The organism is Pseudomonas sp. ERMR1:02, assembly GCF_002277815.1.
GTDB lineage: Bacteria > Pseudomonadota > Gammaproteobacteria > Pseudomonadales > Pseudomonadaceae > Aquipseudomonas.
The window spans coordinates 1-57,671 of the sequence record NZ_NKJI01000026.1 but is presented as its reverse complement, the minus strand read 5'-3'; the positions used below and the strand labels follow the sequence as shown (position 1 = coordinate 57,671).

46 protein-coding genes and 10 pseudogenes (1 of these 56 running past the window's edge) are annotated in these 57,671 nt (G+C 58.4%); 29 read left to right on the top strand and 27 right to left on the bottom strand.

The annotated features are described in order from the left end of the window. The 3 genes from CES87_RS29075 to CES87_RS29065 all read right to left on the bottom strand — a co-directional run. Nucleotides 1–307 carry the 5' portion of an SGNH/GDSL hydrolase family protein gene (locus CES87_RS29075; RefSeq protein ID WP_128608814.1) on the bottom strand. It extends 425 nt beyond the left edge of the window, so 307 of the gene's 732 nt are visible here — the first part of the coding sequence; it begins with the start codon at nucleotides 305–307; the stop codon falls past the left edge of the window. Nucleotides 308–412: 105 nt separating this feature from the next. Beyond that, nucleotides 413–856: a hypothetical protein gene (locus tag CES87_RS29070; RefSeq protein ID WP_128608813.1), complete on the bottom strand. Its 444-nt coding sequence runs from the start codon at nucleotides 854–856 to the stop codon at nucleotides 413–415. A gap of 222 nt (nucleotides 857–1,078) precedes the next feature. Further along, nucleotides 1,079–1,648 (bottom strand): chorismate mutase, encoded by a 570-nt coding sequence (locus CES87_RS29065; RefSeq protein ID WP_128608812.1) that lies wholly within the window; start codon nucleotides 1,646–1,648, stop codon nucleotides 1,079–1,081. 145 nt (nucleotides 1,649–1,793) lie between these two features. On the opposite strand from CES87_RS29065, the gene solA reads away from it, so the two are divergent. Beyond that, entirely contained in the window at nucleotides 1,794–2,972 is a 1,179-nt protein-coding gene (gene solA, locus CES87_RS29060; protein ID WP_128608811.1) for an N-methyl-L-tryptophan oxidase, read from the top strand. Nucleotides 2,973–2,981: 9 nt separating this feature from the next. Here solA and CES87_RS29055 read toward each other — a convergent pair whose 3' ends face one another. Together CES87_RS29055 and CES87_RS29050 are read right to left on the bottom strand one after the other, a co-directional pair. Continuing rightward, nucleotides 2,982–3,272: a hypothetical protein gene (locus tag CES87_RS29055; RefSeq protein WP_128608810.1), complete on the bottom strand. Its 291-nt coding sequence runs from the start codon at nucleotides 3,270–3,272 to the stop codon at nucleotides 2,982–2,984. A 127-nt stretch (nucleotides 3,273–3,399) separates the two neighbouring features. Continuing rightward, a pseudogene (locus CES87_RS29050) lies at nucleotides 3,400–3,684 on the bottom strand (hypothetical protein); the annotation flags it as partial. Nucleotides 3,685–3,920: 236 nt separating this feature from the next. On the opposite strand from CES87_RS29050, the gene CES87_RS29045 reads away from it, so the two are divergent. Beyond that, nucleotides 3,921–5,594, top strand: a complete 1,674-nt coding sequence (locus CES87_RS29045) for a hypothetical protein (protein ID WP_128608808.1) — start codon at nucleotides 3,921–3,923, stop codon at nucleotides 5,592–5,594. Nucleotides 5,595–5,846: 252 nt separating this feature from the next. Then, on the top strand, nucleotides 5,847–7,331 hold the full coding sequence (locus tag CES87_RS29040; RefSeq protein WP_128608807.1) for a hypothetical protein: 1,485 nt from the start codon (nucleotides 5,847–5,849) through the stop codon (nucleotides 7,329–7,331). Between the two features lie 352 nt (nucleotides 7,332–7,683). Here CES87_RS29040 and CES87_RS29035 read toward each other — a convergent pair. Then, nucleotides 7,684–7,890, bottom strand: a pseudogene (locus CES87_RS29035) (hypothetical protein); the annotation flags it as partial. 275 nt (nucleotides 7,891–8,165) lie between these two features. Between CES87_RS29035 and CES87_RS29030 the strand changes: the two are divergent. Next, nucleotides 8,166–8,660 carry a cupin domain-containing protein gene (locus CES87_RS29030; RefSeq protein ID WP_128608805.1) on the top strand — a complete coding sequence of 165 codons (495 nt, stop codon included), beginning with the start codon at nucleotides 8,166–8,168 and terminating at the stop codon, nucleotides 8,658–8,660. Nucleotides 8,661–8,941: 281 nt separating this feature from the next. Here the strand turns inward: CES87_RS29030 and CES87_RS29025 are convergent, their stop codons facing one another. Next, nucleotides 8,942–9,262, bottom strand: coding sequence for an isochorismate lyase (locus CES87_RS29025; protein WP_128608804.1), 321 nt, complete (start codon nucleotides 9,260–9,262; stop codon nucleotides 8,942–8,944). A 986-nt stretch (nucleotides 9,263–10,248) separates the two neighbouring features. Between CES87_RS29025 and CES87_RS29020 the strand changes: the two genes are divergently transcribed. Next, the gene (locus tag CES87_RS29020) at nucleotides 10,249–10,452 is read left to right on the top strand and encodes a hypothetical protein (protein WP_128608803.1); all 204 of its coding nucleotides are present in this window, start codon (nucleotides 10,249–10,251) and stop codon (nucleotides 10,450–10,452) included. A 153-nt stretch (nucleotides 10,453–10,605) separates the two neighbouring features. Here the strand turns inward: CES87_RS29020 and CES87_RS29015 are convergent, their stop codons facing one another. Continuing rightward, on the bottom strand, nucleotides 10,606–10,878 hold the full coding sequence (locus CES87_RS29015) for a hypothetical protein (RefSeq protein WP_128608802.1): 273 nt from the start codon (nucleotides 10,876–10,878) through the stop codon (nucleotides 10,606–10,608). A gap of 439 nt (nucleotides 10,879–11,317) precedes the next feature. On the opposite strand from CES87_RS29015, the pseudogene CES87_RS29010 reads away from it, so the two are divergent. Beyond that, a pseudogene (locus CES87_RS29010) lies at nucleotides 11,318–11,521 on the top strand (MATE family efflux transporter); the annotation flags it as partial. A 20-nt stretch (nucleotides 11,522–11,541) separates the two neighbouring features. Beyond that, the gene (locus CES87_RS34675; RefSeq protein ID WP_371858281.1) at nucleotides 11,542–12,288 is read left to right on the top strand and encodes a sce7726 family protein; all 747 of its coding nucleotides are present in this window, start codon (nucleotides 11,542–11,544) and stop codon (nucleotides 12,286–12,288) included. Here the strand turns inward: CES87_RS34675 and CES87_RS29000 are convergent. After that, a complete protein-coding gene (locus CES87_RS29000) occupies nucleotides 12,240–13,301 on the bottom strand; it encodes a hypothetical protein (RefSeq protein WP_128608800.1) in 1,062 nt (353 codons plus the stop codon). The genes CES87_RS34675 and CES87_RS29000 overlap by 49 nt on opposite strands. Before the next feature lie 163 nt (nucleotides 13,302–13,464). On the opposite strand from CES87_RS29000, the gene CES87_RS28995 reads away from it, so the two are divergent. Continuing rightward, the gene (locus CES87_RS28995; protein WP_128608799.1) at nucleotides 13,465–14,826 is read left to right on the top strand and encodes an MATE family efflux transporter; all 1,362 of its coding nucleotides are present in this window, start codon (nucleotides 13,465–13,467) and stop codon (nucleotides 14,824–14,826) included. A gap of 103 nt (nucleotides 14,827–14,929) precedes the next feature. After that, complete coding sequence (locus CES87_RS28990; RefSeq protein WP_128608798.1) at nucleotides 14,930–15,598, top strand: phosphoribosyltransferase; 669 nt, start codon at nucleotides 14,930–14,932, stop codon at nucleotides 15,596–15,598. Here CES87_RS28990 and CES87_RS28985 read toward each other — a convergent pair. Continuing rightward, nucleotides 15,555–16,259, bottom strand: coding sequence for a glycoside hydrolase family 19 protein (locus CES87_RS28985; RefSeq protein ID WP_178081499.1), 705 nt, complete (start codon nucleotides 16,257–16,259; stop codon nucleotides 15,555–15,557). The genes CES87_RS28990 and CES87_RS28985 overlap by 44 nt on opposite strands. Before the next feature lie 229 nt (nucleotides 16,260–16,488). Here CES87_RS28985 and CES87_RS28980 point away from each other — a divergent pair, with 229 nt between their 5' ends. Then, on the top strand, nucleotides 16,489–17,058 hold the full coding sequence (locus CES87_RS28980; RefSeq protein ID WP_128608797.1) for a YceI family protein: 570 nt from the start codon (nucleotides 16,489–16,491) through the stop codon (nucleotides 17,056–17,058). Between the two features lie 39 nt (nucleotides 17,059–17,097). After that, complete coding sequence (locus CES87_RS28975; protein ID WP_128608796.1) at nucleotides 17,098–18,150, top strand: DUF2235 domain-containing protein; 1,053 nt, start codon at nucleotides 17,098–17,100, stop codon at nucleotides 18,148–18,150. 97 nt (nucleotides 18,151–18,247) lie between these two features. Here the strand turns inward: CES87_RS28975 and CES87_RS28970 are convergent, their stop codons facing one another. Next, nucleotides 18,248–21,652 (bottom strand): Ig-like domain-containing protein, encoded by a 3,405-nt coding sequence (locus tag CES87_RS28970; protein ID WP_128608795.1) that lies wholly within the window; start codon nucleotides 21,650–21,652, stop codon nucleotides 18,248–18,250. Between the two features lie 339 nt (nucleotides 21,653–21,991). On the opposite strand from CES87_RS28970, the gene CES87_RS28965 reads away from it, so the two are divergent. Beyond that, nucleotides 21,992–22,714, top strand: coding sequence for a GNAT family N-acetyltransferase (locus CES87_RS28965; RefSeq protein ID WP_128608794.1), 723 nt, complete (start codon nucleotides 21,992–21,994; stop codon nucleotides 22,712–22,714). Nucleotides 22,715–23,124: 410 nt separating this feature from the next. Here CES87_RS28965 and CES87_RS28960 read toward each other — a convergent pair. Next, nucleotides 23,125–23,806, bottom strand: a pseudogene (locus CES87_RS28960) (P1 family peptidase). 164 nt (nucleotides 23,807–23,970) lie between these two features. Continuing rightward, nucleotides 23,971–24,325, bottom strand: a pseudogene (locus CES87_RS28955) (hypothetical protein); the annotation flags it as partial. A 1-nt stretch (nucleotide 24,326) separates the two neighbouring features. Between CES87_RS28955 and CES87_RS28950 the strand changes: the two are divergent. Continuing rightward, nucleotides 24,327–24,635, top strand: a pseudogene (locus CES87_RS28950) (helix-turn-helix transcriptional regulator); the annotation flags it as partial. Nucleotides 24,636–24,757: 122 nt separating this feature from the next. Here CES87_RS28950 and CES87_RS28945 read toward each other — a convergent pair. Then, entirely contained in the window at nucleotides 24,758–25,696 is a 939-nt protein-coding gene (locus tag CES87_RS28945; protein ID WP_128608793.1) for a class I SAM-dependent methyltransferase, read from the bottom strand. Nucleotides 25,697–25,975: 279 nt separating this feature from the next. Here CES87_RS28945 and CES87_RS28940 point away from each other — a divergent pair, with 279 nt between their 5' ends. From CES87_RS28940 to CES87_RS28910, 7 genes are all read left to right on the top strand, one after another. After that, nucleotides 25,976–26,593, top strand: a complete 618-nt coding sequence (locus CES87_RS28940; RefSeq protein ID WP_128608792.1) for a cytochrome b/b6 domain-containing protein — start codon at nucleotides 25,976–25,978, stop codon at nucleotides 26,591–26,593. Further along, nucleotides 26,590–27,375, top strand: coding sequence for a molybdopterin-dependent oxidoreductase (locus CES87_RS28935; protein WP_128608791.1), 786 nt, complete (start codon nucleotides 26,590–26,592; stop codon nucleotides 27,373–27,375). Before CES87_RS28940 ends, CES87_RS28935 begins: the two co-directional genes overlap by 4 nt. A 72-nt stretch (nucleotides 27,376–27,447) precedes the next feature. Beyond that, nucleotides 27,448–27,717, top strand: coding sequence for a pentapeptide MXKDX repeat protein (locus tag CES87_RS28930; protein WP_128608790.1), 270 nt, complete (start codon nucleotides 27,448–27,450; stop codon nucleotides 27,715–27,717). Nucleotides 27,718–28,080: 363 nt separating this feature from the next. Continuing rightward, nucleotides 28,081–28,593, top strand: a complete 513-nt coding sequence (gene fae / locus CES87_RS28925; RefSeq protein WP_128608789.1) for a formaldehyde-activating enzyme — start codon at nucleotides 28,081–28,083, stop codon at nucleotides 28,591–28,593. A gap of 10 nt (nucleotides 28,594–28,603) precedes the next feature. After that, nucleotides 28,604–29,638 carry an aldo/keto reductase gene (locus CES87_RS28920; protein WP_128608788.1) on the top strand — a complete coding sequence of 345 codons (1,035 nt, stop codon included), beginning with the start codon at nucleotides 28,604–28,606 and terminating at the stop codon, nucleotides 29,636–29,638. Beyond that, nucleotides 29,635–31,083, top strand: coding sequence for an NAD-dependent succinate-semialdehyde dehydrogenase (locus tag CES87_RS28915; RefSeq protein ID WP_128608787.1), 1,449 nt, complete (start codon nucleotides 29,635–29,637; stop codon nucleotides 31,081–31,083). The genes CES87_RS28920 and CES87_RS28915 overlap by 4 nt, the downstream gene beginning before the upstream one ends. 177 nt (nucleotides 31,084–31,260) lie before the next feature. Further along, complete coding sequence (locus tag CES87_RS28910; RefSeq protein ID WP_128608786.1) at nucleotides 31,261–32,625, top strand: MFS transporter; 1,365 nt, start codon at nucleotides 31,261–31,263, stop codon at nucleotides 32,623–32,625. A gap of 134 nt (nucleotides 32,626–32,759) precedes the next feature. Here CES87_RS28910 and CES87_RS28905 read toward each other — a convergent pair whose 3' ends face one another. The 6 genes and pseudogenes from CES87_RS28905 to CES87_RS34670 all read right to left on the bottom strand — a co-directional run bounded on the left by CES87_RS28905 (nucleotide 32,760) and on the right by CES87_RS34670 (nucleotide 40,260). Then, nucleotides 32,760–33,635 carry a LysR substrate-binding domain-containing protein gene (locus CES87_RS28905; protein ID WP_128608785.1) on the bottom strand — a complete coding sequence of 292 codons (876 nt, stop codon included), beginning with the start codon at nucleotides 33,633–33,635 and terminating at the stop codon, nucleotides 32,760–32,762. A 193-nt stretch (nucleotides 33,636–33,828) separates the two neighbouring features. Beyond that, entirely contained in the window at nucleotides 33,829–35,010 is a 1,182-nt protein-coding gene (locus CES87_RS28900) for a hypothetical protein (RefSeq protein ID WP_128608784.1), read from the bottom strand. Between the two features lie 86 nt (nucleotides 35,011–35,096). After that, a complete protein-coding gene (locus tag CES87_RS28895; protein ID WP_128608783.1) occupies nucleotides 35,097–36,755 on the bottom strand; it encodes an ABC transporter ATP-binding protein in 1,659 nt (552 codons plus the stop codon). A 2-nt stretch (nucleotides 36,756–36,757) separates the two neighbouring features. Beyond that, a pseudogene (locus CES87_RS28890) lies at nucleotides 36,758–37,593 on the bottom strand (ABC transporter permease). Continuing rightward, nucleotides 37,590–38,543 (bottom strand): ABC transporter permease, encoded by a 954-nt coding sequence (locus CES87_RS28885; protein WP_128608782.1) that lies wholly within the window; start codon nucleotides 38,541–38,543, stop codon nucleotides 37,590–37,592. Before CES87_RS28885 ends, CES87_RS28890 begins: the two are co-directional and overlap by 4 nt. Before the next feature lie 76 nt (nucleotides 38,544–38,619). After that, nucleotides 38,620–40,260, bottom strand: a pseudogene (locus tag CES87_RS34670) (ABC transporter substrate-binding protein). Nucleotides 40,261–40,550: 290 nt separating this feature from the next. Here CES87_RS34670 and CES87_RS28875 point away from each other — a divergent pair. From CES87_RS28875 to CES87_RS28845, 6 genes and pseudogenes are all read left to right on the top strand, one after another. Beyond that, nucleotides 40,551–41,489, top strand: coding sequence for a LysR substrate-binding domain-containing protein (locus tag CES87_RS28875; protein ID WP_128608781.1), 939 nt, complete (start codon nucleotides 40,551–40,553; stop codon nucleotides 41,487–41,489). 225 nt (nucleotides 41,490–41,714) lie between these two features. Continuing rightward, complete coding sequence (gene aldA / locus CES87_RS28865) at nucleotides 41,715–43,139, top strand: aldehyde dehydrogenase (protein WP_128608780.1); 1,425 nt, start codon at nucleotides 41,715–41,717, stop codon at nucleotides 43,137–43,139. Nucleotides 43,140–43,220: 81 nt separating this feature from the next. Beyond that, a pseudogene (locus tag CES87_RS28860) lies at nucleotides 43,221–44,551 on the top strand (nitrate/nitrite transporter). Between the two features lies 1 nt (nucleotide 44,552). Beyond that, a pseudogene (locus CES87_RS28855) lies at nucleotides 44,553–45,768 on the top strand (mandelate racemase/muconate lactonizing enzyme family protein). A gap of 184 nt (nucleotides 45,769–45,952) precedes the next feature. After that, a complete protein-coding gene (locus tag CES87_RS28850) occupies nucleotides 45,953–47,566 on the top strand; it encodes a GMC family oxidoreductase (protein ID WP_128608779.1) in 1,614 nt (537 codons plus the stop codon). Nucleotides 47,567–47,679: 113 nt separating this feature from the next. Continuing rightward, the gene (locus tag CES87_RS28845; RefSeq protein WP_128608778.1) at nucleotides 47,680–48,087 is read left to right on the top strand and encodes a response regulator; all 408 of its coding nucleotides are present in this window, start codon (nucleotides 47,680–47,682) and stop codon (nucleotides 48,085–48,087) included. A gap of 199 nt (nucleotides 48,088–48,286) precedes the next feature. Here CES87_RS28845 and CES87_RS28840 read toward each other — a convergent pair whose 3' ends face one another. Together CES87_RS28840 and CES87_RS28835 are read right to left on the bottom strand one after the other, a co-directional pair. Further along, nucleotides 48,287–48,946, bottom strand: a complete 660-nt coding sequence (locus tag CES87_RS28840; RefSeq protein ID WP_128608777.1) for an isoprenylcysteine carboxylmethyltransferase family protein — start codon at nucleotides 48,944–48,946, stop codon at nucleotides 48,287–48,289. 155 nt (nucleotides 48,947–49,101) lie between these two features. Then, nucleotides 49,102–50,043 carry a GlxA family transcriptional regulator gene (locus tag CES87_RS28835; RefSeq protein ID WP_128608776.1) on the bottom strand — a complete coding sequence of 314 codons (942 nt, stop codon included), beginning with the start codon at nucleotides 50,041–50,043 and terminating at the stop codon, nucleotides 49,102–49,104. Between the two features lie 124 nt (nucleotides 50,044–50,167). On the opposite strand from CES87_RS28835, the gene CES87_RS28830 reads away from it, so the two are divergent. Both CES87_RS28830 and CES87_RS28820 read left to right on the top strand, forming a co-directional pair. Continuing rightward, nucleotides 50,168–50,959 carry an SDR family oxidoreductase gene (locus CES87_RS28830; RefSeq protein ID WP_128608775.1) on the top strand — a complete coding sequence of 264 codons (792 nt, stop codon included), beginning with the start codon at nucleotides 50,168–50,170 and terminating at the stop codon, nucleotides 50,957–50,959. A 236-nt stretch (nucleotides 50,960–51,195) separates the two neighbouring features. Then, entirely contained in the window at nucleotides 51,196–52,104 is a 909-nt protein-coding gene (locus CES87_RS28820; protein WP_128608773.1) for a pyridoxal-phosphate dependent enzyme, read from the top strand. A gap of 86 nt (nucleotides 52,105–52,190) precedes the next feature. Here CES87_RS28820 and CES87_RS28815 read toward each other — a convergent pair whose 3' ends face one another. Further along, the gene (locus tag CES87_RS28815) at nucleotides 52,191–52,511 is read right to left on the bottom strand and encodes a DUF2388 domain-containing protein (protein WP_128608772.1); all 321 of its coding nucleotides are present in this window, start codon (nucleotides 52,509–52,511) and stop codon (nucleotides 52,191–52,193) included. Nucleotides 52,512–52,690: 179 nt separating this feature from the next. On the opposite strand from CES87_RS28815, the gene CES87_RS28810 reads away from it, so the two are divergent. Further along, nucleotides 52,691–53,284, top strand: a complete 594-nt coding sequence (locus CES87_RS28810; protein ID WP_128608771.1) for a DinB family protein — start codon at nucleotides 52,691–52,693, stop codon at nucleotides 53,282–53,284. On the opposite strand, the gene CES87_RS28805 is transcribed toward CES87_RS28810, so the two are convergent. The 4 genes from CES87_RS28805 to CES87_RS28785 form a co-directional block, all read right to left on the bottom strand. Next, complete coding sequence (locus CES87_RS28805) at nucleotides 53,205–54,125, bottom strand: LysR substrate-binding domain-containing protein (RefSeq protein WP_128608770.1); 921 nt, start codon at nucleotides 54,123–54,125, stop codon at nucleotides 53,205–53,207. The two genes, CES87_RS28810 and CES87_RS28805, sit on opposite strands and share 80 nt — an antisense overlap. A 279-nt stretch (nucleotides 54,126–54,404) precedes the next feature. Further along, nucleotides 54,405–55,472, bottom strand: coding sequence for an RHS repeat-associated core domain-containing protein (locus CES87_RS28800; protein ID WP_128608769.1), 1,068 nt, complete (start codon nucleotides 55,470–55,472; stop codon nucleotides 54,405–54,407). Nucleotides 55,473–55,978: 506 nt separating this feature from the next. Continuing rightward, nucleotides 55,979–56,896, bottom strand: a complete 918-nt coding sequence (locus tag CES87_RS34665) for an RHS repeat-associated core domain-containing protein (protein WP_371858278.1) — start codon at nucleotides 56,894–56,896, stop codon at nucleotides 55,979–55,981. A 453-nt stretch (nucleotides 56,897–57,349) separates the two neighbouring features. Then, nucleotides 57,350–57,671 (bottom strand): CoA transferase (locus CES87_RS28785; RefSeq protein ID WP_178081498.1); only part of this gene is annotated, 322 nt, incomplete at its 5' end.

Here is a 57,671-nt window from a genome sequence, read left to right as displayed (position 1 = left end):
CGAGCAGTTCCAGCAGAGTTTGCGAGTCCAGGCCCGACTGGGCCCAGAGTTTCCAGCAGACCTGATACGCCTTGGCGAGGCGGCTGACTAACTGGCCGCTCAGGGCTTCGGTCTGTTTCGATGCCCCGACACCCGCCGCCGCGCTGTCGCCGAGGATCAACAAGCGCAGGGTTTCGCCATTGCCGGTCACGCCTTCGCGTTCGCCCTCGGCTTCCGGTAATTTCGGCGTGACCCGACGCGTGTAAAGGCCCTGCATCAGTAGTACGGGGCCGAGCATGATTTTGGCCAGGGTTTCGGTTTTGCTCATGCCGGGAGTTCCTGAGAGAGAAGTCGTAGATTCGCTTAAAACCCGGCCACGAAAAAGCCCGGCTGATCAGGCCGGGCTTTTCGGTGATGCGGTGTAGCGATTTACTTAGGCAACGGTGTTGCCTTGCAGGTGGTCGGAGCCATCGGCAGCGACGGTGTTGCCTTGCAGGTGGTCGGAGCCATCGGCAGCGACGGTGTTGCCTTGCAGGTGATCCGAGCCATCAGATGCAACGGTGTTGCCTTGCAGGTGGTCGGAGCCGTCAGAGGCAACGGTGTTGCCTTGCAGGTGGTCGGAGCCATCGGCAGCGACGGTGTTGCCTTGCAGGTGATCAGAACCATCAGCAGCAACAGCGCGTTTTTCGAGCAGGCGATCAGAACCGCCTTCAGCCACACGATTCTGGATCAGACGATCCGAACCACCTTCAGCCACGCGGCTTTCGATCAGACGATCCGAGCCGCCTTCAGCGACTATAGGTTGAGCAGAAGTAGCGGCGAAAGCGTTAACTGCGAAAACCGAGAAAGCGATGCTGAGGATGGTTTGGCGTTTCATGATCGTGTGCTCCGGGGTGTTATGGGTTGGTATGGAGCTGATGTTACGCCGTACAGTTTTTAAGAGAACTCGATTGAGTCAATGGTGACTATTGACGCAGTCAATGACTGCACGGACCCGCTCTTCGTAGGAGCCGGCTTGCCGGCGAAGAGGCCGGAACATTCAAAAATGATGTCGGCTGATATGACGCCATCGCGAGCAAGCTTTGCTCCTACAGGGCCATCATTGCTTCGTGACGCACAACTCACCCGTGGCGCGAATCAAGGCCTGGCCATGCAGGGCGTCCTTGATCAGACTGGAACGCTGTTCGGCCAGCCAGATCGGGCATTGCGGGTCATGGCGATAGGGCTCGAAGTCGGCGTATTGCTGCAACAGACGGGTTTGCAGCTCATCCAGTTTTGGCCGCAGTTGATTGAGGTCCGGTCGTGGCACGTCAGGCGCCTTGTGCGCCGCTTGCCATAGCGCGATCAATCCGTACTGCACCAGCTTGTTGGCTTCGATCTGCGCGGCAACGAGTTCGGCGGCTTCTTCCGGGTCCAGTTTGTGCTTGACGGCCTGCGTCCGCGCGTTGGCAATCACCAACGCTTCCCGGGCGGTATCCTGGATCGGTTTGCCACTGTCCCACTTAGACAGCGCCACCTCATCGGCCATGTTCAGGCGCTCGTTGATGGTCGACAGCAACGGCTGCAAGGAATCGGGTGCCGGGGAGGGCGTGGCAGCGTGGGCGACGCCGGCAAGTAAGCTGCAAAGCGCGCAGGTCAGCAGTAGCGGCAAGCGTGGGCAGTGGAACATAAGCAAACCTCTTGGGCACGGGACGCACATCAGGTCTTATGTAGCACAGCTGAGCCAGATGAACGATAGTTCAGCGGGCTCTTTCGTACAGGACCGATTCTGGTGCAGGCTTGTAACCTTATCGTTTTTGCCAAGGGAGGCGTAGATGAAAGACCGGTATGACGTAGCGGTGCTGGGCATGGGAGCGATGGGTGCCGCCGCCCTGTATCAATTGGCGAAAGCCGGGGTCAAGGTGATCGGCGTCGACCGTCACCATCCACCGCACGATCAAGGTTCAAGCCATGGCGACACGCGAATCACCCGGCTCTCGGTCGGCGAAGGCGCGCAATACCTGCCCATAGTTCGTAACTCCCACCGCATTTGGCGCGAGCTCGAAGCGTTGTCCGGTGAGTCGCTGTTCGAGCAGTGCGGCGTGCTGGTCATGACCTCCAGCCCCGACTATGACGCGAACGATCAAACCGACTTCACCCAGCGTACCCTGCATCTGGCGAATACCTATGGTATCGAGCATGAAGTGCTGTCGGCCGAACAGATTCGCCAGCGCTTCCCGCAGTTTTCCCCGGTGCAGGATAGCGCCGTCGGTTATTTCGAGCCCGGCGGCGGTTATGTCCGGCCGGAGCGCTGCATCGCGGTGCAACTCAAACTAGCCGAGGAACGTGGCGCAACGCTGCTCAAAGGCGAAACCGTCACGCAAATCACCTCGGATGAGCAGGGCGTGACCGTGCTCACCGACCAGCGCACGATCCGCGCCGACAAGGTAGTGATCAGCGCCGGCATGTGGTCCAGGGACTTGCTCGGCAAGCCTTTCGACCGATTGCTCCGGGTCTGCCGACAGAAGCTGTTCTGGTTCGAACTGGAAGACAACGCCCGCTTTGCCCCGGTGTCGCCGACCTTCATCTACTACCATGGCGGCGGCGATGCAGGCATGAGCTACGGTTTTCCACCTTTACCCGGCGAGGGCAGCCTGAAGATCGGCACCGAGCAATACAGTGAAGAATCCTCGCCAGACAGGTTGGACAGGACCATCAGCGAATCCGAAGCCAGTGACATGTTCGACACCCACGTGCGCGGTAAAATCGCCGGCGTCACTTCGCGGCTGGCCAAATCGGCGGTGTGTGCCTACACCGTCACCCCGGACAGCGACTTCATCATTGACGAGCACCCGACGCTGAAACACACCCTGGTGGTGTCCGCCTGCTCGGGGCATGGTTTCAAGCATTCCGCGGCGTTGGGCGAGGCGTTGGCGCAGTGGTGTGTGCGGGGGCGCAGCGAGCTGGATCTGTCGGCGTTTTCGTTGCGGCGTTTTGACGGGTTGCTGGATTGAACAGGTGGCTCACTCGGCAGTGAGCAAGCGCTCGATCTGCGCCAGCTCCCAGGTGCTGAGCAAACTCACCGGGTCGGTGCCGTAGCGCTGCCCGCCATCGAACGCCCGGCCGTCCGGGCACTGGCAATGCAGGCAGTGACGCAGATGAATCCCGTCGACATCGAGGGTCAAAAGCCAGCCCTCGATATCAACCTGAACCGGACCGGATTCGGGCTGTTGATCAACGCATTTGAGCAGGCGAAGGCCCAGGGCGGCGTCGCGCAATTGCTGGTAAACCTCGCGGGCGGTCAGGGGCGGCACAGGTGTCTCCGGTCATGGTTTGAATCGGGGGCTCAGGATAGTCGATCAAGGTGAAATGCAGCGAACACGAAAAAGCCCGGCTGATCAGGCCGGGCTTTTTGGGTGGTGCGGTGTAGCGATTTGTTTAAGCAACGGTGTTGCCTTGCAGGCGGTCGGAGCCATCCGCCGCAACGGTGTTGCCTTGCAAACGATCCGAACCATCAGCAGCAACAGCGCGTTTTTCGAGCAGGCGATCAGCACAGCCTTCAGCAACACGATTCTGGATCAGGCGATCCGAACCACCTTCAGCCACACGGCTTTCGATCAGACGATCCGAGCCGCCTTCAGCGACTACAGGTTGAGCAGAAGTGGCGGCAAAAGCGTTAACTGCGAAGACCGAGAAAGCGATGCTGAGGATGGTTTGGCGTTTCATGATCGTGTGCTCCGGGGTGTTATCGGTTGGTATGGAGCTGATGTTACGCCGCAGAATTTTTAAGAGAACTTCATTGACGTGATGGTGAACATCGACTGCATTGATAGGCCGAGCTGCATGCATCTCGTGGGCGTGATGAGACGGCGCAGCCTATCGTCGGTTCTGTCGTCCGGCCAGAACCGCGGGGGTATGCTGAACCTCCGCAAATTCCACGCTCTGATCGAGAGGATAAACCGATGCACGACTACTACGATTTGGGCACCTACAGCCGACCAGTGACCACCCGTTCGCCGCAGGCCCAACTCTGGTTCGACCGTGGACTGGTGTGGTGCTACGGCTTCAACCACGACGAATCCATCCGCTGTTTCCACAAGGCCCTCGAACACGACCCCGATTGCGCAATGGCCCACTGGGGCATCGCCTACGCCTCGGGCCCCAACTACAACAAACGCTGGGACGCCTTTATCGAGCAAGAGCTGAAAGAGGCCGTGGCTCAGGCCCGACGGGCGACGCAAACCGCGCTGGCGCATCTGGATGACGCATCACCGGTGGAAAAAGCGCTGATCCGTGCGCTGGAGCAACGCTACCAGGCTGAAGAGGCGGCTAGCATCGAGCAACTCTTCAGCTGGAACGATGCCTTTGCTGCGTCCATGCGCGATGTCTACCAAACCTTTGCCGACGACCCCGACGTGGTGGCGCTGTTTGCCGAAGCGCTGATCGATCGCACGCCCTGGCAATTGTGGGATCTGAAAACCGCTCAACCGGCAGCGGGCGCCGACACCCTCGAAGCCGTCGCCGTGCTGGAAAAAGCCCTGCAACGCATGGAGCAGCACGGCGACGCACCGCACCCCGGCGTGCTGCACATGTACGTCCACACCATGGAAATGTCGCCGTACCCGGAACGTGCATTGCGCGCCGGCGATGTGCTGCGTGACCTGGTGCCGGACGCCGGGCACCTGCGTCACATGCCGTCGCACATCGATGTGCTCTGCGGCGATTACCGCGGCGCCATGATCACCAATCACCGGGCGATCCAGGCCGATCGCAAATACCTGGAACAGGCAGGGCCGATCAACTTCTACACCCTGTACCGCAGCCACAACTACCATTTCAAACTCTACTCGGCGATGTTCCTCGGCCAGTACCAGCCGGCCCTGGAAGCCGCCAATCAACTGATCGAAACCATCAAGCAAGAACTGCTGCGCGTGGAACAACCGCCGATGGCCGACTGGCTGGAAAGCTTCGTGTCGATGAAGGTCCACGTGCAGATCCGCTTCGGCAAATGGCAAGACATCCTCGCAACACAGTTGCCCGACGACCAGACGCTGTACTGCGTGACCACCGCGATGCTGCACTACGCCAAAGGCGTGGCCTTTGCCGCCACCGGGCAAGTCGCCGCCGCCGAAACCGAACAACACCTGTTCCTCGAAGCCTGGGCCCGTGTGCCGGAAACTCGCTACCTGTTCAACAACCAATGCATCGACATCCTTGCCGTGGCCGGCGCCATGTTGAACGGGGAAATCGAATACCGCAAAGGCAATCACGACTGTGCTTTCGAACACTTGCGCCAGGCACAATCACTGGACGACAACCTGCCATACGACGAACCCTGGGGCTGGATGCAACCGGTGCGTCATGCACTGGGTGCACTGCTGCTGGAGCAGGGCAGGGTCGAAGAAGCCTTACAGGCCTACCGCGCCGACCTCGGCCTGGACAACACCCTTAGCCGCGCGTCCTGGCATCTGGACAACGTGTGGAGTTTGCATGGCTACGTCGAATGCTTGAAACGACTAGGCCGGGATGCTGAAGCGGCTGCTGCGCAAATCCGTCTGGACCTGGCCATGGCTCGGGCGGATATGTCGATTACCGCGTCGTGCTTTTGTCGGGTTGGGAAGGGGTGTTGTCAGTGACGCCCGCTGAAGGATTCAGTGTGATACCTCGCTGTATGCAAGGCACCGTCCACCAATACGCCGCCCTGGGCCTTCAGGCCAGCCAACGCAACGGCTTCATGCTTGAGGACATGTGGGTCAATTCCAGATGGCGCGATCACTTCTGCTCAGGGAGATGGTGGAGAGGCTTCCATCTGCTCCGTTGGGTGATGCGAGAACAAATATCAATGTGTGCATAGGCCGACTATCGATCCAATGTGAGCAAGACTTCGCTTGGGGCAAGCCCCGTGGGATCTGCTTTTGACGGTACCGGAAAATCCGAGCGATGCGGGATTCGGACTACACTCAGCCACGGACGCCGCAATCGGCAGCGGCGATTTGGATTCGATGACTTCGCACGAGTCGGCGCGGATGAAACCAGTCAAACGGATTGCCCTCGGTCTGGCGCTGACTGTCGCAAGCCTTTGCGCTCACGCTTATGAATCCGATCTTCACTATGGACTGACATACTGGCTGGCCACTCAAGCGGGCTACGATGCCCTCCAGAGCCAGGAAATCGCACGGCAAAACGAACTCACCGACACGGGCATGCTCGACGCCAAGCATGCCATCATCTGGGACCTCTGCATCTTGCAGGATGTAAAAGCCAGCTTGCAGACCCGAGCACTGCATTTTCGTGCCAAGCGTGAACCGCCGGCGAATCCGGCAGAGCGGCCGGTCAATTCCACCGCTGCCTACGCAATGGGGCAGTCGAACAGCATGATCGTCGAGGGCCATCATGAAGACCCCGATCTTCAGAGCAAATTCGGTCAGGCGCTCCACGGCTGGCAGGACTCTTTTTCCCACGCTGGCGTCAGCAATACCTTCTTCCTGTGCCCGGACAACTGGATCTGGTCGCATCCGGTCGACAAGGGCAGTGTGTTCTCGCACGCCGCGGATCAGACCTATATGGACGTGAAGAAATGCACGATGGCAGCCTCCAGCACCTATGACCTCCTGTTACGGTTTCGAGCACCGATGACACTCGGTACTCAACCCAAGGATTGGAACGACCTGGTGGCGCCGGTTGAAGCCTTCTGCCGGGCGTCGACCAAGGTGCAAAAAGCAGATTGGTTCAAGGCCGAGCACGTACCCCAGGCCGAGGCCATCGCGAAAAACACCAGCCTGGATGACGGCGGCCACAGTTTCTACAAGGCGCCCAGGATTGATTTGCGCCGTGGCGTTCCCTCGCTCAATACAGTTGCGGCGAACGTTCCCGAGTATGAGCAACAGGAACCAGGCTGGCTGCCGGCTATCGAGATAGATGAAAAACTCAAAGCGCTGATGATGAATCCGCAAACCCGCGCGTCGCCGCAGGCGCAAGCCTATGCTCGGGGATTTCTGAAGGCGTGGCTCACCGCACCGCCGGACAAACTGCCAGAAGCACTTGCACCGTTTCTGGGGAATAGAGTCCTCAGCCAGGATGACGAGTTCATCACTCGTTTGCGACGCCTGCGACTTAAAGACCAAGGGCATCCGCAGGCTGCGAATTTCAAATCAGGGCGAATCAACCCAGACGATTACGTTACGCTCAATGGCGACAACTGGACCACTGGACTGATCCCGGTTCGCGGGTCGAAAGCTCAAGCACTCGTCACGGACTGGGGAAATGAAATCCTGGTAATCGCCATTTTGCGAAATGCCCCCAACGAAGTGCTGATGGTCGTGACCACAGAGGACTTTGAACCCAAGGCGATATCGAATCTGATTTTCCACTGAGTTGTGCTGCGCGGGGAGACATTGACCCTGTGGCGAGAGAGCTTGCGCCTGTTGCGCCCGAGCACGGGAACGGTGCAACGGGCGCAAGCTCCCTCGCCACAGGGTCATTTGTTGGTTTTGGCTGGGTTGAGTCGTGTATGGAGAGGTCGGGGAGAGCGTAGCTGTTTGCCATCATTTTGGAGCGGGCGACGTCGTGCGCAGGACACTTTGTCCGAAATAGAGGCAAGTAATGCTGAATCGACAGGGTGGGGTTGGGAACTAACCGTCTTGCAATCGATCTCGCTTACAAACACGAAAAAGCCAGGCTGATCAGGCCGGGCTTTTTGGGTGGTGCGGTGTAGCGATTTAGTTAGGCAACGGTGTTGCCTTGCAGATGATCGGAGCCATCGGCAGCAACAGCGCGTTTTTCGAGCAGGCGATCAGAACCACCTTCAGCCACACGGCTTTCGATCAGACGATCCGAGCCACCTTCGGCGACTACAGGTTGAGCAGAAGTGGCGGCGAAAGCGTTAACTGCGAAAACCGAGAAAGCGATGCTGAGGATGGTTTGGCGTTTCATGATCGTGTGCTCCAGGGTGTTATCGGTTGGTATGGAGCAGATGTTACGCCGCAGGATTTTAAGAGAACTTCATTGATGTGATGGTGAACATCGATGGCATTGATAGGGCGCGCGACACACCTCGGGTGGCGTGATGATTCGCTACCGCATTGATTACATTGCGTATTAACAGTAATGCGCGATGACGCCGTTATCATCAACACAAATCACAAATACAGTGAGTCAAACTATTCTGTATTAAGCCGCGTCTCGCCCCGACTTTTAAGGTGTCTTTCATGATTCAGAACATTATGAAAACTGCTTGCCTGACAGCACTTCTTGTTGCAGGTGCGTCAATGCCACTCGCCCAGGCAGAACCATTGCCACTCGGTAAAACCGGTGCTTTACATAATGAAGACGTGGAGTGGCGCAGCTTTCCGGCTTTCCCCAAAGAAGTAAAACTGGCTGTCCTGGTCGGCGACCCCAGCAAACCAGCGCCCTACGTTGTGCGAGTCAAAGTGCCAAACGGCATCAAATTAATGCCCCATACACATCCTGAAGACCGTATCTATACCGTCATGTCAGGAGTTTTCTACATTGGTTTCGGTTCTGTCTTTGATCCGGATAAGCTGGTTGCTTACGGTCCGGGCAGCGTAGTGATACTGCCGGCTAATACACCACACTTCCACTGGGCCAGATCAGGAGAGTACATCTCGCAAGTTTACGGAGTCGGCCCGCTGGGCATTGAGTATATCGATAGTCATGATGACCCTCGTAATACTTCGAAGTAAGAAAAGCGAACAAAAAAACGGGTGCCTTTGGCGTAATGCCATTCAGCTAAGGAGCTGATCGGCCCCTTGTAGGAGCTGGCTTGCCAGCGAAGAATTCAAGAGCAACACGGTTAACCAATCAATACGCGCAATCGTTAACGATCATCGCTGGCAAGCCAGCTCCTACAGTGGATCATCTGTCCAATAGTGAGGAAAAAGGCAGGATGCCGGAGAGCGAGTGTGGAACCGGGAAAATGAAGCCTTACGCAGCCAAGTTTTGTGTTGGACACCTATACATCGGATCAGATCTCGGGTATTTGCGCCGACCAGTGTTTCATCTCTTCGGCAATAAAATGGTTAACCAAGTCGCTATACATTTTTTCGATTGCATCCGGGCTCAGGCCTTCCGCCTCAGCCCACTCACGACGTGTTGCAAGCATGCTGTTGAATCGCCCCTGCCCACGCACCGAGGCTGCAGAGGTCTTGAATTTCGAAGCTGCAAGTACGTACTGAAAGCGTTTACCCAGCAGCTTGATAACGGCCTGATCGAGGGCATCGATCTCGCGCCTGATGTCCTCCATTCCTGCACACTCAGCGGGTTGCAACTGGTTGGGAACTTCCATGTGGGTAACTCGTTTATTGAAGAAATCGTGAGATTGCTGATGTGTTATCAGAGATCTTACTTTCCCGAAAGGAGCAAAATTCCAGCCAAAATAAATCCGTCCCTTTATTCTGACGGCGCGGGTCTGTCTGCTGACTGAAGCCTGCCTGAAGGTGTCCCAGCATTCCGCCGACAGCGCAAGCGTCCGGTGCATCATGGTTACCAACGACGACGTTCTGACCTGTGACCGACCGCAGGATGCCGGGGCTGCATGATCGAGCCATCTGACACCTGTACCGAATGGAAAGTCTGCACATTTTATTTCACATACTGATCCGATTAATAAGCGCTAATTTATTGGCTTGCAGAAGTGATTTCGGCTCTTCAAACAAAAAAATCTGCACATTTTATATTGAGGCTAATGCCGATCAGTTACGCCGTAACACGCTCCTTGTAGCAGCTGGCGAAGCCTGCGTTCGGCTGCGCAGCAGTCGTGAAATGAGGCTACGCGGTGTTTCAGGAAAACCGCACGCGCAGGTTTTACGACGGCTGCGCCGCCGAACGCAGGCTTCGCCAGCTGCTACAGGCTGTGCGTTACGCCAGTGGCTACTGCACTGTGACGGGCATCAGGTGTTCTTCTGACCATTGAAGTGTAGGCGCCAATCAAAAGTCATGAAAAACCCGGCTGATCAGGCCGGGTCATTCGTGCGAACTGACCTGCCTGCTCTACAGCCTCACCGCAAAAAACCGGAGATCTGCTATTACATTAGTAAGCTACAGTTCACTGATGGCAGGCTGTCATAGGGAGGCCTCATGGTGCGAAGTTCACTTGTGCATTCGAGACTTTGTTTTTGTTTTTTAATGAGTGTTGTAACAATGGGGCTGACCGCTTGCTCCAGCAACGCACCCCCTAAACAAATCATTCGGCCACCTGAGGATGACAGTGAAACTTCGACTGTGCGTATCACTACCAATTGGAAAGAGCACGCGCTTAGCAAAGTGGGGTGCATGGAGCACGCCAAAGCAGTTCTGACACAAGCGAAATACTTTGTTGACGCAGGGGAACGCTCAATCTTTGGGTTGCGTGAAGGCATGACGTTTTCAATTCGCTGCGACTACGAAGGCGTTGCTTTTTTCGCCGTGGCTTATCGCCACAGACCCAGTGTTGAAACTCAGAATCGGATTATGGATGAGATCATGACGCGGTTTTAAGGAACTCAGGCCAGCGGTACAGGGTTTTATTATGTATCCATCGCGGCTCGAAAGTATGTATGAAGGTCAAAGCGTCACAGCGGGAGCAAAAGCCGGGGTCGGGCTTATTTAATGGTCGGGGAAATAACGGGCGCCCTCGGCGCCCGTTTTCATTTACTCCGCCGCCTGCGCCCGCAAACGCCGCCCAATCACATCCATCAAGTCACAACCATCCCTCAGTGGAATGGCCAGCAGTTTGGAAAAGTCCGATAACACCACCGTGTCGCAACCGATCTCGGCACGAAAGGCAATATTCTCCAACACCTGCGTAACCGCACGAATACGGTAATCCGCCGCGGCTTGCAGGACGTCGAGTGGGGCTTCGGTATCAATGAGCAGGGAGGCCGGAACCAGGTCGATACCGGTGAGGGGCATATATCGATTCATTTTGAAGATCTCTGTTTGATTGGCTTGAGGCCGTCACTCAGTCGTCGCCAAACGATTGGGTGGCAGCTGTGCGCAGGTTGGCGAACCGGCAACAGAGAAACCGGCAGACCCGCAGGTCTCCCGCGCACAGCCGCCATAACAGCGGCTTTGCGGGTGCGATGATACCTGCAATGAAGCGGATAGCTCTCGCATTCTCTGTGATCAGGTCGCCAAACCTGAATCGCCATTTGGGCGACGGAACAGACTATAAGCCGCCTCAGATCAGCAGGACAGGTGAGCACTTCCGAACTTCATGTAGGACCCACATTGATAAAACCTCAGACCTTTCACCTCACTTCACTGGAATTCCAAACACAGACCTGAGATGGTCATCGCCCCCGTGGATTCAGCCACCGAAGCTATCCTCTATCAACACGTCAGCACCCGAGACGGACCCTCAATGCAAACCCCACCCAAACCCCAACACCCCCTCTGGAAAACCTACCTCCTTTTCCTCGCCCCGATGGTCCTGTCGAACTTCCTCCAATCCATGTCCGGCACCGTCAACAGCATCTACATCGGCCAAATGCTCGGCACCCAGGCGCTGGCCGCCGTATCCGGCATGTTCCCGATCATCTTCTTCATCGCCCTGGTCATCGGCCTGAGTTGAGTTCACATTTTTTCATGAGGTTTTCAAATTGTCATCGGGCGGCTGGAATACGTAGCGAGCCGAGCCGCACAGTCATCACATTCTCGCTATTGGGAGATGCCGCTCCTCCGATGGATTGTCGTACTCATAGGCTTCAAGAGGGAGAGAAGCTATACTCCGTCGCCATGCACAATCCAGATCATATCCGCGAATTACTGAAGACATGGGTCACCCGGACCATGCCTCATACTGAAGATGATGTTTTCATCGGAGAGCTTTGCTTTATCAACAAAGCGAGGCGTGCAGACCTTGTTCACGCGAACGGGCAGCTGACAGCATTTGAAATAAAGTCGGCCGCAGATAGCCTATCCAGATGGGAAGGCCAACAGAGTGCGTATCTGAGTTGCTTTGATCAGGTTTGGCTATGCTGTCATTCCAAACATATAGAGAAAGCGTTTGACGTTACTCATAGGAGCGTCGGAATTCTTGTGGTTGACGATCTTGGGTCTATTGCTGTTGTTAGACGAGCCGCACACAACAAATTGCGTGACAAATTTACTCTCACAGGTCTTTTGTGGCGATCGGAGCTGGATGAAATCTGTAGGGAGTATAAGGTTAAAACAAAAAGTATTATGAAAATCAAAGAAGTGCGCCTCGAAGTGGCCGAGGCGCTTGATTGGGAACCTATTCGAGATAAGGTGTTAAATCGGCTTAAGGATCGTTACTCTGTGAGTCAAAATATGTCGTCGAAGGATACATTGTCGCCATTATCTTCATGCTGAAGAAACTGGAGCGTTGCGCAAATGTGCTGATTAGCTCTTAGCCCGTTCCATACTCCATTATTTCCATAGCGCTCATTCGTCTGGCTAATCCTTGCATACTCTCTGGTTGCCCAGCAAAATTCGTCTCCGTGGTAGTCGGGTAACTGACGAATATCTCTTGCTAGCTGAACGTAATTCTCAAACTCTTTATCTCTTCCAAGCCGCTTCAACCACCATTCATTAGGTGTGTAGTAACTTGCAAAAGGTATGACTGCCATGCCAGGGATATATTCCACAGCTGCGCCAGGGTTTGTTCCGGCGTAATCGCCATAAATTAAATTTATTGAACTGTTTAGATGTTGTGCTTCGGCTTGCCAAACGATGTCATGGCAAATAGCTGTGCTGGAGGTTCCCGCTTGAGGTTTCTGACTTGGGAAAGATGAGCTAAGCAAAGTTGCGCTATGTATCCCGTAGGTGACCAAAGTGGAAAAACTATGGTCGAGAGCGCCGCCATTTATAGTGGAGAATGGCGACCTATCTCCAAAATCTAGAATTACAATTATATTTTCCGGGTTTGCAATAGCGTCAAGAATGCTTATTGCTCTATCCCAGCTAGCTCCTGCTATTTCGGTAGAGCAAATTACTCTGATCGCGATGGTTTCAAAGTCTGCTAGTAGCAATCTTGCTTGTTGTATGATATTGCGTGGATTGTCTGTGTCAAGCCAGGATACAACTGGTATTAGTAAGTTGTTTGGAGCTTTTATTTCATTGAGCCAGGCTCGTTTGTTCTCGAAGTGGTTGGCGGGGTTGTGTAAGTCTCTTTCTGCTATGATGCCATCCGCGATATCTAGCGTAGATCTAGATATATCCATTAAATAAGGATGGTCGCCCCAGTTTGCAAGAAAATCATTCAGGTGGCGTTCTATGCCTCTCATATTAAGGAGCGGAGATACTAGTTGTTTTCGATGATCTTCCAGATTTATGAGCGCCTTTACATCATTTTGACCTACCTTCATACAGGGTATGTAAATCATAAGTACCTTCCTATGGTGGTGAGCGAAGCTCGACTTGAGCTGGATTGAGCGTAGGTGCCTTTTTCAAAACCGTGACTCAAGGGATGTGTCAGCGTATTTCTGTTTCAAGCCGTTGTAGCTAAGATCAGCAACCCTCCCAGCAGTCGAGACGGACCTCCATCCAATGCAAACCCCACCCAAACCCCAACCCGCTCTCTGGAAAACCTACCTCCTTTTCCTCGCCCCAATGGTCCTGTCGAACTTCCTCCAATCCATGTCCGGCACCGTCAACAGCATCTACATCGGCCAAATGCTCGGCACTCAAGCGCTCGCGGCGGTGTCGGGCATGTTCCCCATCGTCTTTTTCTTCATCGCCCTGGTCATCGGCCTCGGCGCCGGCGCGGGCGTGTTGATCGGTCAAGCCTGGGGGGCACGCGAACTGCATCTGGTGAAGGCCATCGCCGGGGCGACGTTGTTGTTGGGGGTGTTGATCGGGTTGGTGGCGGCGGTGTTGGGGAGTGTGTTTGCGCGGTCGGCGTTGTTGGGGTTGGGGACGCCTGGGGATGTGCTGGACGATGCGGTTTCGTATGCCCATGTGATGTTGTGGTTCATGCCCTTGCTGTTGGTGTTTGTGTTGTTCACGCAGTTGTTGCGCGGGGTGAGTGACACGCTGTCGCCGTTGTTGGCGCTGGTAGTGTCGACCTGTGTGGGGCTGGCGCTGACGCCAGCGTTGATTCGCGGGTGGTTCGGGCTGCCGATGCTGGGGATTCAGAGTGCGGCGTTTGCCGGGTTGGCGGGGAACCTGGCGGCGATGGGGTGGCTGGCGTGGCGGTTGATTCGCAAGGGGCATCCGTTGGCGCCGGACCGCGAATTTTTGGCGGCGATGAAGCTGGACATGGCGATTCTCGGCAAGGTGTTGCGCATCGGATTGCCCACCGGGTTGCAGATGGTGGTGTTGTCGCTGTCGGAGCTGGTGATTCTGGCGTTGGTGAACCAGCACGGTTCCCAGGCGACGGCGGCGTATGGTGCGGTGACGCAGATCGTCAATTACGTGCAGTTTCCGGCGCTGTCGATTGCGATCACGGCGTCGATCCTTGGGGCGCAGGCGATCGGGGCAGGGCGCATCGAGCGTATCGGGCCGATTCTGCGTACGGGGTTGATGATCAATGTGTGCCTGACCGGTGGGCTGGTGGTGTTGGGGTATTTGCTGTCGCACCGGTTGCTGGGCTCGTTTCTCACCGAGGAGGCGACGCTGAACATGGCCGACCATCTGTTGCACATCATGCTCTGGAGCCTGCTGGTGTTCGGCTTCCAGGCGATTATTGGCGGGATTATGCGCGCCAGCGGCACGGTGATGGTGCCGGTGGCGATTTCGATTGTGTGCGTGGTGGGCGTGCAGTTGCCGGTGGCGTATCTGCTGGATGCGCGGTTCGGGTTGCAAGGGGTGTGGATGGCGTTTCCGGTGGCGTATCTGGGGATGCTGGCGTTGCAGACGCTGTATTACAAGATGGTGTGGCAGCATCAGAAGATTGAGCGGTTGGTGTAGGTGGCAGGCGTGACCAGGCTTGATGCCAGGTACTGTCACGCCGACAATTGATGGGTGGGGGAAGTGCGAACCGACAGGCGTGATTGCCTGGGGAGGTGTTCAAATGAGTCCCTTATCACAAACCATCCTGCAGGACCGCGCCGCTGCCGGTCGACGTTTGGTGGAGTCGTTGCTCGAGTACGCCCACCGTCCGAATGTCATCGTCCTTGCCTTGCCCCGTGGCGGAGTGCCAGTGGCTTATGAGGTGGCCACGGCCCTCGGCGTGCGACTCGATCTGATGCTGGTGCGCAAGCTCGGCGTGCCGTCGAACCCGGAGTTCGCCATGGGTGCGATTGCCAGTGGTGGCATTCAGATTCTCAATGAACATGCACTGCGGGCACATCCAATCGAGAAGGCCGCATTCGATGCCGTGGTCGCTCGGGAAACCCAAGAGTTGGTGCGGCGCGAACAGGTATATCGCGGATCCCGCGCGCCGCTGCAACTCAAGGATCAGGTGGTGATCCTGGTCGACGACGGCCTGGCGACCGGCGCTTCGATGATGGCCGCGATCGAAGCGGTACGGGTGCAAGCGCCGGCGCGCATCGTCGTCGCCGTGCCCGTAGCCCCGATTGAAACCGCCGAGGCGTTGCGCAGAGAAGTGGATGAACTGATCTGCCCGCTGATCCCCGATTGGCTGATGTCGATCGGCTATTGGTACATGAATTTTTCCCAGACTTCGGATAAGGAAGTCATGGACTTGCTGCAGCGGGCGTGGCAGCGAGAACCCGGGTAGGCTGGGATGCGTTCGTGAATGACCAGATGTTTTTGGTTCGACGCAGCCATTCCTGGCGTTCTGCGAGACCGATCAAGCCTCCATTGATAGCCAGTGTCACTTTGCGAATGCTGTCTTCATCGGCCAGTCCATTGCAGTTTTTGGCATCCCATTCTGCCGCCGCGATAGCCACGCACCACTGCGCGCTGATGACCTCGTCTGGTAATGCGCTGAAATCCGGTGCGTCTGCTTGCCACTGGCGTAGCAGTTGCGTGGCCTTGACGTAACTCTCCTTGCCTGTGAGCTGCAGCAACCCGCGACCTCGATAGTTGAAACCATCGTTTGTGTCCTTTTGATTGCCCATGCGATCTCCATAGACCGAATTGGCCAGTTTTTCCGGGTTGTGTGCGTACTCTTGAGGGTCGAGAGGGCCATTGGGCAGGAAGCGGCTTGGCCAGACTTTGGGCAGTCGCTCCGGGCTGTAGTTGAGGTTTTCGAACTGGATTGTAAGACCCCCGCATTCGTGCAGAACCTGGGCCATGAAATGCGCGACACGCAAGGAGTTACCGGAAATATCGTAATGATCGAGGACAGGTTGGCTTTGCTCGAACGCCTCGCGGTAGCTGGTTCTTGCACTGGGTGCAAGCTTCAGTATTTGCGCGAGGTCTACTTGAATGCTCATGACTGCCTCCATCGACAATGCAGGCTTGAATAAAAAGGGGTTGAATGAGTTGTATCTTTGTCGATAACTAACGCCTGACTAATTATAGTTTTGTCGGGGGTATCAATTATTCCAAATTGACCTGATGTTTATATCTGCAGGATTTGTTCGGATAGGTATCGGTATCTATAGTCATTGAGTTGTCGATACGCACCACTTCTCATCGCGCGAGCCCCGTCCGGAGAGTTGCATGAGCCCTCGTTTTTTGCCTTTCACCGCACTGGCTGCCTTTCTAGCGTTCGGTGTCGTCCCCGGCGTTTTCGCGGTCCAGTACACCAACGTGAATCCGACGGCCAGCACCATCAGTTTTACCTACAACCAAATGGGGTCGAGGGTCTACGGCACCTTTAGCAAGTTCGAAGGCGCCCTCGATTTCGATACCCGCCACCCCGAAGCGGCCCACGCCAAATTGACCATCGACCTGGACAGCATCGATGCCGGCAGCAGCGACGCCAATGAAGAACTGCAAAAGCCTGCGTGGTTCGACACTGCCAAATATCCGGTGGCGACCTTTGAGTCGATCAGGTTCAAAGACCTCGGCAACCACCGCTACCAGATCACCGGCAATCTCACGCTGCGGGGGGTTACCCGCGAAGTGGCTGTACCGGTGTTGCTGAAGGCGGAAAACGCCGTCGGCATATTTGATGGCAAGCTGACCCTCGAACGCAATGACTTCAAAATCGGTGAGGGCGAATGGGCAAATACGGTGGTGTCCAACGAAATCAATATCCGCTTTCGGATGGTCGCGCCGCAGCGCTAGCGGGCGTGCCGGGGTAGTCAAAAGTGAAGGGAGAGGAACATGCCGAAAAATATCATTGTTGCCTTCGACGGAACCTGGAACTTGCCTGATCAGAAGCCGGAGATCGACGGCGATGCCAACACCAATGTGGTCAAGCTCCATGATGCGATCCTGGCCAGCCAAAAAGACGGGACCGTTCAGAAGAAAATTTATATCGCCGGCGTAGGCACCGATTGGTACGACAAACTCGAGGGCGGGGCATTCGGCGTTGGCCTGTCGAAGAAAATCAAGGAAGGCTACGTTGAATTGGCCAAGAACTACGAAGAGGGTGATCAGGTTTTCATTTTCGGTTTCAGTCGCGGGGCCTATTCCGCGCGAAGCCTGGTGGGGCTGATCCGCAACGTCGGGTTGCTGACGAAAACGCACATCGATCGCATCGATGAAGCGTACAGCCTTTACCGCACCCGTGATTCCAGCGCGGATACGGAAAACGCCAGGTTCTTTCGCCAGAGTTACTCCCGGGAAATCGATATTCACTTTCTGGGTGTCTGGGATACGGTCGGTGCGTTAGGTGTTCCGTTCAAATCGGCTGAGTGGTTCAACCAGGAATTTTATGAGTTTCACGATACGGAACTCAGCGGCATTGTGCGCAATGCCTTCCATGCAGTCGCCATTGATGAAAATCGGGTCAATTACGAATGTACGCTTTGGGACCCGATTGCCAAGCCGAATCAAGTCATGGAGCAGGTCTGGTTCTGCGGAGCGCATGCCAACGTGGGGGGCGGGTATACCGATAACAACCTGTCGGATGTCCCGCTGCGCTGGATGGCCAGCAAAATCATGGACTGCGGTCTGGAATTGAACCCGAAGAAAATCCCCAAGCAAGCGAATGCACTGGCGGACATCACTGACTCCTATGAAGATTTCCTCGGTGGTACTTACCGACTGTTGAATGCCCGGTACTTCCGGCCTATCGGCAAAACGCCCTTCGGCCAGGAGTGCTTCGATGACAGCGTGCAGCAGCGGGTTGTGGCTTCATCGACGTATCGACCGAAAAATCCCGTGGATATCTACTTGGTCGGCACTTATATACCGGTGAACAAAATCGGCTGATCTGCGGCGCACCGGGTAAACCCAACCTCAGTACCATCATAAAAAGTGTCCCGGCGCCCAATCCACATTGCATGGACCGGGCGCCAATCGAATCACCTCATTTCGCTGTTATTGGCGCCGTCACCGACTTGCCGAAGGTCGAGTTGATGGTGACGGTCGGGCTCGGAGTCGGGCCAGCACCGGTGGTGCTGGCCGACACCCTCCAGCGAGCCCCGGTGCCGGTTGGCGTGAGGATCGCATTACCGAGGTTGAGCGGCCCGGAGGTCGTCGTCGCCGTGACCGTCAGGGTGTTGCCCGTACCCCGTGACGTGGTCCCGGCCAGGTCCCAGGTGTAGCGGTTGTTGCCACGCACCGTGACGGTCGCACTGGACACCACCAGGTCTTCGTTGACCACCGGCGCCGGGGTCACCGCCACGGATACGGTTGCCGGTGGCGATACCGCGTCCTTGGCATCGCTGGCCTGATAGGTAAAGGTCGCGGTGAACGGCGCGGCGGCGCTGGCTGGAGGCGTGTAGATCACACGCACACCGTCGGTGGTGACCGTGCCCGTGCCCGAATCCGGCTGACTCAGGCCCACCACTTTAAGTGGCAGGTTGCCGTCCGGATCGGTGTCGTTGGCCAACACGTTGATGGTCACCGGCTGCCCGTTGGCGCTGGCAGCGCTGTCGGGGTTGGCCACCGGTTTTTTGTTCTCGCCTTGGTTGTCGTCATCACCGGTTCCACCGGTGCGGAAAGTCGGTAGCGCCACGGAGTTCACGTAGGTGACACCGTCCCAGCCGGGCAGCGGCGTTGGCATCAACTGGAACTGACCGGGATGCTCGGCATCCCAGCGCAGCAGCATCGAATTGTCCTCGTGCTGGGTGTTGTGGCAGTGCTCCATGTAGGTCCCGGCGAACTCGCGGAAGTGAATCGCCATTTCCACATCCACCGAACTGTCGATTTCTTCGCCGATGCGGTACACGTCCTTGCGTGCCCATTTTTCCCATTCCGGTGGCGCCTTGCCGTCACGACTGAGGATCACCCCTTCTTCAAAATGCACGTGCACCGGGTGTGACCAGCCGTTGCCGCCGTTCTTGATTTTCCACACTTCCAGAGTGCCGTCGCCGGAGAACCCGGCATCCGTCGGGCCGGTGGCCAGTTGCGGGGCCGCGCTGATGCGCCGCGGGTCCATGTTGTAGCCCATCCCGCCGTCGGTCTTGACGGTCCATGGGGCTTCGTCTGTACCATCGGAGCGACCGAAAATGAACTCACGATGCCGCGCAGCCTTGAGTTTGGCCTGGTCTGCCACACTGTCGCGATCGACGGTCAGCGGGATCATGATTTTGCCCGCGGCCTTGCCCGGTTTCGCTGGCTCGTAATCGGCCGGGTTCATGCTCACATCCGTGCCGCTATAAGGCTGCACCACCAATTGCAGGAACTTGCCCACCACCGGGTCGCCTTTGTCCCACTGCGGCCCTTTGCTGCCCTGCTTGAGCACCGCTTTGTATTTTTCGGACAGCACGTCGGCCAGTTTCAGCTCATTCTTCTCCGGGCCTTTGCCGGTCTTGTGTTCCATCAGGTTGACGAAGTACAGCTTGTCGCCGGTCTTGATCCCGTTTTTCGCGAAGTTGACGATGATGTCGTAGCGTTCGGCAATGGCTTGGGTCGGCAGGATGGCGTTGTGGTCCTGCTTATCGCCATCGCCGTCCAGGTCCATGCTGCCGTCGAACGGCACGGCGTGTTCCATGAGGTTGCCGTCGTTGGCGATCATGTGGAACGGTACGCGGGCGTAGGACACGCCGGAGCCGGATGGCCCCGGGAATTCGCCGCCGTTACCGGCAATTTCACGCACCACGGCAATCTTCAGATAACGCGACACCGAGCCATTGAGGATGCGGAAGCGATAACTGCGCGCGCGCACTTTCAGTTTTGGCTGGTACTGCCAATTGACCAGGATCTGATCGCCGAGGAAGCCGTCGGTGTTGAACGGGTTGAACCACAACTGACCATTTGCGTCCCAGGCCTTGTCGGCCACCACCAGGTTGACGTCGTAGTCGCGGTTACCCCACGGCAGTGCCGAGCCACTGGGCAGGCGCAGGTTGACGCCGTCTTCCAGCGCTTCGTTACCGCGATCCAGTGCGCTGTAGTAGTTCATCATCACCGCATTGCCCTTGTAGACGTTCTGCGCAGTGAAATCGAGCATGTGGTCGTGGAACCAGTGGGTGCTCATGGTTTCGCGCCAGTCGCCGCGGATCTTGATGCTGCCGTTCTGGCAGGTTTTCAGGCCTGGCGTGGCGTCGTTGACGTACAGCGTTTCCCCCGGCGAGCAAGGGAACGCCGCGCGCGGGTCATGGGCGTCGGTGTTGATGGTGTCGTAACCGGCCAGTTGCATCGGCCAGCGATAGTCGTAGTACTGCCCCGGAAAGAAAAATGCGTTGGCATAGCCATCGCTCTCGGCCGGGGAGTGGCCGTTGTGTTCGTGGGTGCTGATGGTGTGCAGGCCGAAACCCATGTTGGCCGCAGGGTCGATCGGCAGGGCGTTGTAGTGACGCATCAGCAACGGTTGGCCGTAGCGGACCATGAGCAGTTTGGGCGGCACGGTGCCGTCGAACGTCCACAGCGAGTTGTGATTCTGTATCGGCATATTCGAATGGAATCGTACGTCGATGCCCTTGGTGGTGCCCGCCGTCGCCGGAATGTCGGAGGTTTGATAGTAGAGCCCGCCTGGACCGAATTCACCGACGGCGTAGTTATGCAATTGCTTGCGGTCACGCAATCCCAGGTTGGTCCTGGCGCCGGCTTGCACGGTTTTGTAAGCGTTCTGCGGGTAGAACTCGTTCCAGCGCTGATGCGACCAGCCTTTTCCTGGCGGACGACCTTCGGCCGGCGAACCTACCGGATGGCGGTTGAGGAAGGCTTCGATCTGCGCCTTCCAGGGGTTGCGGTCCAGCACGTTGGAGTACTGCGACGGATACGGAAACAACCCCGGTTGACGCATGAAGGCATCCAGCGCGGCACTGGAAGGGCCGCTACGGGAGACGAAGTTCGGGTCTTGTTGAGGTGCCGGGCCGACGGTGGGGACCGGGAAGGTCAGGGTCGGTGGCGGGGTCGTCGGGTCGAGTTTTTCCGGGCCGAACTCTTCGAACAACAGCAGCTGCTGGCTGAACGGCTGAGCCCCGAACAACGGGCTGGGTTTGCCGTTGGTGGGAAAGTTGAACGAGGTCTGCGCGGTCGGTGGCAGCACGTTGTCGGCGCGTGGTGTGTCCCGGTCGCCAAACACGCCGTTGGGCAGGGCAATCGCGCCCTGGTTGGCCGGCGGCATTGTTTTCAAAGCTTCCAGCGCGGCCTTGGGGTCGGCGGGCGGATTAGAGTACGCCGACGGATCCGTTGGTGGCGGCTGGCTGACATCGTCCAGTGGCGCCGCACTGACCGAGGTCATGCTGGCGGTGATAAATGCCACGCAGGCCAGACCTGACCTGCGTAGGAGTTTGAATGGGCAGTACTGCGATATGACAACTTTCATTTTTGTTCCCCTAGCCTCATGCCGAAATCGGCGAAACCCGCCATCCTCCGTTCGGACGATAGCTGCGGGTAAAAGGGGCCAGTGCAACTGTTGGGCCATCACTGAAATGGGATCCAAAGCTCAAGTTTAATAATAACTTGTCTCAGTTGTGTGTTAAGTCAGCAGTGGGGCATATTCCTCATTTGCGGGGAAAATCCGTTATTTCATTGGGTTGCTTTCACCACTCGCGGGTAGGCCTGAGTCCCCCAACACTGGAACTTCAAAGCGAGTCCTTCGGCCAGTCGCGCTATCATAGGCAGCCGTGCCACCCACGCTTTGTACCGGAGCCACCCCCCCGCAATGCCCCAGATCACCCACTTCAAAACCCCGTGCCCCGAGCACATCAATAGCCAGATCCTGCAGATGGTGGTCGATAACCTGACCGATATCAGCATGGTCGCGATCCCACCAAGCAATCTGTTGTACAACGTGTACCAGTACGCGATCGGTTTTGAGGTGCACCTGTATCTGGAGGCGTTGAACGGGGCGAAAGGGATCGATGTGGAACTGATCGTTGCCACCGATCTGGACGACCCTGAACAGGTCATCGGTTTCCTGCTGTACCTGCCGGTCAAGGACGATCCCGAGGCCTGCGGCGTGGCGTATATGGCGGTGCACGCCAGCCATCGGCGCCAGGGAATCGCGCGCCGGATGCTGCGCGAGATGGTCGGCCGCTACCCCCATGCCGAACTGACGTGCGCGGTGGCCAAGGTGCCGTATTTCGAGGCGATGGGCTTTCAAGTGGTAGGCGTGCGCGCAACCCAGGTGTTGATGAACACCCGCGACCACGGCAGCGACGGCTTGATGGCGTTGCTGGACGTGGCACCGATTTACAGTTCGCTGGAGGTGCGGCAGATTCATACGTATCTGCTGCAAAAAAACGGCAAGCGGGCAATGCTCGATGCGGAAAAACAGCGGGATCGGCACCTGGATCAATTGACCCGCAAGGCCAGTGAGTTCGTTCGCGAGCGGTTGGGCGAGGATGCAGTGCCGGCCAACGGGCCTCGACTTCGGTTGGTCTGATCGCGGTTAATTTAATCCACAGATCCACTGTAGGAGCGAGCTTGCTCGCGATGGTCGCCAACGAAAACGCGGGCTGTCAGGATGAATGCGTTGCCCGGACGTTTTTCGCGAGCAGGCTCGCTCCTACAAGGGGATTTTGGTGGTCTTGAAGATGCAAAAAGCCCGGCCTGGTGCCGGGCTTTTGAGTGTCTGGATTTCATGCGGTTAAAAAAGAGCCTCAAAGCTCTTTGATGGGGAGAAGTGGAGCCATTGAGGCTCAAGATGCGCATGAAGCAGGCGGTGAGCTTGATAGGGGTTCAATGCACTCACCACCTACGCAACGGCTTGGGCAAGCAAGCGGCTGCGCATATCCATCGTAGAAAGTTGGGGGTTCGCCCTCAAGTACCGCTAGTCGAATCCCCCCACAACTGTCAGCTTCTGCGATTACGTTCACCCGGCCAACCGGCCTGATCCAGAGCCTTGAGCAGGGTTTCGGCGTCCAGCCCCGGCACGGCATGCCCATTACCTTCGGTCGTTTCGGCGGCCAGCAGGGCGTTGATGATGGCTTCCTCCACGGCTTCAGTGGCTGCCATGAACAATTCGCTGATGTGATCGTTATTGACCATGCTCAGATTGTCGGTGGTCGGTGCGCGTTTGCTCTCGTAGGCGGCGGGTGGCACGTGGGAATTACCGGTGGCGAATGCGATGAAAATGTCGCCGCTGTGGTCCTCATTTGTTCCAGTAGAGCCGCCCGTCGTCCGGTTGCTGCTCACGATCCACCACGATCAACGCATCACGCACCACGCCCAGGCTGTGGGTGTTGGTAAAGGCGATCGGGCTGGTCAACAGACCGGCCTCGCGAATCCACTCAAGCCCCGTGGCGTCGCCGTTGCCGTTGAGCACGTGGACGCCGGCAAAACACGGCTGCTGACTGGTGGAACCAGCACACGGTTCGATCACGGTGACGCCAGTCAGGATGTCACGACCCTTGGCGGTACGACCTCGCACACTGCAGTGGCCGACCCGCACGCCGGGTACATCGGTGATGGCGTTTAGAGGGCCAGGTTGCAGTTGGCCAAACTGAATGTTCAAGTCGCGGGCACGTGGTTTCATGGGCAGCTCTCTTTTTTGATTCGTGGCAGAAAAAATCGTCTGGTTCGTACACGGAACCTGTAGGAGCCGGCTTGCTGGCGAAGGCGGTGTATCAGGTACAGAAGATGTCGACTGACACTCCGCCTTCGCCAGCAAGCCGGCTCCTACAGGGATTGTGGTTGGGCTTACTGGCCGTTTTTGACCTTGCTCCAGATCCGCGTACGCACGCGCTCGGTAGCCGGCGGCAAAGGTTGCAGGGTGAACAGCGTGGCCAGGGCTTCGGCCGATGGATAAACGGCGGGATTGATGCGGGTCGCTTCGGACACCAGGGCGGTCGCGTTGCGGTTGCCGTTGGGGTAGTTGAGGGGACTGCTGACCGGGGCGATGACCTCGGCGCGCATCAGGTAGTCGATGAAGGCGCGAGTCGAGCATCGCCACACCGCACTCGCCGAGCTTGGTCAGGTTTTCTTCCTTGAACACCAGGTCCCAGGAATCCACCGGCGCCTTGTCGCCGAGCACGGCGCGCACCTTGTCGATGTGCCTGCTGTGCGTGCGCGACTGGGTGCTGGCTGCCGTTCGCCGACACCTGAAATTGCTGCCGCCTGAAGGCCCGATTGCCGAGCCGGTGGCGGGTGATCTGGCAACCCTGCTCGACCGCTTCGACGCGCGCCTGTCAGTGCGGGAAATCGAAACTGCACGGCTGATTCTCCAGGACTTTTCCAGCAAGGCCATCGCCCAGCCAATGGGCATCTCCCCGGAGACGGTGAAGGTGCATCGGCGCAACCTCTATCACAAGCTCAATGTGAACGGGCGTGGTGAGTTGTTTGCGTTGGTGTTGCAACCGCGGTGATAGACCTTCTCCCTGTAGGAGCGAGCACGCTCGCGATGGTCGTCAACGATGACGCTGGCAACCTGACACTCCGCGGTGTTCTGTCGTCCATCGTCGGAACGCCGCCCGGAGCATGCTCGCTCCTACAGGAGCCTGAACACCAACGCCTTCAACCCACACTCGACATCGGCATCCGGAAACTCCGGTGGATTGTCCAGCCGCTGCTCGAACCGCAGGCCTGGCGCTTCGCGGGTAACGCCCTCGATAAGAAAGTCCGCACCGAACGCCGGGTCGTTCATGCAGGCCAGTACCGTGCCTTGCGGGCTGAGCAATTCCGGGAGGCGGCGCAGTACGCGCTGGTAATCCTTGGTCAGCAGGAAACTGCCTTTCTGAAACGACGGTGGGTCGATGATCACCAGGTCATACGGGCCCTTGCCGATCACCTTGCCCCAGGATTTGAACAGATCGTGCCCCAGAAACGTGACCTTGCTCAGGTCATGCCCGTTGAGCCGATGATTGTCGCGGCCACGGCTCAGGGCCGGGCTGGACATGTCCAGATTGACCACGTGCGTCGCGCCACCTTCGATGGCCGCCACCGAGAAACCGCAGGTGTAGGCGAACAGGTTGAGCACCCGTTTACCCTGGGCGTTGTCCCGCACCCAATCGCGGCCATAGCGCATGTCGAGGAACAGACCGGTGTTCTGCTTGCGGCCCAGGTCCACCCGGTACTTCAAGCCGCCTTCGGTGATGGTCAGTTCGTCGATTTCTTCCCCCAGCAACCATTCGGTGGTGCTTTGCAGCAGGTAGCGATGTTGCAGCAACAGCGTATGGGCGCCGGATTGTGCCCACTGCACTGACTGGGTGATTGCCATCAGCAACTGCTTCAAATCGTCCAGCTGCGACGCTTGCGGCTCCTTGAACAACGCTACCAGTACCACGCCCTGCAACCAGTCGACAGTCAATTGCTCCAACCCCGGCCAGCAGCGGCCACGGCCGTGGAACAAGCGACGGGTTTCGGCAGGGGCGGCCGCCAGGGCGGTCAGCAGGTGCTCGTTGAGCGTGGCGAGGGCTTCGGTGTTCATTGGTCAGGGTCGGCAATTTGCGGGGGGCGGCATTTAAACATAGTTGAGCCCTGGTCGGAGCACCAAAACCCCCTGTAGGAGCGAGCCTGCTCGCGAAAAACGTCCAGACAACGCGTTCATCCAGACAGCCCGCGTTATCGTTGACGTCCATCGCGAGCAGGCTCGCTCCTACAAGGGTTCGTAGGGCAGTTATCACAAATAATTTAACTCTGCGTGAGGATTTGGCGATCTTGTCGCTCACATACTCGGCTCCAACGAACAACAACAAGGAGCCCGGACATGTCGCAGTCAACTGCTTCACCCAAGGCCAGCCACCCACGCTGGCTACGGCTCACCCATTGGCTGAACGCACTGGCAGTGCTGGTGATGGTCACCAGCGGTTGGCGCATCTACAACGCCTCACCGCTTTACGATTTCAGCTTCCCCAAATCGATCACCCTCGGTGGCTGGCTCGGCGGTGCGTTGCAATGGCACTTCGCGGCGATGTGGTGCCTGGCGATCAACGGCCTCATTTACCTGATCATCAACCTCCTCAGTGGCCGCCTGAAACGGCGGTTTTTCCCGGTCTCGCCCAAAGGCGTACTGCATGACCTTTGGTCAGCGTTGCGCGGAAAGCTGGGCCATGCCGACCTGAGTCATTACAACCAGGTGCAGCGGGTGGCGTACCTGTTCGTGATGGTCGACATCACGCTGTTGGTGATCTCCGGATTGGTGTTGTGGAAGTCGGTGCAGTTCCCGCTGTTGCGTGAGCTGCTGGGTGGTTACGACACGGCGCGGCATGTGCACTTCATCGCGATGGCGCTGTTGGTAGCCTTTGTGGCGGTGCATCTGGTGATGGTTGCGCTGGTCCCGAAAACGCTGGTGGCGATGATCGTCGGTCGCAAGGAGCACGTATGAAAAAGCCCATTCAAGGCTCGGACCTGGACGAGTCGTCCATCCTGACCGACGCCCGGAAAATCCTCGCGCCCCAGATCGAGGACCGTTCACGCCGCTCGTTCCTGCTGCGTGGCTTGACCCTCGGCGGCGTGGCCATGTTGTCCGGCTGCAACCTGACCGACAGCGAAAGCGTCGAGACCGCGTTGTCGTCCATGTCGCGCTTCAACGATCGGGTGCAGGGCTGGCTGTTCAATCCCAATGCCATGGCACCGACTTATCCGGCGTCGATGATCACCCGGCCATTTCCCTTCAATGCCTTCTACGACATCGACGAAGCGCCGACGGTGGAAGAGGAGGGTTATCGCCTGGAAGTCACAGGCCTGGTCGCGGACAAGCGCAGTTGGCGCCTCGAAGAGTTGCGCGCCATGGCGCAGACCGAGCAAATCACCCGGCATATTTGCGTCGAAGGCTGGAGCGCGATCGGGCGCTGGGGCGGCGTTCGGTTCAGTGATTTCCTCAAGCGCATCGGCGCCGACACCGATGCCAAGTATGTCGGATTCAAGTGCGCAGACGATTACTACACCAGCATCGACATGGCCACCGCGCTGCATGCGCAGACCCTGCTGGCGCTGACCTGGGACGGCACGGTATTGCCGCGCCAGTACGGCTTCCCGATGAAACTGCGCATGCCCACCAAGCTTGGCTACAAGAACCCCAAACACATTCAGGCGATTTTCGTCAGCAACACCTACAGCGGTGGCTACTGGGAAGACCAGGGCTACAACTGGTTCGGCGGTAGCTGATGAGCGCCTCTCAACGTCACGGCGCAGTATTCGCTGCGTTCATTCGCAACCTGAGCTTCAAGGAGATTGATCATGAAAAAACTGGCTACCGCCGTATTGTCCATGTGCATTGCGATGGGCGCCGCCAGCGTCTTCGCTGCCGACACCATGAGCAACGATTCGATGTCCAAGGACGCTATGTCAAAGGACGCTATGTCCAAAGACACCATGAAAAAAGACGCGACTATGAAAAAGGATTCCATGGCCAAGGACACGATGAAGAAAGACAGCATGTCCAAGGATTCGATGAGCAAGGACGCCATGAAAAAAGACGCCATGAAAAAGGACAACATGTCCCAGTAAGCCCAAACACACCCGACCCCCTGTAGGAGTGAGCCTGCTCGCGATGGTGTGTCAGTCAACCTGTCTTCGACTGACACACCATCGCGAGCAGGCTCACTCCTACAGGGAGTCGGGTTATTCAGGGGTATTACTTGAAGTCATGCCCCCATGATTTTATATGGTTACAGCCCCGCCAGCCCCCAGTGCTAAAAATCGCAAACCAGCTCATCAACAACAAAAAGAGCGTTTGCAACCATGATCAATCATCCCTGCCGCGTCCTCGCCAGCAACCCGCTGCGCTCTTCGAATCCTGACAATTGCCACGCAATCCCCTCGGCTTGCGTGCACCTCTGATCAACCCAAATCCCTGAAGAGTAACGACTCATGAAACAACTCGACCTGTACATCGGTGAAGGTTTCGAAGGCCCTGGCGTGAACGCCGCGCACATCAACATCCTGATCGGTCCGCGCAATGGCCCGGCCGGCCAGGCATTCGCCAATAGCCTGGCATCGCCGAGCCAGGGTCATTGCCCGTTCATGGTGATCGCCCAGCCGAACATCCCGGTCAAGCCGATGACCCTGTATGTGAACAAAGCCGCGATCAGCAGCGACCTGCACGGCAACGCCACCTGGGGCGCCTCCCAGGCCGGTATTGCCAAGGCTGTGCTCGAAGCGCTGCTCGACGGCACCCTGCCGCCGGAAGCGGAAGACGAGTGGGCCATCGTCACCGCCAACTGGGTCAACCCGGCCTGCGACGACCTCGATGCGGTGTACCTGAACAACTACAACGCCTGCCGCACGGCGATCCGCGCCGCCCTGACCGGCAAGCCGGAAACCGCGCAACTGGCCGATGTGGTCAATCACATCAGCAACCCTTTCTACACGCCAAAAGCCTGAGGTCCGCGCCATGCAATACATCCGTTTGGGCAACTCCGGCCTGCAAGTCTCCCGCCTGTGCCTGGGCACCATGAACATGGGCACCCCGGACTGGAAACCGTGGATCTTCGATGAGAAGAAAAGCGAGCCGATCGTCAAACACGCGCTGGACAACGGCGTGAACTTCATCGACCTGGCGGACTTCTATTCCGCAGGCGTTGGCGAAGAAGTAGTAGGGCGCATCGTCAAGCGCCTGGCCCGTCGCGAAGACCTGGTGATCACCACCAAGGTCGGTTACGGCACCCGTACCGGGATCAACGCCAGCGGCCACTCGCGCAAGCACATCATGGACAGCATCGATGCCTCGCTCAAACGCCTGGACATGGATTACGTCGACGTCTTCATGCTGCATTACTTCGATGTGAACACCCCGGTTGAAGAAACCATGAGCGCCATGAACGACATCGTGCGCTCCGGCAAGGCGCGCTACATCGGCGTGTCGACCATGCTCACCGGGCAACTGGCGAAAATCCTCATGGCCTGCGAGCGCAATGGCTGGGTCAAGCCGATCAACATGCAGCTGCAACTAAACTGCGCCTACCGCGAAGAAGAGCGCGAGATGATTCCGTTCTGCCGTGATCAGGGCCTGGGCGTTTCGGTGTTCAGTCCATTGGCCCGTGGCTTGTTGACCGGTGACGCGCAGTCGACCCGCAACCAGACCGACTTCTTCACCCAGCAGATGTACAGCGACCAAGCGTCGTTCGAAATCGCCCATTCGGTACAGCGTGTGGCCCGTGCTCGCGGCGTGTCCAACGCGCAGATCGCCCAGGCCTGGGTCGCCAATCATCCGGGCGTGGATTGCATGCTGGTCGGCGCCGATACCACAGAGCAGTTCGACAGTGCGCTGGCGGCTCTGGAGACCAAACTCGATGCCGAAGAACTGCATGAGCTGGAACGCAACTACACCCCGTGCGATGTGATCAACGATTACACCGCCGGTAAACGAATCCTGCGTTCGGCCCGTCCGGGTTCGGAGCGCTTCACCCTGACCGAGGCCGTGGCATGAGCGCGTTGATTCGACACGGCAATTTCATCGACGGACACTGGTTTAGCGGTGAGGGGTCCAGCGGTGGTGCGACTTACCCGGTGCTGAACCCGGCCACTGGCGAGTTGATCGCCGATGTACAAAAGGCCGGCGCCGAAGAAACCAACCTGGCCATTGCTGCCGCCAATCGCGCCTTGCCCGCCTGGCGCAAGCTGACAGCCAAGGAGCGCAGCCAGCGCATCAAGCGCTGGGGCGAGTTGATGTTGAGCAACCAGAAGGATCTGGCCACCTTGCTCAGCCGCGAACAGGGCAAGCCGCTGGCCGAAGCCATGGGCGAAGTGGTATATGCCGCCAGTTTTCTGGAGTGGTTCGCCGAAGAAGCCAAGCGCGCTTACGGCGATGTAATTCCGAGCCACAAGGCGGATGCGCGGATCATCGTGGTCAAGGAAGCCATCGGTGTAGTCGCGGCGATCACCCCGTGGAACTTCCCGCTGGCCATGGTCACCCGCAAGGTCGGCCCGGCATTGGCGGCCGGTTGCACGATGATCCTCAAGCCGTCGGAAGAAACGCCGTTGTCGGCTTTCGCTTTGGCGGTGCTCGCCGAGCAGGCGGGCATTCCTTCTGGCGTGTTCAACGTGGTCTCCGGCGATGCCGTGGCGATTGGTGGCGCTCTGCAAGCCTCCGGCATTGTGCGCAAACTGTCGTTCACCGGCTCCACCCGCACCGGCAAGTTGCTGATGCGCCAGGCCGCCGACACCTTGAAAAAGGTCTCGCTGGAACTGGGTGGCAACGCCCCGTTCATCGTCTTCGACGACGCGGATATCGACGCGGCGGTGAAGGGCGCGATGGCCTCGAAATTCCGCAACACCGGGCAAACCTGCGTCTGCGTGAACCGCTTCTTCATTCAGGACGGCGTGTACGAAGCCTTCACCGGCAAACTCGCTGAAGCGGTGGCGGCGATGCGCGTGGGCAACGCCCTGGAAGGTGACACCGAACAAGGTCCGTTGATCAACGCAGCAGCGTTGGCCAAGGTCGAATTGCACGTCAGTGACGCGCTGGAAAAGGGCGCCAAGCTGCTGTGCGGCGGTCGCCGGCATGCCTTGGGCGGCACGTTCTATGAGCCGACCATCCTTGTTGAAGCCAGCAACGAAATGCTGATTGCCCAGGACGAAACCTTCGGCCCGGTAGCTGCCTGCTTCCGTTTCAAGGACGAAGCCGAAGTGCTGCAACGGGCTAACGACACACCATACGGTTTGTCGGCCTACTTCTACAGCCGTGACATCGGCCGCGTGTGGCGCATGGCCGAAGGCCTGGAAGCGGGCATGGTCGGGATCAACGAAGGGATCATTTCCACGGAAGTGGCGCCGTTCGGCGGCATCAAGGAATCGGGCCTGGGTCGTGAGGGTTCGAAGTACGGTCTGGATGACTACCTGGAAATCAAATACCTGCTGATGGGTGGCCTGTAACGGCAAAAACGCCTCCTGTAGGAGCGAGGCTTGCCCGCGAAGGCGGTGTGTCAGGCAATAAAATGTAGGCTGACACTCCCTCTTCGCGGGCAAGCCTCGCTCCTACAAAAGCCCAAAAGCAAAAAGCCAAAGCGATCGGTTTCATTTCTCCGTCAATAACAACAACTGGAGACTTACATGTCCGTACAACCGGTAAAAATCGACGACCTGCCCATCGGCCGCTTTCACATCAAAATCGCCGGCCTGACCTTCGGTGCGCATTTCACTGACGGTTACATCCTCGGCCTGATCGGTATCGCCTTCACCCTGCTAAGCCCGCAGATGCAACTCGATGCCTTCTGGCAAGGGCTGATCGGGGCTTCGGCGCTGATCGGTTTGTTTATGGGCAGTCTGTTTTTCGGCTGGATTTCCGACAAGGTCGGGCGGCAGAAAATCTTCCTGGTCAGCTTCGTGCTGATCACCATCGCGTCGGTGATGCAGTTCTACGTGGAAACGGCGATGAGCCTGTTTCTCTGTCGAGTGTTGATCGGTATCGGTCTTGGCGGTGACTTCAGCGTCGGTCACGCCATGCTGGCCGAGTTCGCACCGAAGAAACACCGTGGGGTGTTGCTCGGTTCGTTCAGCGTGATCTGGACCTTCGGTTACGTCGCGGCGACCTTCGTCGGCACCGCGATGCTCAGCCTTGGCGACGATGCCTGGCGCTGGATGCTGGCTTCGTCGGCGATCCCGGCGGCGCTGATCCTGATCGCACGCATTGGCACCCCGGAGTCGCCTCGCTGGCTGGTCAATCAGGGTCGCATCGCCGAGGCGCGAGCGATCGTCAAGAAACACCTGGGCGACAACGTCGAACTCGACGAAACCCAATCCACCGAAACCCGCTCCGGCTACGCGGTGCTGTTCAGTCGTGAATACCGCAAACGTACTGCGTTCAATTGCCTGTTCTTCGTCTGCATCGTCATGCCGTATTTCGCCATCTACACCTTCCTGCCGTCGATCCTGCAGAAGATGGGTCTGGCCGAAGGTTTTGGCACCGAACTGATGCTGAACATGCTGCTGATTCTGGGTGCGCTGATCGGCATCTGGTGCACGATAAAATTCACTCGCCGTGGGTTCCTGATCAACTCGTTCATCATCCTCGCCGTCGCCTTGTTCCTGTTGGCGGCGTTGCCGGGCAGTGCGGCGTCCTTGATGGTCCTGGTGTTCGGGCTGTTTACCCTGGTGTTGTCGGCGGTGAGTAATTTGGTAGGTGTGTTCCCAGCCGAGAGCTTCCCGACCGAAGTGCGCGCCAGCGGCATCGGTCTGGCCACCGCTGTCAGCCGTCTGGGTTCGGCGGTCAGCACCTTCCTGTTGCCGGTGAGTGTGGCGGGGATCGGCCTGAGCCCGACCATGGGCATTCTGGCGGCGATCCTGGCGATTGGCGCGTTGCTGTCCTGGGCCTGGGCGCCGGAGACCAAGTCGCTGACCTTGAGCCAGGCGTGCAAGGCGCAGAGTCCGGTGGAGGCGGATGCTGCCGTTGCAGTGAAAATGGCTACGCCGGTCTAACACGCTGGCAACGTTCCATTGTAGGAGCGAGCCTGCTCGCGATGAGCCAGAGCGCGCCACGGGGTGCCAGGTGCTCAGCGTTATCGTTGACGACCATCGCGAGCAGGCTCGCTCCTACAGGGGGCAAAGTTGCTTCAAGGATTGCTGACCAGCTCCAGCCACTCGGTAAACAACCGTACCTTCGACAACCCCCATTTGTCGTTCGCCACATCCAGCCAATAGCCATACGGCCCGATCACTTCCACCGGGGTGATTGGCACGAGGCTGCCATTGGCCAGTTCCTTTTCGATCATCTGCCGGTCGATCACGGCTAATCCGCCACCCGCCAGTGCGGTGTGGATCACCTGGTCCAGGGTGCTGAATTCCAGCCCTTGTTCTGCATCGACGTCCTCCCGGCCCATCGCGGTCAGCCAGTTTTCCCAGACCTTCAAGCGCTTGCCGTTATGCAGGATGTGCAGCAATGGAAACTGACGCAGGTCCGGCGGCTGCTCGCCGTTGAACAGCTCCGGGCTGGCGACGGCGATATGACGTTCCATCACCAGCAACTGACTGTGGCAATGACCGGCCGCTTCGAGGCCGAAGCGGATGTGGCAGTCGATTTCCGCGAGGCTTTCATGGCCCATCTGGTTGGTCACGCTAAGACTGATGTCGGGGTAGCGCTGGACGAATGCGCGCAGATGAGCCGACAGCCAACGGGTCGCCCAGGTCGGCGGTGCGACGATCCTCAGGCGCTGACGCAGGTTGGGCACACGCACCGCTTGCAGGGCGCGTTCGAGGTGGTCGAAGGCGTCGCTTAGTTGTGGGGAGAGGGCGAGACCGGCTTCGGTCAGTGACAGGCCTTGTGGCGTACGGATGAACAGCGCCACGCCGAGATAGTCTTCGAGTTGCTTGATCTGTCGGCTCACCGCACCTTGGGTGACGTTCAATCCAAGGGCTGCCTGGCTGAAACTACGGTGCCGCGCGACCTCTTCGAAGACGCGCAGCATGTTGAGCGAGGGCAGTTGACGCATGGGAGGGGGCTCGTTTATTGTTTTTTTAGAGTGCTTTGTGGTGCCTATCTGACTATTGGCAAGGAGCCGATGCAAGTGTTGTTTGGGCAAACGCCTTCGCGGGCAAGCCTCGCTCCTACAGGGGGGGCAAAAATCCCCTGTAGGAGCGAGGCTTGCCCGCGAAGGCGTCCTCAAGAACGCCAAATATTCGGGATCAGAAGTAATACCCAATGTTCATGTACAGCTGATTCTCCCAATGATCCGTCCCGCCAGCCCCCAGGCTCTGGGTATAGCTGCTGCCACCAATGTACGGGTCGTTCTTGCCGTACAGCCATTCGGTGTAGACCCACAATTTGCTGACTGCGAACGAGGTGCCGAAGATCATCCGTTGTGAGGTCTTGAACTCGTCGGCGGATTTGTCGAATGCGCTGTAGTTGGCATACAGCTTCACATCGCTGATCTGATCGAACAGGTACTTGCCGCCAACGTCGTAGCTCAGGTCCGCCACGTACAGATTGCCGCGACTGGCGACGTTGTAGGTGCCGTCGTAACCGCCGAGGGTCACCAGTTCGTCGCTACCGGGGTTGCGCGGTGACATCTGCTGGCGCGCCGCCTGCAACTGCACGCCCCACGGGCCGTTCTTGCCCAGGTAATGCACCGCCACGGCATTGCGCCGGCCATCGTTGTTGGTGTCCTTGTTCTCAAGGGACGAGGTCAGGCCCGACACGCCGACTTCGGACTTCCACGGGCCCAGGTCCAGAGCCTTGGCGACGCGCAGCACCACGGTGTTGCGTTCCTGGTTATTACTGCCGTCGGTGACATAGCTGTCAGCCTCGGACACTACGCTTGAGTAGGTCACGCCGTTGCTGGTGCCTTTACCCTGCCACGCGGGGCGCAGGTAGTAGCCGGCCTGGACGTTCCAGTCGCCGCTTTGCTGGATGTACTTGGCACCGATCTGTTGGACGTCTTCCAGGCCGATGACGTTGCCCAGGGTTTCGTAGAAGGTGCTGCCGAAGTACGGCTGCAGGCCGAACGGTACTGTGTTCAGGCCTACCTGTACCTGCTGGTCGGGGTTGAACTTGTAGCCGGCCCACGCGAACTTGGCGAATTGGATATCGCCGTAGTTCTTGGTGTACTTGTAAGGATAAGAGCGTCCGTAGAACCGGTACTGGGCGTCACCGATCCAGGTGTCAGAGTTGTACTTGGCGCTGAGGAACACAGTGTCCAGGCCGAAGCTCTGGATGTCACGATCCGGGTCGTAATCCCAGCGGGCACGAACGGCGCCGCCGAGGTCGAGGTTGTCGGTGACCTGGATCGCCATGGCGGGTGCAGCGAAGGCACCAAACAGTGCGATCGAAGCGATGGAACTGATAGCGCGAGGGGTGGATGTGCGCAAAGTCTTACTCCCTGTTTCTGATTATTGTTGGCAACAGCAGCCCGGGCCGCAGCAAACGCTGCGGCATGGGGAAAGGGTTGTGCGGGTCAGTTGGCTTGAGGTCTGATCAGCCTCAGTGGTTGTTCCGGGACGGGCGCCACCGGTATCGCCGAAGCGCCAGGAGCCGCAGCCAGCAGGGTCTGGGTGTAGGTGTTTTGTGGGCGCAGCAACACCTGTTCCGCCGTGCCGTATTCCACCACTTCACCCTGGCGCATCACCGCGATGTAGTCGCTGATCTGCGCCGCGACCCGCAGGTCGTGGGTGATGAACAAAATGCTCAGGTTCAGTCGTTGTTGCAGCTGCGCGAGTAACTCCAGAACCTGTTTCTGCACCGAGACATCGAGCGCCGAAACGCTTTCGTCGGCGATCAACACTTCAGGGCGCATCGCCAGTGCCCTGGCAATGCCGATGCGTTGGCGCTGACCTCCGGAAAACTGTCGGGGCTTGCGCTTGAGCGCGTCACGTTTGAGCCCGACCTGCTCCAGCAAGTCGCCAGCCTCGGTCCAGGCATCTTTGGCGGACAGCCCGCGCAGTTGCGCGGCACGGGCGATGATGTCGCCAACCCGGTGGCGCGGATTGAGCGAGCCGTAAGGGTCCTGGAAAATCATCTGGATGCGTCGCCGATTGGCCGCCAGCGCCCCGCCGCGTAAGGCTAGGAAGTCGGTGTCACCGACCCAGACGTGACCGCTGTCGCTGTCCACCAGGCGAATCGCGGCCTTTACCAGGGTGCTCTTGCCCGAGCCGGACTCACCGACAATCGCCAGGGTCTTGCCCCGTGGCAGCTGCAGCGAGACATCCTTGAGCGCGGCCACCGAACGGCCACCGACGTTGTAGGTTTTGTTCAAGTGCTCGATGCGTAACGCCAGCTCAGAGTCGGCGCTGGGCTTGTGCAGTTCCGGGTGCAGCGCTGGCACGGCGGCAATCAGTTTGCGTGTATAGGGGTGTACCGGGGCGTTGAGCACCTGGTCGCGTAAGCCGATTTCCACCAGGCGTCCACCTTCCATCACGGCGATGCGGTCGGCGATCTCCGCGACCACACCGAAGTCGTGGGTGATAAACAGAATCCCGTGCTGGCCACGCCCGCGTAGTTCGCGCACCAGTTTGAGTACTTGCGCCTGGGTGGTTACGTCGAGGGCAGTGGTCGGTTCGTCAGCGATTAACAGATCGGGGTTCATGGCCAGGGCCATGGCAATCACCACACGCTGGCATTGGCCACCGGAGAGCTGGTGGGGAAAGCTGTTGGCAATCCGTGGTGGGTCGGGCAAGTGGGTTGAATCGAGCAGCGCGAGCATGCGTTCACGACGCTCGGCGGCGGGCATTTGCGGTGCATGAATGTCGAAGATTTCCTCGACTTGCTGGCCGATGCGGATCGCCGGATTGAGGGCCGCCATGGGCTCCTGGAAAATCATCGCGATGCGGTTGCCGCGCAGTTTGCGCAAGGTGTCTTCTGGCATGCGGCAAATGTCGTCGCCCAGGAAATCGATCACCCCTTCGCTATGCCGCAGGCCTTTGGCGTAGTCGCCCATGATCGCTGCCGACAGCACCGATTTGCCCGAGCCAGACTCGCCGATCACGCAGAGGATTTCTCCCTTGCGCACATCCAGGCTGATGCCTTGTACGGCGTGGCTACGGTCGGCGCCGGTCGGCAGTTCGATGGAGAGGTTCTCCACGCGCAGCACTTGTTGCAGGTTCTGTAGGTTGCTCATGCTCAGCTCCTTGCGCCTTTCTGCGCGTGTTCGTCCAGACCGTCCGCCAGCAGGCTCAGGCCCAGCATCAGGGTGGAGATGGCAATGCACGGGAAGATCACCAGGTGCGGGAAGGCGATGGCCATGCTGCGACCTTCGTTGATCATGCCGCCCCAGTCCGGGGTCGGCGGTGGCAGACCGAGGCCGAGGAAATCGAGGGCGCCGATCATGATCGCGGTGTAGCCGATGCGCAGGCAGAAATCGACGATCAGCGGCCCGCCACAGTTGGGCAGGATTTCCACCAGCATGATGCGCAGCGAACCTTCGCCCTGGGTGATGGCGCTGAGCACGTAGTCGCGCGAACGGATGTCGATGGTCAGTGCGCGCATGATGCGAAAGATCGCCGGGGCACTGGTGAAGGTCACCGCGATCAGGATGTTCAGCGCCGAAGCGCCGAGGGCGATGATGATCACGATGTACAGCACCAGCACCGGGAACGACAGCACGGTGTCGGCGACGTACGACAGAAAGGCATCGACCTTGCCGTTGAAATAGCCGGCGCACAAGCCCATGGCAATGCCCACGGCGAACGCGGTCAGCGTGGCGAGGATCGACCAGAACAGCACGGTGCGAGTGCCCCAGATCAGCCGCGAAAGAATGTCCCGGCCAATCACATCGGTGCCCAGCAGGAAGCTCTGGCCGTCGGGATCAGCGGTCATTGGCGTGAGCAGCGGGCTGAAGCTGGCCAGCGGATCATGGGGCGCCAGCCACGGCGCAAACGCCGCGACCAGCACCCAGCCGCCCACCAGCAGCAAGCCGAGCAACGCCAGGGGTGTTTGAACGATTGCAGGAAGCTCATTGGCCACCTCCGCCAAGACTGCGCAGGGTGATGCGCGGGTTGAGCCAGGTGTAGGCCAGGTCGGAAAAGATTTTCGTCGCGCCGACCACTGCGCCGCTGATCATCGCGCAGGCTTCGATCAGGTAGACGTCGTGGTTCAGGGACGCGGTGTAGAGCAACGAGCCGAAGCCTTTGTAGGCGAAGAACACCTCGACCACGATCACGTTCGACAGCAGCCACGGGATGTACAGCATGATCACCGTGATGGGTGCGATGAGTACGTTGCGCAGGGCATGGCGCAGCACGATGCGTGAAGTCGACGCACCCTTGAGGCGAGCGGTGCGGATGTACGGCGCCTGCATCACTTCGACCATCGAGGCGCGGGTGATCCGCGCCAGGTAACCGATGCCGAACAGGCACAGCACCATCAGCGGCAGCGCCAACTCGGCCGCGTTGAAACCATCGCTCATGCTGCTCACGCCCGGCAGCCAGTTGAGCCAGAACACGAAGATCGCCGAGACGAACACCGCGCTGGCGAAGTCCGGGATCGAGGTGGTGACGATCGACAGGAACGACACTAAACGGTCAACCACCGAGCCCTGGCGAATACCGGCCAGAATGCCCAGGGTCAACGCCACCGGCACCATCACCAGCAACGCCAGCCCGGCGAGGATCAGGGTTTGCGCCAGGTTAGGCAGCAGCAGGTTGATCACCGGTTCGCGAAAGTGCACCGAAGTGCCCCAGTCGCCAGTGACGAAATCCTTCAGCCATACCAGATAGCGCCACAGGAACGGTTGGTTGTAGCCATGTTCCAGCAGCCAGGCGGCACGCTGGTCGGCGGCGGAGTAGGGGCCAAGGACGTTGATCGCTACGTCCTCGATATTCAGTTCGAGGGCGACGAACACGATCAGCGACACCGACAACAGGGTCGCGATCAGCGCGAGTAATTTGCGTAACAGAAATTCAGCCATGCTTGCAGGCTCCGGCTAATCATAGGATGCCGGCCCGCCGCACCGGTCGGTGGGCGAGCGCGTGTGGGGCTGCGCGTCAGGCGCTCAACCAGACTTCATCCATTGGGTAAAAGTCCGAAGGGTGAACCTTGAAGCCCTGGACTTTCTTGCTGGTGGCGGTGAATTTGTCAGCCCAGAACGGCTGCACCATCACCGCGGCGTCCTGCAGGATGCGCTCTACGTCCTGCATCGCCAGGGCGCGTTGCTTGGGATCGATAATGCCCATGGCCTTGTCCAGCGCGGCGTCGAATGCCGGGTCGCTGTAGTGGCTTTCGTTCCAGGCAGCGCCGCTGCGGTAGGCCAGCTCCAAAGACATCACGCCCAACGGACGGTGTGCCCAGTAGGTGAGGCTGAACGCGGCTTTGTCCCAGATCGGCCAGTACTGGGTGGCCGGGATCACCTTGAGGTTGATGCGGATGCCAGCCTCCAGGCAGTTCTGTTGCAGGATCTGCGCGCAGTCCTGTTCGTAGCGACCCTGGGTGTTGCCAACAATCAGGTCAATGTCGATGCCATTGGCGTAACCGGCTTCGGCCAGCAGTTTTTTCGCTCCGGCGACATCTCGTTCGCGCCTGGGCAGCGGCGAATACTCCGGGTGGGAGGGTGCGACGTGATGGTCTTCGCCGAGGGTGCCCATGCCGCGATAGGCGATCTTCAGCATCTGCGCGTTGTCGGCGCACATCACCACGGCTTTGCGGATGCGTACATCGGTGAACGGCTTTTGGTCGCAGGCCATACGCATGACCACGGTTTGCGCCGACTTGCAGCTGAGCAACTGTGCGCCGGCAAGCGCTTGGCCAGGTCCAGTTCGGCCACGGTCACGCGGTACAGCACGTCGACCTGGCCTGCCTGCAATGCCGCCAGATGGGTGGAATGTCGGTGCCCATGTCGACGTAGCGTAGCTCGTCGAGATTGGCCGGCTTGCGCCAGTAATCGGCGCGTTTGGCGAAGGTGGCCTGCTTGTTGACCGAGAAGGAAACCAGGTTGAACGGCCCGGTGCCGATGGGGTTTTTGGTCCAGTCGTCACCGGCCTTGAAGCTGCGGTGCACCAGCGTGCAGGTGAACGCGCTGAGCATTTCCGGCACGGCCAGGATCGGGCGCTTGAGCACCAGGCGGAACTGGTACGGGCCGACTTTTTCGAAGGCTGCGATGTCCTGGAACGCGGTGCGGTTGACCGACTTGGAGCCAGCAGCTATCCAGCGATTGATGTTGTGCTCGACATCATCGCTGGTGAACTCGTCGCCGTTGCTCCACTTGACACCCTGGCGCAGATTGAAGGTCCAGACCTTGAGGTCTTCGGACGGGCTCCAGCTTTCGGCGAGGTAGGGGTGGGTAATGTTGTCGGCGTCCACCCAGGTCAAAATTCCAGGGAATTGCGCAGCAGGTTCGAGGCTTCGATCCAGGTGATCAGCATCGGGTCCTGGATTTCCTGGATGGCGCAGGCAAAGCGCAGGCTGCCGCCCTGACGTGGTGGTTGTTCTTGGGCGGCGAAAGCCGAATCGCTCAGCAGTGCCGAGCCCATGAAGGTGCTGGCGCTGGCGACGGTGACGCCGAGCAGGGCGGCGGTACGCAGGAATTGCCGGCGATTGATCTCGCCGCTTTTGACTTGGTGGCACAGGTCATTTACCGCCGGGTGCGGTGCATTGCCGTCCAGCGTTTTCAACTCGTCGAGATGGGGCATGGGGCAGCTCTCATGTTGTTTTTATTTGAGATGGCCGCAGTTTTCTTATCCGGACAAAGATCGACAAACGATAAATTCAGCGTTTAAACGTTCGATAAATGCAAGTTACTGGCGAGTGGCTATGGCGGCGCCCGATTTAGACGGGTTGAGCGCGAGCCCGATCTCGCACAGGAGGCGGTCGGGGCGAGCGGGAAATTGTCCTACACAACACAAAAATGCACGTTACTCAGGAAAAATCCTACAAAGAGTGGGATGCTTTGCATCTGGTCAGCCTTCCACGAGTGCCTTTCATGAAACGCAAAATGCCCGGCCTGAACGCCCTCAAAGCCTTCGAAGTAGCCGGCAGTACCGGCAGCTTCACCCGTGCCGCCGAGTTGCTCAATGTCACCCAGAGCGCCGTCAGCCGCCAGGTTCGCCAGCTTGAGGAGCAGTTGGGCGAAAACCTGTTGGAGCGACGTCATCACCACCTCGACCTGACCAGCGCCGGCCGCGTGTTGTTGCGGGCGCTGCACCAGTCGTTCGACAAGATCGAGCTGACGGTGCGCAGTATCCAGCAGAAAACTCACTCCAATCGCCTGCACATCAACGCACCACCGACCTTCACCAGCCGCTGGCTGATGCCGCGCCTGGGGCGACTGCGCGAGCAGCACCCGGACCTGGAGCTGAGTATCACCACGCGCTTGCAGGACAGCCTGGCGGAAACCAGCACGCTGGACTGCGCGATCCGTTTCGGCGATGGAGAATGGGACGGCTTGGACAGTTCGTTGTTGATCCAGGAGCGGCATATCGCGGTGTGCGCGCCGTCCTTGTATTCGCGAGAGTGGAGCGAGCAAGGCGTCGACCTCAATAGACTGACGCTGCTGCATGTCCTGGCCCGGGAAGACCAACGCTACCTGACCTGGAAGCATTGGCTGGACGCGGCACGGATCACCGGTGTCGACACCCAGGGCGGCTACGAATTCGACTTGCTCGACCTGGCGATTCGCGCGGCCACTGACGGTTTGGGTATCACCATCGCCGATTGGCACATGGTCGCCTCGGAGCTGGCCAGCGGGCAATTGACCCAGGTGCTGAATGTGCATGTCGACGGGCATCAATCCTACTGGCTGGTGACCCGGCCTGAGCAGACCGAGATGCCGCAGTTGCAGGTGTTCAGCCAGTGGTTGCAAGAGGAAATCTGGTTGGCGCAGCGGCAACTGCAGCCTTCCACAGCCACCACGTCCCTGTAGGAGCGAGCCCGCTCGCGATGGTCGTCAACGATAACGCTGGGTATCTGATGCCCCGCGGGGTTCTCGGGTTCATCGCGAGCAGGCTCGCTCCTACAGGGGGGGGGCGTGCGTTTTTGAGGTAACCTGCATTTTTCGAATGTTTCATCGCGCAATAAATCGTTTGTTCAACGCCGGGCAGATGCCAAGACTGCTCGGACTGGATAAAAACAACGATGGGCGATTCACATGCGACTCGAGCGAAACTTTGTTAATGGGCAATTCATTGAGCCGGCCAGCGCTGCGCTGATCGCAGTCTATAACCCGGCGACCGAAGAACAGATCGGCCAGGTTTGTGCAGCTAATACCGATGAAGCCACGGCTGCCGTCGACGCGGCCGCAAAGGCGCAGAAGGTCTGGGGCAAACTCACCAGCATCGAGCGCGCCGAACATCTGCGAGCCTTCGCCGATGCCCTTGAAGCCCGCGCCGAGCAGATCGGTGAAGCCCTGGCCGCCGAGTCCGGCAAGAGCGTCAGCGACGCCAGCAACGAAGCCCGTTACGCCGCGCAAATCACCCGCTACCACGCCGAATGGGCGCGCCGTATCGAAGGCGAGATCATTCCCAGCGACACGCCGAACGAAAACCTGTTCCTGCACCGCGAACCGATTGGCGTGGTCGCTTGCCTGATTCCGTTCAATTACCCGGTCTACACCTTGCTGCGCAAAATCGCCCCGGCGCTGATTGCCGGCAACACGGTAGTGGTTCGTCCGAGCAACAACACGCCGACTTCGGCGTTCGAAATCGCCAAGGCCGTGCAGCAATCCGGCATGCCGGCGGGCGTGATCAACATCCTGACCATGGACCACGCCACCGCCGCCGCTGTCTGCACCCATAAGGCCGTGGGTTTGATCACCCTGACCGGCAGCGTCAACGCCGGCCGCATCGTGCTCGATTACTGCAAGGCCAATATCGCCAAGCCGTCCCTGGAGCTGGGCGGCAAGACCCCGGCGATCATCGAAGCCGATGCCGATCTTGAAGCCGCCGCCACCGCTATCGTGGCCTCCAAGACCACCCACTGCGGTCAGTTGTGCACGGCGGTCGAGCGGGTCTATGTGCAGGAAAGCGTCTACGACAAATTCCTCGGCCTGCTGAAAGAAAAAATCAGTGCCGTGCAGTTCGGCGACCGCGTCACCGACGCCAGCCTCATGGGGCCGTTGGTCAACGCCAGTTCCCGGCAGAACATCCACGCCATGGTCGAACGCGCCATCGCCGACGGCGCGGTATTGGAAACCGGCGGATTTATCCCGCAAGGCAAGGGGCATTTCTATCCGCCGACCCTGCTCAGCGGTTGCCGTCAGGACATGGAAATCATCCAGGAAGAAATCTTCGGCCCGGTGCTGCCGATACTTAAATACCGCGACATCGACGAAGCCCTGGCCATGGCCAACGACCACCAGTTCGGCCTGTCCTCGGTGCTCTACACCGAGAACTACCGCACCACGATGAAAGTCGCCAGCGCCATCGAGGCCGGCGAGTTGTACGTCAATCGCACCCCGGCCGACCCGTATCAGGGTTTTCATGCCGGCTGGAAACGCTCGGGCCTGGGCGGCGATGACGGCAAGCACGGCATGCTCGAATTCACCCAGACCCGTTTGGTTGTCATGAAGTATTGATCCATCTGCAACACGCCTACGCTTCAAACATAAAAACAATTATCAGAGCGCCCGGGCCACCGGGCGCCAGAGGTCTGCTCAATGTCCAAGCAAGCATCCACTGCTGCTGTTCAGGGTTCCAATTCGGCTGAGAAAAGCCACAGTGACAAGGGAAGTCGCTATTTCCAACTGATGCTGCTGGTGCTTGCCGCCGGTGCGATCTATCCGATCCTGTACCTGCGCCAGGTCTACCAGACCACCATGCTCGAAGTGTTCCAGATCAACCACAGCGAGCTGGTTATCTGTACTCGATGCTCGGTACGATTTTCCTCCTGAGTTACTTGCCGAGCGGTTGGCTGGCGGACCGTATCGCGCCGCGTTTCCTGATTTTGTTTTCGCTGGTCGCAACCGGCGCGTTGGGCCTGTGGTACTCCACCGCACCTTCGATGACCGGTCTGATGATCATCTTCGGTTGCTGGGGCCTGACCACCGGTTTGACCTTCTGGGCCTCGGTACTCAAGCGCGTGAAGATGATCGCCCATCACACCGAACAAGGACGGTTCTTCGGTGTCCTCGACGGCGGTCGCGGGCTGGTGGAAGCCTTGCTGGCGACGGTTGCCCTGGGCCTGTTCGCCTTCGCCACCGAAACCCGGGGCGAGTCGGCGGCTGAAGGTTTCAAGCATGTGGTCTACCTGTATGCCTTCACCTGTATCGCCATCGGCTGTGTGCTGGTGCTGATCAAGGATCCGAAGTCGATGGAAGACACCGCGCCGGTGGAGAAGGGCAAGTACAACCTGCTCAGTGACCTGGCGACACTGGTGAAGATCCCTGAGCTGTGGCTGGTCACTGCCATTGTGTTCTGCGGGTATCACATCTTCTGGGCCACCTACAGCTTCTCCGATTACCTGCAGGGCGGCGGCATGACCGCAGTCATGGCTGGCACCATCACCACCATCAAATTGTGGATGCGTCCTATCGGCGGCATCGGCGGTGGTTGGCTGGGTGACAAGTTCTCCAACATCTCGGTACTGGTCGTCGCGTTGTTCCTCGCGACCCTGGCGATGGTCGGCCTGATCGTGTTCCCGGCACTTAATAGTATGGGCCTGCTGATCGGCACGGTGATTTTCATCGGTCTGATGACCTACGCCATTCGTGGCCTGTACTGGGCGATCCTCGACACCTGCAACATTCCACTACGCATCACCGGTCTGGCCATCGGCATTGTCTCGGTGGTCGGTTACCTGCCCGACGCGTTCATTCCGTTGATCAACGGCTACCTCACCGAGCATTTCCCCGGCGCCTTTGGTTACAAGCTGTATTTCGGCTACATCGCTTTCGTCGGCCTGCTCGGGACCTTCGCGGCCCTGACCCTGCGCGCACGCATTAATCGTAAATCACTGAACAAGACATCTTTGAACAAGGCAGGTGCCTGAGATGAAAATCGTCGCCCTTGAAACCCACATTGTTGCCGTACCACCGCCGCACATCGGCGGCATGTACTGGCTGTTCGTCAAGATCAAGACCGATTGCGGCATCGAAGGCGTGGGCGAGATTTACGCCGCGACGTTCGGCCCCAAGGCCATGCTGCCGATCATCGAAGACGTGTTCGAACGCTACCTGTTAAACCAGGACCCGCACCACATCGAGCGTTTTTTCCGTCAGGCCTATTCGAGCGGTTTCACCCAGCGTCCGGACCTGACCATGATGGGTGTGGTCAGCGGCCTGGAAATGGCCTGCTGGGACATCATCGGCAAAGCGGCGAACAAGCCGGTGTACGAGTTGCTCGGCGGCAAGGTCAACGAACGCCTGCGTTCCTACACCTACCTGTATCCGGTCAACAGCAAAGGCGAATACGACTACGACGACCCGGACCTGGCCGCCGAGTGCGCGATCGAGAACATGAACAAGGGCTTCACCGCCGTAAAGTTTGACCCGGCGGGGCCGTACACCGCGTACTCCGGGCATCAGATCTCACTGGAAGTTCTGGAGCGCTGCGAAACCTTCTGCCGCAAGATTCGCGAAGCGGTGGGCGACAAGTGCGATTTGCTGTTCGGCACCCACGGACAAATGGTGCCGTCGTCGGCCATTCGTCTGGCCAAGCGTCTGGAAAATACGACCCGCTGTGGTTCGAAGAACCGGTGCCGCCAGGCCAGGAAGAGGCCATGGCGCAAGTCGCGGCCAAGACCAGCATCCCGATTGCCACGGGTGAGCGCCTGACCACCAAGTATGAGTTCTTCAAGCTGCTGCAGGCCGGCGGTGCGTCGATCCTGCAAATGAACGTCGCCCGCTGCGGCGGTCTGCTGGAAGCGAAGAAGATCGCCAGCATGGCCGAGGCCTACTACGCACAGATCGCGCCGCATCTCTACAACGGGCCGATTGGCGCTGCGGCGAGTTTCCAGTTGGCCACCTGCACGCCGAACTTCCTGATCCAGGAAAGCATCATGACCTGGGCGGTTTCCATGCCGAGGTCCTGACCAAGCCGTTGCAGTGGGAGGACGGCTACATCATCCCGTCCACCGAGCCGGGCCTTGGTGTCGAGCTGAACATGGACGTGGTGCGCAAGCATTCGCCGTACACCGGTTCACGCCTGCACCTGCAAATGGCGTCGACCCCGGCTGACGTCAAAGACACATCGCCGGCCAGGGGCTGACGGGATTTTTGCCCATGACGGGAAATGTCCACTGTAGGAGCGAGCCTGCTCGCGATGGTCGTCAACGATGACGCTGTGAGCCTGATTTCCCGCAGCGCCCTCGAGTTCATCGCGAGCAGGCTCGCTCCTACAGGGGTATGACCGATTTCGGTTTTTTGTATAACGACTTAAGCGGTAACCGTGAATGACATACGACTACATCATCGCTGGCGCTGGCGCCGCAGGCTGCGTTCTGGCCAATCGCCTCTCGGCCTCCGGAAAACACACGGTGCTGCTGCTGGAAGCGGGCGGAAAGGACAGTTCCCTGTGGTTCAAGATCCCGGTCGGCTTCGCCAAAATGTATTACAACCCGACCTTCAACTGGATGTACTACAGCCAGCCGCAAAAGCAGCTGGGCAACCGTGAAATCTACGCCCCGCGCGGTAAGGTGCAGGGTGGTTCGGGTTCGATCAACGCGATGATCTACGTGCGCGGCCAGGCCCACGATTTCGACGACTGGGCGGCCGACGGCAACGACGGCTGGGGCTTTTCGGACGTGCTGCCGTACTTCCGCAAACTGGAAAACCACCCGCTAGGCGATAGCGAATACCACGGCGCGAGCGGCCCGATCAGCATCACCCCGATGAAGGGCCAGACCCATCCGATCTGCGACGTGTTCCTCAAGGGTTGCGGTGAGCTGGGCTATCCGCTGAGCGAGGACTTCAACGGGCCGACGTTCGAAGGCGCGGGGATCTACGACGTCAACACTCGCGACGGCCAGCGTTGCTCCAGCAGCTTTGCCCATCTGCATCCGGCGTTGAGCCGGCCAAACCTGACCGTCGAGCATTACGCGCTGGTCGATCGTGTGCTGTTCGACGACGAGCAACAGCGCGCCACCGGAATTTCCATTACCCAGCACGGCGTGGTACGCACCTTTACCGCGAATAAGGAAGTGATTCTCTGCACCGGCGCCGTGGACACGCCGAAGATTCTGCAATTGTCCGGCGTCGCCGACCAGACGCTGCTGGCCAAACACAACATCCCGCTGGTCAAGCACCTGCCGGCGGTGGGCCAGAACCTGCAGGATCACCTGTGCGCCAGTTACTACTACAAGGCCAATATCCCGACGCTCAATGACCAGCTCAGTTCGCTGTTCGGCCAATTCAAGCTCGGCCTGAAATACCTGTTAACCCGTAAAGGCGCGCTGGCCATGAGCGTCAATCAGGCGGGGGGATTCTTCCGTGGCAACGCGCAGCAAGCCAACCCGAACCTGCAGTTGTACTTCAACCCCCTGTCGTACCAGATCCCCAAAAACAACAAGGCCAGCCTCAAGCCTGAGCCGTATTCAGGTTTCCTGTTGTGCTTCAACCCGTGCCGGCCCACCAGTCGTGGACACATCGAAATCGCCTCGAAAAACCCTCGGGACGCGGCGCTGATCGACCCCAACTACCTGAGCACCCAGAAGGACATCGATGAGGTGATCCAGGGCAGCCGCTTGATGCGCAAGATCATGGATGCACCGGCGCTCAAGGGCATCACCGTCGAAGAAGTGCTGCCAGGCCCGGTGGTCGAGACCGACGAGCAGATGTTGCAGTACTTCCGTGAAAACAGCGGTTCGATCTATCACCTGTGCGGTTCCTGCGCCATGGGCGCGGATGAGCAGAAGTCAGTGGTGGACAAGCGCCTCAAGGTGCATGGCCTGGACGGTTTGCGCATCGTCGATGCGTCGATTTTTCCCAACGTGACCTCCGGCAATACTCATGCCGCGGTGCTGATGGTGGCGGAGAAGGGCGCCGATCTGATTTTGCAGGACGCCTGATTTCGTCCTATCCCTGTAGAAAAGATGAATTTCCGTCGACGCCGCTGCTCATACCTGTAGGTAGCGGATTAGAGCCCGCGAAATCATCGTTGCAAACAGGGAGCGGCAAGGTCATGAGTGGAGTACCGACGGCGAGTGGAGATCTTCCGTGCGGGTTGATTCTGGTGGTAGAAGACGACCCGTTGATTCTGGAATTTCTCTGTGAAATTCTTCAGGAAGAAGGCTATGTGGTGCAACCGCAGACCAATGCGGACGCCGCATCGTTGTACTTGCAGCACCATGCACCGGAGGTCGGGTTGTTGCTGACGGACATCACCATGCCTGGCACGCTCAACGGCGCGGACCTGGCCAACCTGTTCGGCGATCACTGGCCGGAAAAGCCGATCATGATCATGTCCGGCTTCGAAACCCCGGAAAGCTCCGGCGTGCGGCACGACGTCTCGTTCATCAAGAAACCCTGGGCATTGGGGCAGTTGCTGGATTGCGTGCAAAGCGCCCTGAAATCGCCGCGAACCCTGTAGGAGCTGGCTTGCCAGCGAAGGCGTCCGTTCATTCGATGCATGGCTTTCGGACCTCTTCGCTGGCAAGCCAGCTCCTACAGGGATCGTGTGCATTCCTCAAGACTCCCGCCGACAGGAATGCTTTCGAGGATGCAACGGTGGGAATACTCGCGGCGCAGGCGGCGGGGGTCCCTACGGGGTTTCGGGAATGCCAGACAGTTCAGTAGATCCCGGGAATCAGCCGCCAGCTCCTGGCGCAATAAGCCTCATATTCACCCCCGAACTGCGCCCGCAACAACGCCTCTTCGGAATGAATCCGCGCAATCAGCGGAATCAGCGTCAACGCCGCCAGCAACAGCCCCACCCCCGAGCGAAACGCCAGCGCCCAACCCACGCCGATGACCAGCATCCCCAGATAACTGGGATTGCGCAGATTGCGATAGATGCCGTCGGTGACCAGGCGATGCCCCGGTTGAATCGCCACCAGTCCACTGAAACGCTTGCCCAGCACGAACACCGGCCACATTCGCAGCGCGCCGCCGATGATGAACAGCAATGCCCCGAGCCAACGCGTGCCTTCGCCACCGAGGGTCCAGAAATCGATACGGTCGGTGTAAGCCGGCAAATACCCGCTCAACAAGCCGATCGCCGCGAAAACCGTGATCACCCAGCGATTGTCCCGGTCTTCACGTACACCGGAACTCAGATTGACCTCGGAAAACAGCGAAACGATGGCCATGACCAGCGTTGCCAGCGCCACAACTACCAGCGCGGCATGTGAGAAAAAAGCGCCAAAGCCACCCAACCCCCAAATGGCCAGACCGAGGTAGGCGAGGGTGCTGACGATGGCAAAAAACGCCAGTTTGGCCGAGATTTTCATAACTCCTCCATCAATACAGTGTAGGAGCTGCCGAAGGCTGCGATCTTTTGATCTTGATCGTTCCCGCGCTCCGCGTGGGAATGCCTCAAGGGACGCTCCGCGTCCAGTGACGCGGAGCGTCACGGGCTGCATTCCCACGCAGAGCGTGGGAACGATCAAACGTCGGATCTTGCGCTACGCCGAATCACCTGCGGCGGTTGCCCGAACGCCCGCAGGAACGCTTCGCGCATGCGGCGGCGGTCGCTGAAGCCGGTTTCCAGGGCGATCTGATCAAGCGTCAGGCGCCCGCGTTCGAGCATTTGCCGTGCCGCTTCCAGGCGCAGGTTTTCGATGGCCTTGGCCGGCGATTGTCCGGTTTCAGCGCGAAAGGCGCGGCTGAACTGCCTTGGGCTGAGGCGGGCCACATCTGCCAGTTGTTCCACCGACAGCGCCTGGGCCAGGTGTTCCCGGGCATAGCCGAGTACGGTTTGAATGCGGTCCGATTTCGGCTCCAGCTCCAGCAGCGCCGAGTGTTGCGACTGGCCGCCGGATCGGCGGTGGTACATCACCAGTTTCTGCGCCACGGAACGGGCGAGATCGGCACCGTGGTCCTTTTCGACCATGGCCAGCGCCAGGTCGATGCCGGCGGTCATCCCGGCAGACGTCCAGATCGAATCGTCAATCACGTAGATGCGGTCGGCTTCCACCTTGATCGACGGAAAGCGTTCCTGCAATTGCCGCGCATAGGCCCAGTGCGTGGTTGCCCGCCGTCCGTCGAGCAAACCGGCCTGGGCCATGACGAAGGCGCCAGAGCAGATCGACGCCGTGCGCCGCGAGGTTTTGACGCTGGCACGCAAGTAATCGAGTACCGCTTCGGACGCCTGTTCGAGGATGGCATCACCACCGACCACGATGACCGTATCGATCACCCGTTCATCGAACGCCTCAGTGCCGACCGTCAACCCGCCGGAGGCGCGCAGCGTGCGGCCGTCCTCGGACAGCACGCGCACCTCGTACAGCGCTTCGCCGGCGCTGAAGTTGGCGTACTCGAACACCGGCATCGCCGCCAGCGCCATGGACTGGAAACCCTCGAAAACCACAAACGCCACGCTGATCATCGCTATGTCCTCAAACGGTCATGTCCGAAAAACGTACTTTAAACGTCATTTGCGACGCGTGTCAGTCCATTTATAACGGCTCACACCCGGCGAATATCTCGCCTCACCGTAAAGGAAACTGAACATGGCGCTTTCATCCAAAGGTACTGCATTGATCACCGGCGCCTCGTCGGGCATTGGCGCGGTGTATGCCGACCGTCTTGCCCGTCAGGGTTACGACCTGATTCTGGTGGCGCGCAGCCAGGCAAAACTCAATGCCCTGGCCAACCGCTTGAGCGACGAAACCGGGCGCAACGTGGAAGTGGTTGCCGCTGATTTGAAAGACAAGGCTGACTTGCTGCGGATCGAACAGATTCTGCGCTCCGACGCGAGCATCACCCTGCTGGTCAATAACGCCGGGGTCGGCGCGGTCATGCCGCTGCTCGGCAGTCCCGTGGATGATATGCAAGACATGATCACCCTCAACATCACCGCGCTGACGCGTCTGGCTTACGCGGTGGCGCCCGGTTTCGTGGCTCGCGGCAACGGGACGGTGATCAACATTGCCTCGATCGTCGCCTTCGCCCCGGAAGTCCTCAACGGCGTGTACGGCGGGACCAAGGCGTTTGTCCTGGCCTTGAGCCAGTCGATGCACCGCGAACTGACCGACAAAGGCGTGCGCATCCAGGCTGTGTTGCCGGGCGCCACCGCCACGGACTTCTGGACTGAGGCCGGTCACCCGGTCGAAAACCTGCCGAAGGAAATCGTGATGTCCGCCGAAGACATGGTCGATGCCGCGCTGGTGGGGTTGGCCAACGGGGAAGTGGTGACCATTCCGAGCCTGCATGACGGCGCACAGTGGGACCAATACGAAGCCCAGCGCCAAGTGCTTTGCGGGTTGTTCGGCAACTCCACGGCGGCACCGCGTTACCGTTAAATCAATGGTGTTCTAGCGGTCGCCTTCACTGTAGGAGCGAGCTTGCTCGCGATGGTCGTGAACGATAACGCGTAAAACCAGATGCGCAGCGGTGTCTTTGGGTTTTTCGCGAGCGAGCTCGCTCCTACAGTGATGGGGTCATCAGCGACGCCGCATGAACTAAGCTTGAAAAAGCACCGTTCACCGCTGACCCGTGGAAAACTCGATGGGCCAACGGCGTGCAACAGGAGCCCAAAATGCTTCACATCAGAACGCCCTTGATCCTGCATCCAGACCTGTCGACTCCATCGCGCCGAATCTGGCTCAAACTGGAAAACCTGCAACCCAGCGGCTCCTTCAAGCTGCGCGGCATCGGGCTTTTGTGCAGCCAGGCGGCAGCGCAGGGTAAGCGCAAGGTGATCTGTCCTTCTGGCGGCAACGCCGGGTTCGCCACCGCCGTGGCCGCCGCCCGGCTGGGGTTGAAGGCCTGCATCGTGGTACCACACACGACGCCTGAATCCACCCGCGCCAGGATCAAGAAAACCGGTGCCGAGGTGATCGTCCATGGCAAGGTCTGGGACGAGGCCAATATACGAGCGAAGGAGTTGGCGCAAGGCGTGGACACCGAATACGTGCCCGCCTTCGACCATCCGGTGCTGTGGGAAGGGCACAGCACGATGATCGATGAAATTCTAGAGGATTGTCCGCAGGTCGATGCGCTGGTGACGTCGGTGGGGGGCGGTGGTTTGCTGGCGGGAATTCTCACCGGACTGATCCGCCACAATCGCATGGACTGCCGGATCATCGCGTGTGAAACACAGGGTTCAGCGTCTTTCGCCGCCGCTGTCAGTGCCGGACATCCGGTCAAGTTCCCCCGGATCGATACGGTCGCCAGGTCGCTCGGCGCCTCTCTGGTGGCTGCGTGGCCGGTACAACACATTCTCGATTTTCCCCACGAGTTGGTCATTCTCAGCGACGAGGAAGCGATCATGGGCGTGGTGCGTTACGCCAGCGACTTGCGCCAATTGGTCGAGCCCGCCTGCGGTGTTTCGCTGGCAATCGCCTACCTGGACCACCCGTCTATCGCCGAAGCACACGACGTGGTGATAGTGGTATGTGGCGGGGTCAGCATCAGCGCTCAACTGGTCGCTGGCTGGGCTCGTTGAAACACAAGCCACGATGAACCTGAAGCATGGCAGGGCCGCAAACGCTTTTCACGTGTCACGAGCCCCACTGCTGAGGTTGGCGTGGCCTATTGATCTGCGGCAACACCGTCCTGGACGAGGATGGCGCGGGCCAGGTCTTCGTCGCTTGCGTTGTTGAGTTCGGGATGATTCTGCCGCAGCTGCTGGAGTACTGACTCCAGGTACGCGCCGCGGATCGTGCCGCCACTGGCGACGAAGCTGGAGGCGTCGTCTCGGGCGGGAATCATCAATTTGTGGTTCTTGAACGTTGAGTACAAAGAAGCGGAAACGCCGGCCGATGTGGCAACATCCTCCGCGTTCACTTTGGCCATGGCAGAGCCGAAGGGTAAACACAGCAGCAGGGAAGAAACGAGAATCAGACGGCGCATGATGGTGTCCTCTGAAAGCGTGCAGCAAAAAGTAAGCACCTTGTATTTTTTGGATGCACGGCGGTCGTCAGGAGTTCCCCAGTCGAAGTGCGCGTTCTTACCGATGATCAGCGCCCGCGCCGCTGCTCGCAGATAGCGCTATCCTTGGAAGATGTGCTCTTCGCCATCGGAGACTTCTGATGATCAACGTACGCACTGCCCGCATGCTCGCCGATTACAAACAATGGGCTAACCGGCGCCTCTTCGATAACCTGGCGCAACTGCCACCGGGCGAAGTCGAAAAAGAACGCGCCGGCATTTTCAAGAACATGATCGGCACACTGAACCACATCTATGTAGTGGACTGTCTCTGGCAGGCCCACCTCGAAGGCCGAGGGCACGGCTTTACAACTTCCCATGATCTGATCTATCCCGCATTGGCAGACCTGCGCTCGGCGCAACAGAATGTCGATCATTGGTACTGCGACTGGGCGGCCCGGCAAACCGATGCCTCGCTGGACAGGCCCGTGCGGTTCACCTTCATTTCCGGGGAAAGCGGCACCATGAGCGCTGGTGCGATGCTGTTGCATGTGGTCAACCACTCCGGTTATCACAGGGGTTGGATAATCCAGATGTACTTCGAAATCCCGGCCATGCCGCCCATGACCGACCTGCCGATCTATCTACGCGAGACCGACCCGAAATTCCATTCGCTCAATGCCCCGGCAGTGGAGCCGACATGTGCTCCGCTATTCGCGAGCGCAACCAACGTTCTGCCGGATCGTTATCGTTGACGCCGTTCCAGACCATGGACAGTTCGGACAGGTTGATCTCAAACGGCGCGTCGTCGGCACGTAACTGGTCGCTACCTTCGATCAGCGCACTCGCCGCGTAATCCGGCACGGTGGCGAGCATATCGGTGCCGGCGAGCAGGGCGCGCAAGCCGGAAAATTGCGGCACCGCCAAAACTACCCGGCGCGAACGACCGATGCGTGCTAGATCGGTGTCGATCGCACCGGTCAAATCGCCGGAAAAAGACACCAACGCGTGCGGACGTTCGCAGAACTCATCCAGGGTCAGGGTGCCGGGCCGGTCATCACCGCGCAGGATCTTCACGCTCAAGTCCCGCAGCTTCTTGCGCTTGGCATTGGCCGGCAACTCGGTGGTGTAGCTGATCCCAACGGAAATCTCCCCGGTGGCGAGCATCGACGACATCAACAAGTAATTCACCCGCCGCACGACCACCACGACGTTCTGCGCCTCTTCGCGTATCTGCTTGAGCAACGGCGGAAACAGGCCGAACTCGGCGTCGTCGGACAGGCCAATGCGAAAAACATCGCGGCTGGTTGAAGGGTCGAAATCCTTGGCCCGGCTGACCGCGCCGGAAATGGTGTCCATCGCTGGTTTCAATTCCTGGAGAATCGCCAGAGCCCGCTGAGTCGGCTCCAGCACCCGGCCGTTGCGTACCAGCAGCGGGTCATCGAACAAATCCCGCAACCGCGCCAGCGCCGCGCTTACGGCGGGTTGGCCGAGGAATAGCTTTTCCCCGGCCCGGGTCAGGTTTTTTTCGAACATCAGGGTTTCGAAAATCACCAACAGGTTCATGTCCACGCGGCGCAGGTCGTTGCGGTTCATGGTGGGACTCTCGCAGGGTGCAGAAGCTCTTTAGTAAAGCACCAAACCAGCATTGATAGTGATGGCGTGAAAAGGTCAACTACGGCGCCAATTTTTTATCTGTTGTTCAGAACCGTAGAACACGACCATAGGGGAGAGAAAAGGACTCTCATCGACGGAAGGTTTTATTGAAAAACAGACTGCGCACCCTCTCTACATTTGCAACGGCCCTAGATGACAAGGGAGTTTCATAAGGTCTAGGGCTGATAGTTTTCCTTTGAAAACCAGCATCTCTTATTACTAAGCTGTGTAAATATGCTCTTTTGCAACAATTTCCCTATAGTTCCATATGCCAAACTTTCCATTTGGGTTTGTACGATAAATACTTACAGATCTTGATACCAAGTAATCTTCGCCTGGCTTCAACCTGTCAAAATTTTCGGTATAGACACCAAGCACCTTAGGTTGTCCAAATCTAGAGTTCGACGGTCCATAAGGGTCTGCTACACGAAAGGAGAACTCCTCAGCAATATCTCGCGTCCCGAAATAAAACCCGTCACCAAGCATCATGTTGGTACTTTTCCCCATGAACTTTGGATCAAGACCAGCCATCAAACTACCACTATAGTTGCTGCTGGTTCCATGATGTCCAATTAAGTCCCAGTCAGTGAGTTGATCATCTGACGGTGACGCAGTTAGAAGCGATGGCGATGAGTGTCTTCGCGCAGGTGACCTGCCATTGAAACTTGGTGTGCGATGTATTGACGTGCTACTGGCTGCGGATTTTTTAGACTTTATGAGGTTTCCAAAAAAAGTCTTAATCGCTTTAAACGGGTTATGCCCATTTTGGTCGATTAGGTTGACAGGGTCCAACAAACAATATGCATACGAGTTTAACCCCCCTTTAGCAAATGGACTCCAGCTGTCGGGACTATTAAATCGCATCAATATTGGGTTGAACGCTCTGTACCCGTTCCCCAATAAATAATGCCCGGTCACCGGATCGGCACGTTCGCCATTGAACCCCAGTAGGCTGGTTAACCCACTTTCGGCTGAGCGATATCCGTAGAGTGTGTAGACAATTTGCTGCCGCTGCTGATCGCCACTGAGCGACTGCAATACCGAGCGTTGCGTATCAGTGGCCAGTAATGTGGTACCGACTTCGCCTTCCTGGCGTAGTTGCTGTGCCAACAACTGGTCGCCATGCTGGAAAATTAAGTGGTGCAGTGCACCCTGTATCTCGGTGGCCAATCGGCTTTTACAGTAAAAACGCTGACGCTCCGGGTTACCCGGCACTGTGTGGCTGGTCGATCGATCCAGGGGATCATAGCGATAACGGCAAAGCACGGTTTGGGGTAGAAGTTGCATCGCACGCGTTCCAAGAGTTAGCAGTACTGGCAGCCAGTATTGGCGGTTTCGCGGAGGGTGTGAACTATCAGAACTGCTAGGTTTGCCTTGTATCTGTCCTCACCGAAATCCTGTAGGAGCGAGCCTGCTCGCGAAAAACCCGAGGGCGCCGCAGGGTATCTGTTTTTACGCGTAATCGTTGACGACCTTCGCGAGCAGGCTCGCTCCTACAGTTTTGGGCGGTGTCAGCTTTGGTTGGGATGACTCAAAACCCGTAGGAGCACGGCTTGCCGGTGATGGCGTCTGTGAAATTGCCATCGCGAGCAAGCTTTGCTCCTACGAGATTGGTGTTGGCTTTACTTGGTCGGGTCGAGTTGGTCCAGCGCGCGGTTTACCGCCAGCTCGCCGAGCATGATGACTTAGGTGATGCCCAGCAGGGTGTTGCGGCTGGTTCTTTCGGTACGGTCGGCCAAATCCATGGTCATTACATCGGGGTGAACGTCCAGGGCGAACGTTGTTGCGATTTGCTACGTGGAGGCCCTTAGCCTGTTAACTTCGTCGAGTAATCGAGGCCTCAATGGGGCGTTTTCCATTAGTAAGTTATAATAAAATTGAGCGGCTTGTCGTAATCTTGGAGTGGCTTGCTTTGATAATAACTCTAAGCGATCAAAGTCTATTGTAGATAATTTGATGTCAGCGTCTGTAATCGATCGTTCCCAAGACATATCTATGACCTCCATAAAATCCTTCCGGCCAGGGAGGTTGATTATATCTATGATTCTCTTTGGTGCTCCCTCAGGTGAAATGTTTTTAGTGCGTATAGTCTCACCTGCTAATGATTGTAAATTTGGTGTTTCAAGTTTTTTTTGATGATTTGAGATTAGTAAATTTCGGTGGTTGTTTCTTGTTTTTTCATAAAATTCTTTTATGTGTTGGATGCGCGCTTGTGGGGGTAAGCTTAGAGCATTTGCAGCTTGTCTTCTAAGCTTTTTAAGTTGAGTCAATATGTTTGCCGCTGTCTTAAATGAGAGGTGTCCATTGGGGTCTAGCCTATTAATTGGATCTCCCAAGCAATATGTATATGCATTCAAACCACCCTTTTCAAATGGGCTCAAACTGTCTGGACTATTAAACCGCATCAACCATGGATTAAACGCGCGATACCCATTTCCCAACAGATAATTGCTCGTCACCGAATCCAGCCGTTCGCCGTTAAACCCCAGCAAACTGGTCAAATCGTTTTCGGCATGTCGATAACCATACGGTGTATAGGCAATGGGTCGACGCGGATGATTGGCCTTGAGCGTCTGCAATACCGAGCGTTGCATGTCGGTGGCTAATAAAGTTGTGTCGAGTGCACCACCCTCGCTTTGCTGTTCCGCCAGCAACCGCTCGCCCTGCTGGAAAATTGAATAGTGCAGTGCACCCTGTATCTCGGTGGCCAATCGCCTTTACAGTAAAAACGCTGACGCTCCGTGTTACCCGGCAGTGTGTGGCTGGTCAATCGATCCAGGGGATCATAGCCATAACGGCAGAGCACGGTTTGGGGTAGAGGGTGCATCGCACGCGCTCCGAGAGTTAGCAGTACTGGCAGCCAGTATTGGCGGTTTTGCGCAGGGTGGGAACTATCAGAACTGCTAGGGGTGCGATGTATTTGTTCTCACTGAAACTCTGTAGGAGCGAGCTTGCTCGCGAAGAACCAGAGGGCGCCGTTGGGCATCTGGTTTTACGCGTTATCGTTCACGACCTTCGCGAGCAAGCTCGCTCCTACAGATTTGGGCTTTGAAATCATTGGTTATGGCGACACAAAATCTGTAGGAGCACGGCTTGCCCGCGATGGCGTTCTTGAGAGCGCTATCGCGAGCAAGCTTTGCTCCTACAGGTTGGGTGTTGGCCGTTCAGGCCAAGGTTTGCTCCGGGCAGCGCATAGCGTTAGACGCTAGCAGGGCTTCGATTTCTTCTTCGGAAAAGGCAAATTCCCGCAACACCTTCCGCGAATGCTCGCCATTCCCCGGTGCTGGTGCATAAGGCACTTGCGCCGCCTCCAAACGGTTGATCGGAAACCCAGGCACCCTCACCACCCCATGCTGCGGGTGATGCAGATCCACCAGCATGCCGTTGCTGGCGATTTGCGGATCGGCCAGCACGTCGTTGTAGTCGCTGACCTTCGAGCAGAGGATGTCGGCCTCGCGCAGTACCAGCAGCCAATGGACGACGGGC

Coding starts and splice junctions, on each gene's coding strand:
- CES87_RS29070 (WP_128608813.1), bottom strand. CDS start 856: ATGAAACGCCAAACCATCCTCAGCATCGCTTTCTCGGTTTTCGCAGTT.
- CES87_RS29065 (WP_128608812.1), bottom strand. CDS start 1,648: ATGTTCCACTGCCCACGCTTGCCGCTACTGCTGACCTGCGCGCTTTGC.
- solA (WP_128608811.1), top strand. CDS start 1,794: ATGAAAGACCGGTATGACGTAGCGGTGCTGGGCATGGGAGCGATGGGT.
- CES87_RS29045 (WP_128608808.1), top strand. CDS start 3,921: ATGCACGACTACTACGATTTGGGCACCTACAGCCGACCAGTGACCACC.
- CES87_RS29030 (WP_128608805.1), top strand. CDS start 8,166: ATGATTCAGAACATTATGAAAACTGCTTGCCTGACAGCACTTCTTGTT.
- CES87_RS29025 (WP_128608804.1), bottom strand. CDS start 9,262: ATGGAAGTTCCCAACCAGTTGCAACCCGCTGAGTGTGCAGGAATGGAG.
- CES87_RS29020 (WP_128608803.1), top strand. CDS start 10,249: ATGGAGCACGCCAAAGCAGTTCTGACACAAGCGAAATACTTTGTTGAC.
- CES87_RS29015 (WP_128608802.1), bottom strand. CDS start 10,878: ATGAATCGATATATGCCCCTCACCGGTATCGACCTGGTTCCGGCCTCC.
- CES87_RS34675 (WP_371858281.1), top strand. CDS start 11,542: ATGAGGTTTTCAAATTGTCATCGGGCGGCTGGAATACGTAGCGAGCCG.
- CES87_RS29000 (WP_128608800.1), bottom strand. CDS start 13,301: ATGATTTACATACCCTGTATGAAGGTAGGTCAAAATGATGTAAAGGCG.
- CES87_RS28995 (WP_128608799.1), top strand. CDS start 13,465: ATGCAAACCCCACCCAAACCCCAACCCGCTCTCTGGAAAACCTACCTC.
- CES87_RS28990 (WP_128608798.1), top strand. CDS start 14,930: ATGAGTCCCTTATCACAAACCATCCTGCAGGACCGCGCCGCTGCCGGT.
- CES87_RS28985 (WP_178081499.1), bottom strand. CDS start 16,259: ATGAGCATTCAAGTAGACCTCGCGCAAATACTGAAGCTTGCACCCAGT.
- CES87_RS28980 (WP_128608797.1), top strand. CDS start 16,489: ATGAGCCCTCGTTTTTTGCCTTTCACCGCACTGGCTGCCTTTCTAGCG.
- CES87_RS28975 (WP_128608796.1), top strand. CDS start 17,098: ATGCCGAAAAATATCATTGTTGCCTTCGACGGAACCTGGAACTTGCCT.
- CES87_RS28970 (WP_128608795.1), bottom strand. CDS start 21,652: ATGAAAGTTGTCATATCGCAGTACTGCCCATTCAAACTCCTACGCAGG.
- CES87_RS28965 (WP_128608794.1), top strand. CDS start 21,992: ATGCCCCAGATCACCCACTTCAAAACCCCGTGCCCCGAGCACATCAAT.
- CES87_RS28945 (WP_128608793.1), bottom strand. CDS start 25,696: ATGAACACCGAAGCCCTCGCCACGCTCAACGAGCACCTGCTGACCGCC.
- CES87_RS28940 (WP_128608792.1), top strand. CDS start 25,976: ATGTCGCAGTCAACTGCTTCACCCAAGGCCAGCCACCCACGCTGGCTA.
- CES87_RS28935 (WP_128608791.1), top strand. CDS start 26,590: ATGAAAAAGCCCATTCAAGGCTCGGACCTGGACGAGTCGTCCATCCTG.
- CES87_RS28930 (WP_128608790.1), top strand. CDS start 27,448: ATGAAAAAACTGGCTACCGCCGTATTGTCCATGTGCATTGCGATGGGC.
- fae (WP_128608789.1), top strand. CDS start 28,081: ATGAAACAACTCGACCTGTACATCGGTGAAGGTTTCGAAGGCCCTGGC.
- CES87_RS28920 (WP_128608788.1), top strand. CDS start 28,604: ATGCAATACATCCGTTTGGGCAACTCCGGCCTGCAAGTCTCCCGCCTG.
- CES87_RS28915 (WP_128608787.1), top strand. CDS start 29,635: ATGAGCGCGTTGATTCGACACGGCAATTTCATCGACGGACACTGGTTT.
- CES87_RS28910 (WP_128608786.1), top strand. CDS start 31,261: ATGTCCGTACAACCGGTAAAAATCGACGACCTGCCCATCGGCCGCTTT.
- CES87_RS28905 (WP_128608785.1), bottom strand. CDS start 33,635: ATGCGTCAACTGCCCTCGCTCAACATGCTGCGCGTCTTCGAAGAGGTC.
- CES87_RS28895 (WP_128608783.1), bottom strand. CDS start 36,755: ATGAGCAACCTACAGAACCTGCAACAAGTGCTGCGCGTGGAGAACCTC.
- CES87_RS28885 (WP_128608782.1), bottom strand. CDS start 38,543: ATGGCTGAATTTCTGTTACGCAAATTACTCGCGCTGATCGCGACCCTG.
- CES87_RS28875 (WP_128608781.1), top strand. CDS start 40,551: ATGAAACGCAAAATGCCCGGCCTGAACGCCCTCAAAGCCTTCGAAGTA.
- aldA (WP_128608780.1), top strand. CDS start 41,715: ATGCGACTCGAGCGAAACTTTGTTAATGGGCAATTCATTGAGCCGGCC.
- CES87_RS28850 (WP_128608779.1), top strand. CDS start 45,953: ATGACATACGACTACATCATCGCTGGCGCTGGCGCCGCAGGCTGCGTT.
- CES87_RS28845 (WP_128608778.1), top strand. CDS start 47,680: ATGAGTGGAGTACCGACGGCGAGTGGAGATCTTCCGTGCGGGTTGATT.
- CES87_RS28840 (WP_128608777.1), bottom strand. CDS start 48,946: ATGAAAATCTCGGCCAAACTGGCGTTTTTTGCCATCGTCAGCACCCTC.
- CES87_RS28835 (WP_128608776.1), bottom strand. CDS start 50,043: ATGATCAGCGTGGCGTTTGTGGTTTTCGAGGGTTTCCAGTCCATGGCG.
- CES87_RS28830 (WP_128608775.1), top strand. CDS start 50,168: ATGGCGCTTTCATCCAAAGGTACTGCATTGATCACCGGCGCCTCGTCG.
- CES87_RS28820 (WP_128608773.1), top strand. CDS start 51,196: ATGCTTCACATCAGAACGCCCTTGATCCTGCATCCAGACCTGTCGACT.
- CES87_RS28815 (WP_128608772.1), bottom strand. CDS start 52,511: ATGCGCCGTCTGATTCTCGTTTCTTCCCTGCTGCTGTGTTTACCCTTC.
- CES87_RS28810 (WP_128608771.1), top strand. CDS start 52,691: ATGATCAACGTACGCACTGCCCGCATGCTCGCCGATTACAAACAATGG.
- CES87_RS28805 (WP_128608770.1), bottom strand. CDS start 54,125: ATGAACCGCAACGACCTGCGCCGCGTGGACATGAACCTGTTGGTGATT.
- CES87_RS28800 (WP_128608769.1), bottom strand. CDS start 55,472: ATGCAACTTCTACCCCAAACCGTGCTTTGCCGTTATCGCTATGATCCC.